Consider the following 57,671-nt stretch of genomic DNA (forward strand, 5'->3'; position numbering starts at 1 on the left):
TCGGCATGCCGTGGTGGTTATGGATGGGGCGCTATGGCACCAACCAAGTTTGGATCAAGACAATGTGACCATGCTTAAATTGCCTCCCTACTCACCTGAGCTTAACCCTGCTGAACAGGTATGGCAGTACCTTAAACAGCATTGGTTGTCTAATCGCTGTTTTGAGAGTTATGATGCGATTGTCGATGCGGCATGTGACGCTTGGAATGCATTGTGTAATGAGACTAACTTAATTAGGTCTATCACTCAGCGGGAGTGGTGCGACTTGAGTGTTATTTTTTAGAATTGGTATTACATTCAAAAGGCTAGCAAAATCACTTAGAGTCGTGATTAAGAGGGTGGTAGAAAAACTAACAAGGATGACCCGCCGTTATATAAGGACTGATGGAAAATGGCAACAGTAAAAAAAGTATTAAAGTGGCTGATGATCTCTATAGTTGGGCTGATTGTTTTGATCTCTATCGGTCTACTGGTTACAGGTAATGGCTATATCTTTAGAGGGTTGCAGCTGACCTATCTAAAAGGTGAAAAAACAGCGAATATTGATGATTACATCGATTTTGACAATAGAATCATCGATACATCAATTCCTATTTCTTGGGAGAAAGACACTAACTTTGGCGCCATCTCTTTGACACCAGAACTACAAAACGCGTTAGATAATGACCAAACTGTCGCCTTTGCTTTTATTAAAGATGGCAAATTGTTGTATGAGAGTTATTGGCAGGGTTACAGCAGCGAGTCGCATACCAATAGTTTTTCTATGGCAAAAACAGTCACTACGATGCTGTATTTAAAGGCAGTTGAAGAGGGCATTATTGCAGACATAAATGAACCAATAATCACCTTTTTGCCTGAATATGCTAATGATAAATACGCACAAAACTGTACTTTGGCAGATTTATCAGGTATGACCTCTGGCTATGATTGGTTGGAGGATTATTATTTGCCAGTGAACCCAACTGCCAAGGCCTATTATGGCAATGATTTGGTTAAGCACATGACCAGTCGCTCATTTATTGAAGAGTGTGGCGGTCATTTTGTCTATTCCAGTGGCGACACTCAGCTTCTTGGTATTGCGCTGACTCGTGCTTTAAAACCTCATGGCTATACAGCCTCTAGCTATTTAGAAGAGAAGTTTTGGAAACCATTAGGCATGAAAAATGAGGGATATTGGTCGTTAGATGGTTCAAAAAATATTGAGAAAATGTACTGCTGCCTGAATGCAAATGAGTTAGATTTTGCCAAATTTGGACAATTACTCTTAAATGGTGGCGAGTGGCAAGGCGAACAATTGCTGTCAAAGGAGCATGTTGAGTGGATGGTAACCCCCAATGAAGCCGCTTTTGATGTCGGTGAGCCACAGATATATGGTCATTCAGTTTGGACCGATATGGACAGCCCGGTGCCGTTTTATGCCATGCTAGGGCACTTGGGTCAGCGTGTTTTGGTACTACCTGAAGAAAACGCCATTATTGTCCGTCTGGGTAAACAAAAAGGATTACCAACCCCTGTTGCAGGTTTTCATTTAGAGCCTGATTTGGGGCTATATGTCACCGAGGTTAAAAAGATTATGGATAACCTGCCAGCACCAGCCGAGTAGGTCATGGCTTTGATGGGGCTAACTCTAAATCAGATAAATGATAATAAGTGAGTGGTATGACACAAGATGTCTTGGAGCAAGCGTCGATACAGCTAGCAAAACAGATAACAGATTATTTACAGGATAATCAGCTAGAGGCTAATTTGCCTAATATCAGCTATGAGATATTGGCCTTGCAGCTTATAGACAGTGTTGAGCACGAAAATCAGATTAAAGCGCTTGCAGATACCAAAATTTCTAGCGCCTGTTGTGATCCCAATTCTGATAGTTTTGACCCCATAAAAGCCATCGTCTTCTTGAAAGACAGCGATTATGATGAGGCCTGTTGGTTGAGCTTTTTGCTGATTTATACTGATGATAGTGCAGACAATGATTGGCCATTTATGAGGCTGCTGTATAAGGGCGTAGGATTGGATACTCCTAGACTGACTTGGAAAGCAGTTAACGAGCATTCAGACTTATTAGCTCAGTTAGATACCGTGGCGAGTGCTTTAGCCCTGCAGCAACCTAAGCCTAAGTTTGGTCATCATAGAGCTTATGAGTCATTGGCTCAGTTACCTACGGTATTTACCAGTTATATTGGTTTTATAAATGAGCAGGGCGGGCATAAGGCTTTATTCCAGCCAAATAAGACTGATGTTGATAAACAAGCGTATTTTGAAACTTTATACTCATTGATACGTCAAAATATTTACCGTTTTGGTCGGCTATCGACGTTTGAGTATTTATGTTTACTTGGCAAAATGAGGTTAGCTGATGTCGAGCCAGACAGTTGTTATATCGCTGAAGCCAGTGGCCCTAAGCGCGGTGCCAAACTGTTATTTGGCATGCTAAACAATGAGCAGCTAGACGCGCATGCGGTGGGCTTGGCCGACTATCTGGATGTGGGATATCAAGAGATGGAGGCCGCGATATGCCATTGGCAGAAGTCTCCAAATCGATATATTCAGCATTAGTATCCTCCTCATACTATTTTATCTTAATAAAAAGCCCCATAAGTCATCGCTTATGGGGCTTTTTTGAAGGACACTCTTAGTTGTTATAAAACATTATATTCACCAAGGTTTCAGAGTAAAAATTTGCTTTGGTGAGTTATTGCACGTGGCGATTTTTAGACTCTTAGAGCCCTCATTATCACTAACGGATATACAATTTAAAGCAGGTGTTTGTTCTGCAACCTCTTTGTTGAGGTTCTTTTGCCACAAGGGCATGAGTTGATATTGCTCATCACCGACTGGTTTTAGTGAAAACAGTTGTCCTGAATAGTTGCCACACTATTTTAGATGTAGCTTTTGATCATGCTTGCCACCGTTAACGATATCTAGGCATTTGTCATCATTACCTTGAGTATATTTAATCTGATATCTATTGGAAGTGCCATACTGACTGTCGACTTTAGGAACAAGTTTCCAAAATTGAGAGTCAGTTGCAGAGATTGGTGCCATTTTTGCAAAATTAGAATCAGAAATATCAATGGCGTTTTGAGCATTAGAGCTGGTAATTTGGTAAGGGGTATGAGGTGTTATTTTGATGGGTAGGTGGGTCAGATTTAGATTAACACCTTCAAAAAACTTTATTCGATTGGGTATGGTTTTGAGTATTTTATCTTGAAGTGTTCCCAGTCGTTCATTCTTATACTTAACCGCATAGTAGGTGATTAAGCTTTCCGCTATGTCCTCATAGTCATTGGTTTTGGCATAATATGAGATATGGTCATTATCTTGGGACTGAGCCTGTTTCCACAGCGCGTATAAAGGATTTTGCTTTTTGAACAGCATGGTATTGAAGTAGTTATGAGTGGCTTCATGAAATAAAGCTTCTTCAATAGAGCCTTTTTCGATATGTTCAGCACCGCGTTTTTCAAAGATAATGATATTATTATTACCACCCATCAAGCCATTATAGTGGTTATGAATCGTTATTGAGTGCGTTGCTTTTCGTAAATCTGGTGGTATATATCCTAACTGCTCAGCATAGATTGAACCTGTGGTATAAGCGTCTTGCCATGAGCGTTTACCGTCGTCATAACTGACCTGAATCTCTATATCAGGCCCCAATTCATAGCTTGCTTCTAGAATATAAAACTTGCTGTAGAGCCACTTTTTCTCTTTTATCTCGTAATATCTTCTGGTTTCGATATTCGGGCTGGTATTGTTTTTTAGAATAAAACGGTACTTACTGCGCCAGTCACTGTCGTTATTTTTATACTCAGGAATATATATTTCTTTAAAGTCGTTGCTATCAGAGGGATTGATAATATCAGAACCCATTGCATAGACCGTCCCGCCAGAGCCATTGGGGTTGCCGAAAGCGACCGCATAAGCTGCGTTACTTATACTTATCAGCATGATGCTACTTAATATAAGTCTAACGGGGCTCATTGCATGCTCTCTATTATTTATTATAAAAGTGGGTCAAGTAACAGGTATCAGCTATTAACTAAGTAGCCTTTAAGGAAGGTATGACTTTTTATTATAGAGGGTCAAGGCAGCGACTGTTATTGTGAAACCGTAATGGAGTGAAACGGTAAGTATCCGCATGTTTTTAGGCATTAGCCCAATGGTTGTTAAATTAGGTTGTGTTTGATGCGCTAGAACTTCGCGATAAGCGTCTTTATATCTATCACTAGAAAAGAATAAGCCCTCATAAATTCACATTTATGAGGGCTTATTTGTGGTTAAAAAATGAAGTGTAACTATTAACTCAAACCTTCATTCATATCAGCTCAGCTGTGTAGAACCATCTTGAAAGCTTTCAGGATGAACTTTATCCCCCAAGATTTTGTTACCCACTACACCGGAGGTAATAGAGCCACTGACATTTACTAACGTACGCATCATATCAATGAGAGGCTCGATTGAAATTAACAGACCTGCCAGCTCAAGAGGCATACCAAGTGTAGATAACACAATGATGGCTGCGAAAGTTGCACCGCCACCGACACCGGCCACACCAAATGAAGCAATCATAGAAACGCCGACGACAGAAGCGATAAAACCGATAGACCAAGGGTCGATACCCATCGTTGGTGCAATCATCATCGCAAGCATCGCAGGATACACACCAGCACAGCCATTTTGACCAATGGTTGATCCAAAGGAGGCTGAGAAGTTAGCAATCGGTTTGGCAATGCCTAACTTATTTACCTGAGCATCGATACTTAGAGGAATCGTTGCTGCTGAACTGCGAGAGGTAAAGGCAAAGGTTAATACCGGAGCAATCTTCTTGAAGTGTTCAATAGGCGATCTGCCCGTTAGCATAATGATAAAGGCGTGGACAATTAACATAATGAATAATGCCACATAGGACGCCACTAAGAATTTTGCCAACTGCCAAATAGCATCAGCATCTGTGGTCACAATGACCTTAATCATTAGCGCTAAGATACCGTAAGGGGTTAGACGAATAATGAAGCGAACCAAAGCCATAACCCAGCTTTGAACCACATCAATACCTTTAAGGATAATTGCCCCTTTTTCTGGGTCATTTTTATTAACCGTTAGTGCGGCAATCCCCATCAAGCTGGCGACGACCACAGCTGAAATCATTGAAGTGCTGGCAAGCTCAGCGAAAGTGCCTCCCATGCTGGTTGGGATAAAGCTTAATATCAGGCCTGGAATGGTTAAATCAGCAACATCGCCACTACGCTCAATGATGCTTTGACCTCGTGCAACTTCCATCTCACCGGCGACAATTGAGCTGGCATCTAAATGAAAGAGGTTGGCAATGACAGCGCCATCTAAAGCTGCAATACCCGTGGTAATAAGTAGGGTGCTGATAATCCAAAAGCTCATTGAGCCAATCATGGACGCTTTCTCAAGGCGGGCAATAGCTGCCAAGATAGAGACAAATACCAAAGGCATGGCAATCATTTTTAATAGATTCACATAGCCATTACCGACGATATTGACCCATGGTAAAAAGCTTTCAATATCGACATTTAAGGTAGATAAGACTAGCCCGTAGACTACCCCTAAAAATAGACCTAGAAATACACTACGACTCAGTGAGTCGCTCTGACGGTGATATCGCCATAATCCATATAGCAAGGCTATGAATATGACTACCAGCACTAGTAATAGCATGAGGAGCTCCGCGCACAAATAAAACGTTCTATTATCCTGATTTTTAATAAAAGGTCTAACAGTTAATGCTCAACTGGTTATTCCCATTGGTTATAAGAGGCTTTACATTAAGTTAGCTTTTTATAGCTTGATGAGCTTAATAAATGAGTTTATTTGTGGCGTAGTGCTTGACCGCATAAAAAAGTTATTTTAGAATCTGTATCACTGTACTAGAACGAAGAAACAGCTTATCAAATTATCAAAAAACAAGTTTATTAAAAACAGGGTGCATCTGATGATTGAAATTAAAAACAGCTATGGGTTACATGCTTCAACTCTACCTAACAAAGAGGGCTTATTTGGTGAGTTTGGTGGGAAGATTGGTCATCCTGAGCTGGCCAAAGCGTTAGACGAGCTTGAAACTGGGTTTCATGAAATTATTAATGAGCAAGACTTTATTGCAGAAATGAAGAGACTGCGTGAGACTTATGTGGGCAGACCTAGCCCCATTTACCATGCCAAGCGATTATCAGAGCATTGCGGGGGTGCTCAGATTTACTTAAAGCGTGAGGATTTAAACCACACGGGCGCTCATAAAATTAATCACTGTCTAGGTGAAGTATTGCTGGCCAAAAAAATGGGCAAAACCAAAGTGATTGCTGAAACTGGAGCAGGGCAGCACGGGGTTGCCTTGGCCACTGCAGCTGCTTTGATGGGTATCGAGTGTGAGATTCACATGGGTGTGGTGGATATGAAAAAAGAACACCCTAATGTAAGCCGTATGAAAATATTAGGCACAAAATTAGTTCCTGTGTCAGAAGGCGCCGGCACATTAAAAGAAGCGGTAGACAGTGCCTTTGCTGCGTATCTAGAAGATATTGAGAACAGTATGTTTGCCATCGGTTCTGTCGTGGGCCCTGCACCTTATCCTGAAATGGTAGGTTATTTTCAATCTGTCATCGGTCACGAAGCACGTGAGCAATTTTTAAACACCACAGGTGGTTTGCCAAATAAAGTAGTCGCTTGTGTCGGCGGTGGCTCTAATGCTATGGGTATGTTCAGCGGCTTTATGGATGATGAGGGTGTCGAGAAAGTTGGGGTTGAGCCGGCAGGTGAGGGGCTCGATACGCCCAATCATGCAGCCACCATGACCAAAGGCGTTAAGGGTGAAATTCAAGGATTTAAGTGCTATGTCTTGCTCGATGAGAAAGGCAATCCTGCGCCGGTTCACTCAATCGCCTCAGGTTTGGATTACCCTGGTGTTGGCCCGCAGCACTCTTTCTTAAAAGATGAAAAGCTGGCAAGCTACGAATCCGTTACTGATGCAGAGTGTTTAGAAGCCTTTATGGCATTATCACGTATGGAAGGTATTATTCCCGCTTTAGAGTCTTCTCATGCTGTGGCTTACGCGATGAAGATAGCCAAAGAGATGTCGAGTGATCAGACAATCTTGGTTAACTTATCAGGTCGTGGCGACAAAGATATAGATTTCGTGTTAGATAAAGTTGAATTGTGATTTTTCGCAGTTTTTAGTAATAATCCACTTAAAAGTTAATAAGTTTTATAGCCTACCAGCAGAACTGGTAGGCTATTTTAGTAAGTAGTTAATTAAAATAACTGATTGATTGAATCAGTTATTTGAAGTAGTTAGTTGAAATCTGCCAACCAGTTAGCAACGGTAGCCACTCGCTGCTGCCGGGTACCGCCTATTTTTCTAAAAGGTTTGTTGTGAGTAATGAGGGCTTGTTCAAAAGCCTGGCTTATTTCATGACGCTGGTGAGGAGCATCTCGCAAATCATCTGCTACCCAAGGCACATCCACTTCAGTCAGCAAAATTAAATCATAACTGTGAGCAAGTGCGGCCGTCTCCAAGGCTTGTGGACATTTGCCATAATACCAATAAGAGTAGACCATCAGCTCAAATAAAGTAGTATCACAAAATAAATAACGATTGGCTTGTGATGCTTTGAGGTTTTCTTCCGCAACTTGACCTTCAGCTATCGGCATTAAGTCTTCCCATTCACACGAGCTTTGGGTGGTATCCCACTTTAATTGCAAATAAGGCCGCATAAATTCTCCCGCCCACTGGGTATTAAAGTGCTGTGCTAAATCCTGACACAGGGTGGTTTTTCCGGTACTTTCAGCACCAAGTATGGCCACTTTTAATACGTCAGGCACTTTTTGCTGCTGTAGTGAAGTAGCAAGCTCGAGAGTTGGCGAGTCATTTGCTTTAGAATTAGCAGAAAGTTTTGGGTGTGAAAGGCTCATAATCAGGCTCGAAAAGTTGTAGGAATGAATGGGTAAAGAATCTATAACACTCAAGATTAGGAATAATCGGCCAAAACAGGCATAATATATAGCTTGGATTTTTTAATTCATAAAGAGTATGACTCTGTGCACCATTATGCAAGATATGGATGCAACATATTGAGTTAGACGTATCAGTTCAGAGATTGTGCGTGCTGCACAGTCTGTCGACGTAAGATAACTATAAGGGTTAAACCTAGAGTTAAGCCGCTTTAAATACCTTATTTGCTAAGAGAAATAGGAAGCAATATGAAAACATATATTACAGGGACAGGTCTATATATTCCGCCATATAGCATTAGTAATGAAGAGCTTGTTGAATCGTTTAATCAGTATGTTGACAATTATAACAGTCAATACGCCAGTGAAATCGAAGCGGGCACCCGAGAAGCATTAGAGCCTTCTTCAGCTGAGTTTATCGAAAAGGTTTCTGGTATTAAGTCACGCTATGTGATGGAAAAATCAGGCATTTTAGATCCTAATATCATGACGCCACTTATCCCTGCTCGTAAATTGGGTGAAGAGCTGTCAGTTATGGCTGAAATGGGTGTGGACGCCTTGCAACAAGCTTTGGATGAAGCCGGTATCGAAGCTACTGAGCTTGACGGTATTATCGTGGCATGCTCTAACTTACCACGTGCTTATCCAGCACTTGCCATCGAGATACAAGACGCTATTGGTATGGTAGGCGGCTTTGCTTATGATATGAACGTCGCCTGTAGTGCCGCTACTTTTGGTATCGCTCAAGCGGTAGGTGCTATTAAAGGCGGGCTAGGTACTAAGATTGCCGTTGTTAATGTTGAAATTACCACAGCGCATCTTAACTGGCGTAACCGTGACAGCCACTTTATCTTTGGGGATGTTGCTACGGCTTCTATCATTGAAGCTTCTGACACACCAAAAGGCTATGAAGTTTTAGACAGTAAGCTATTTACTCAGTTTTCAACCAACATTAAAAATGAGTATGGCTTCTTGGATAAAGGCGAGTATCTAGCCGCTGAAGCTGAGCTTTATGGCGACTTACAAGATCCAGTTTCTGACAAACTATTTTTACAAAACGGCCGTAAAGTATTCCGTGAAGTGTGCCCAAAAGTCTCTGAGCTTATTAGCGAGCATTTAGCAGAAAATAATTTGCCTGCTACAGAAGTCAAAATGATGTGGTTGCACCAAGCCAATATCAATATGATTAATCTAATTTTACGCAGTGTAGTAGGTAAACAAGCGGATCCTGCTATAACCCCAACCGTAATTGATGAGTTTGGTAACACCAGCTCGGCCAGTCCAGTTATCGTATTCCACCGCTTCAAAGATAAGCTGCAATCTGGTGAATTGGGTGTGATGTGTTCATTTGGCGCAGGTTACTCGATTGGTTCAGTGCTACTTAGAAAGGTCTAACTGACTCTTTGAGCTAAGCCTCTTAATTACCGATAATTTAAGCAGGACTCCTGATAGATAAAAATATGAATCTATAGCGGGGGCCTGCTAGATTTTTTAGGGCTTATAATTGACCAGACTAGTCTCGGTATTGTGCTTAAAATTTGCTATAATTAGCCACCTTATTTTTACATCAAAAATTAGTCTATATTTTTAGCTATTAATAATTCATTCAATCGTTAATATCGTTTATAACCAAACTCAAGAAAAGATAACTTATGAAAGACTCGTTAAGAGAACGCTTAGATCAGATGGTAGATCGCTACGAAGAAGTGACTGCACTGCTTTCTGACCCCGATGTCATTAGTGATAACAACAAGTTTCGCGAGCTGTCTATGGAGCACAGTGAGCTGATTGAAATCACGACTCTGTGGCAGCGTTACCTTCAGGCTGAAACTGATAAAAAAGATGCCGAAGAGATGCTAAATGATGCAGCTGACCCTGATATGAAGGCGATGATGCAAGAAGAGATTGAAACGGCTGCTGCTGATATCGAAACGATGGAAGAAGAGCTTAACGTTATGATGCTGCCTAAGGATCCTAACGATAAGGTGCCTGCTTTCTTAGAGATTCGTGCAGGGACAGGCGGTGATGAAGCGGCAATCTTCTCAGGGGATCTGTTCCGTATGTATGAGCGTTATGCTTCATCTCAAGGTTGGACGGTAGAAATACTATCTGCCAACGAGGGTGAGCATGGCGGTTATAAAGAAATCATTACTCGTGTTTCTGGTAATGATGTTTACGGCCGCTTAAAGTTTGAGTCTGGTGCACACCGCGTACAACGTGTCCCTGAAACAGAAAGCCAAGGCCGCGTTCATACTTCAGCCTGTACTGTGGCAGTGATGCCAGAGGTTAAGATTGACGATACGGTTGAATTAAACCCAGCAGATATCCGTATGGATACTTTCCGTTCAAGTGGGGCGGGTGGTCAGCACGTTAACACCACCGACTCTGCTGTACGTTTAACGCATATTCCAACCGGTGTGGTTGCTGAGTGTCAGCAAGAGCGAAGCCAACATAAAAACCGTGCCAAAGCGATGCAAATGCTAATTGCTCGTATTCAACAAGCCAAAGTACAAGAGCAAGTGGATACAGCCGATGCGCTACGCCGTAACTTAGTAGGTAGTGGTGATCGCAGTGAGCGTATCCGTACTTATAACTTCCCACAAGGTCGTATGACCGATCACCGTATTAACCTAACTTTATATAAGTTAGATTCTATTATGGAAGGGGATTTAGACGAGCTATTAGATGCCTTAACCCGTGAGCACCAAGCCGACTTGATGGCCAGCGTGAGCGGAGAATAATTGTCTAAAAACAATTGTCTACAAGTAGAAAACTTAGAGAAATAACTTCTTTAGCTGTTTTATAAAAATCATTGTCATAAATAATTTGAGAGTCTTATGTCTAATCAAAATAATCAAGATCAAGCCCCATCAATCGATGAAACCAATGACCTTATCGCTCAGCGCCAAGCTAAGCTAGATGAGATTGCTGCCTCGGGTAAAGTGGCTTATCCAAACCAGTTCAAACGTACTGATTATGCTGAGGATTTACAAAAGCAGTTTGAAGATGTCTCTAAAGAAGAAATTGAAGAAAAAGCGGCTAAGGGCGATAAGACTCAAGTCAATGTAGCAGGCCGTGTGATGCTAAACCGTGGCTCATTCATGGTTATTCAAGATATGACGGGCCGCATCCAGTTATACGTTGCCCGTAAAGAGCTAAATGATGATACTAAAGCACTCATTAAATCATTAGATTTGGGCGATATTGTTGGTGTTTCAGGCTATATCGGCCGTTCAGGCAAAGGCGACTTATACGTCCATATCGAAGAGATTACTTTATTAACTAAATCTTTACGTCCTATGCCAAATAAATTCCATGGTTTGGCAGATACTGAAGCGCGTTATCGTAACCGTCACTTAGACTTAATGACCAATGAAGACAGCCGTAAAACCTTCATGATCCGTAGTCAGGTAGTGAGTGGTATCCGTAAGTTCATGCTAAATGAGCGCTTTATGGAAGTAGAAACACCAATGATGCATCCTATCCCAGGCGGTGCTGTGGCTCGTCCGTTTGTGACGCATCACAACGCTTTGGACATGCCATTATATTTACGTATTGCGCCAGAATTATACCTAAAACGTTTGGTTGTGGGCGGCTTTGAGCGTGTGTTCGAAATCAACCGTAGCTTCCGTAACGAAGGGGTATCAACACGCCATAACCCTGAATTCACTATGATTGAGTTCTATCAAGCTTATGCAGATTATAAAGATCTGATGGATCTGACTGAGCGCTTATTTAATGAGTTGGCAATGGATATCTTGGGTACGACTGAACTGACTTACCAAGATGAAACCATTAGCTTTAAAGCACCATTTGCTCGTCTAAGCATGAAAGATGCTATTGCTCAATATGCTGAAAACTTCGACATGAGCAAAATCGACGACCGTGATTATTTAGCGGATTATGCTCAAAACGTATTGAAGCAGCAAGTAAAAGACGGCTTCGGTGTTGGTAAGCTACAAACCATTATCTTTGAAGAAACTGCTGAGCATAAACTACGTCAGCCAACCTTCATTACTGAATATCCAGCTGAGACTTCGCCACTGGCTCGCCGTAATGATGAGAACCCAGAGATCACCGATCGCTTTGAGTTATTCATTGGCGGACGTGAAATCGCAAATGGCTTTAGTGAGCTGAACGATCCTGCAGACCAAGCAGAACGTTTCCATAACCAAGTTGCCGAAAAAGAAGCGGGTGATGATGAAGCCATGCACTTTGATGCCGACTATATCGAAGCGTTGTCATATGGTTTGCCACCAACAGCGGGTGAGGGTATTGGTATTGACCGCTTAGTTATGTTGTTTACTGATGCGGCCAGTATTCGTGATGTGATTTTATTCCCTCACATGCGCATGAAGCACTAAGATAAAACTTAACTTTAGACTAAGTTTTATGCCATGAAGAGATGAGATGTAGGACTGCCTTAAGTGCAGTCCTATATTTTTTTAAAAGCCGTTAACATATGTGCAACAGAGTCAAAAAAACGGTATAGTAATAATCGTTATTTTGAATATTTTCACAGTTTAGGTTAAATGGATGTTATGGCAAATTACTCAGCCCAAAAATTAAAAAGTGTTTCCCTAAATAATCAGGAGAGACGTTACGCCAATCAGGATGGTAACAAGACCGCTAGGCCAGAAAGTCCCACTGTAACAGCGGCAAAGAAGCCTCTGATTACCCCTTTATCAGAAGCCAATAACGCTGCTACGCCGGCTGAAGAACAAGCACCTGCGACTCCTTCTAAGGAGAGCAAAGTTGCGAGCTTTGATTGGCTAGCTATGCTCCATCGCACTTTTTTATCTATCTACTTGGTAAAAGATGATCCGTTGGTTGGGGCAGGTAAGTTTGATTATGCCTTTAAGGTAGGTAAGCAGCTTTTATATGTCATGGCTCATGAGCAGATGGCAGAGGTTGACAGCCCGAATGTTGCAAAGTCTATGCTGGCTGAAGTCAGACAGCAAGCAGCTACTCATGTTAATAAGCGCTTTCAGCAGTTAATGAGTAGAGTAGATTTGCCTGTAGTAGATGAGGCTCAAGATATACAAAACATTCATTACATCGGCCTTACCTCGCTAACTTTGGTTCATCAAGACACAGGCTATCAGGTAGAGCATGAGTTTGGCAGCACCTTTTTCCAAGAAGAGTGTGTGCTTGATTTAGATGATGAAACGAAGGTTTTACAGTTATTTAGTTTAAACAGCTTCTATCAGATGGTTCATCTGCTACAAACCCCAAGTGATTTATTGAGTTACTTTGATTATCACTTAACTAAGTTGGTCAATTTTGAGGACTTTAAAGGGGAGTTGGAGCTGGCGCATCAGTTTTTAAACAGCCCTGTTTTTTATCAAAGAGCTGTAGAAGTTCAGCAAAAGCTAGTTGAAATAGGGCTGCTGGGTAAGGTTGAAACTCGATTAACAGACATTATTAATCAGGCTAGCCCACAATCTGAAGCACAGCCAACTCAAGAACAAGTGGAATTGACTCAGAAGCTGCAGTCTCACGCGACTATTTTCCAAAAGCTTCTAAATGGGGCCACCAAACGTCGTCATGAAGCAGGACAGACCATTCCTCTAGAAGAGGTCAAAGTTTTAGTCGCTGAGTCTATGTATACTCGAATGAGTATTATTGAAGAGATGATGGCTTATGAGAACAGGTCTAAAGAGGACTGTCTAAATGGCTACCTTTGCCATCAGCATTCTTACAATGACTTTGGTCACCACTATGTAATCGTTGTTTATGGTTTAGATCAAAGAGCGCAGTACTCAAAGCAGTGGCTACAACAGAATCATCAAAAGTTGCTGTTAGATATTAATGCTCAGCTTCAAGACCCAGCGATGAAAGAGTACTTTGTTTTAGGGTTTGATATGTCTAATGATGATGGGCAAGGTAATGTGACGGTTCTGATGGATGTTTATCATCAGTCGGGCTCAGTATTGTCTGATAGTGAAAAGCGTTATTACCAATAGTTAGTTAGCATAAAAGCTTGTTAGTATAAAAACTAGTTAGCATAAAAGTTAGTTAGTATAAATAAGTGGCTCAAGCCTTACCCCCTAGCTTGGGCCAAACTTCCGTTTATTTTAAGTTTTTAAATTACATATCATAGGTTTGGTTGTCCATTATGTCGCAGCAATATCAGGTTTTAGCACGTAAATATCGCCCAAAAAACTTCCATGAGTTGGTAGGGCAGTCGCATGTGTCTAAAGCGCTTATTAACGCCATTGATCATAATAGGCTACACCATGCTTACTTATTTACGGGAACTCGTGGTGTAGGTAAAACCACCATTGCCCGTATTTTGTCTAAATGCTTAAACTGTGAAACAGGGGTTACCAGTACACCTTGTGGTGTGTGCAGTAGCTGTGTGGCCATTGATCAAGGTCGCTTTATTGATCTGATTGAGATTGACGCGGCCTCACGTACTAAAGTTGAGGATACCCGAGAGCTTATTGATAATGTGCCTTATGCTCCAACCCAAGGTCGTTATAAGGTTTACTTGATTGACGAAGTGCACATGCTGTCTACGCACAGTTTTAATGCTTTGTTAAAAACCTTGGAAGAGCCACCTGCGCACGTTAAGTTTTTGCTCGCTACAACAGATCCTCAAAAGTTACCGATTACTATTATTAGCCGCTGTCTGCAGTTTGTGTTACGTCCTTTACCGCAGCAAGCGCTAAGCGATCACATTGCTAATTTATTGACCCAAGAAGGCATTGGCTTTACTCAGCCTGCACTTTGGCAATTGGCCAATGCTGCCAAAGGCTCAGTGCGTGATGCTTTGTCCTTAACTGATCAAGCCATTGCTTTTGGTCAAGGCGCATTAACTGATGAGACGGTTAATGATATGTTGGGGCTAATTGATAATGCAGACTTGGTAAAGCTACTATTAGATATCTATCAGGGCAATACAGAATCAGTCTCTGCCCATATTGAACAAATGCGGGCACAGATGGTCGATGCCGGCAGTATGTTTGATGGACTAGCAGAGCTACTGCATCAAATTGCTATGGTGCAGCTATTGCCAAACGTGGCGTTAAACGTTAATGACAAGCAAGCTGAGCAAATCAAACAGCTGGGCAATACCATTACTGCAGATGTACTGCAGCTTTACTATCAAATTATTATCCAAGGGCGAGAGCAGATTAAGCTGGCCAATACTCCGCTTCAGGCTTTAGAGATGTGCTTATTGCGGTTATTAGCATTCAGACCGCTAGCAATTAATGAGGTGCCTACAGTTGCTGAACCTCAAGTAGTGGCAGCTACTGCAACTCCAGAGCCTGTTGTGCCACAACAGGTGGAGCAAACCCCACAGTCAGAGCAGCTAGAGCAAGAGATTTTTGAGCCGCCAGTACAAGCAGTTGGTGAAGAAGTCAGTGATACCCCTGTTCATGAAGCAATTAATGAGCCGCCTTTAGTAGTTGAAACTGAAGCTAAAGCTGATGAAAACCCTAATAACTACCAGGATTTTGCTCCTTCGACAGCTGAAAGCTTAGGTTCACAAGAGATAACTCAGACTGAAGATTATAAGCAAGATCTGGAGGGTTATGGCCCTGAATCAGGTAATACAGAGACTCAAATTGAGAGTTTAGATAACCAGGTAGAAAGTGATGCTAGTAATCTGACAGACACCGCCACAAATAATATTGATTCTGAGTCTGATTCTCAATTAAATGCTTTATTTACGGACAAAAGTGATTTAAAATCTTTGGTTCCGCATCGCGATACTAATCCTATTCAATCAGTAGATGCGGAATCGGACGGTATAACGGCTGAACAACAAACGTTTTTAGAAACAAGTGAAACTTCTTCTGATCAGAATCAGGCCCCTTCATCACCCACAACTAACCAATCTGCTAAAAGCGAAACTCATTCGCAGCTTTCAGCTGAAGATCCACGCTCATTATTAAAGTGTGCTCCGATGGAGTTGGTGGGAGAGTGGACGCCTGAGAAATGGGATTACTGGTTACAGACTGCCAGGGACGTAGGTGCATTAGCCTATGACCAACTTGCTATGGCAAGACAAGGGGTAATGACTGGCGAAATATCCGGAGAAAGTGTCTTTAAAGTTGCCTTTGATACTAAAAATATGCAAAGTATTTTTAAGCATTTAGCCAATCATTTGGGTGAACAATTTGGGGCACAAGTATCGATTGCTGTTGACACCTCTCTCAATTCTGATAATGAAGATTTACTTCCACAAAACAGACAAAAGCTGCGTGAAGTCAAAGCGAAAGATTATGCTAAAGAACTCCTTATTCAGAGTCCGGTTATGCAAAGGCTAATCCATGATTCTAAAGGGGAAATAGTTAATTTGAAGCTTGTGACCGATGCTGAATAGTCATTTTTCTATTATTTACGCCTGCTGCAAAGTTTCTACAATTAGTTTTCACAAAAAGTAAACTTAAAAAACGGAAAAACTTAACATTTGTCTGCACTTTCTCAACATTTGTCTGTTTAAATACGTTATACTATGCTACTTACTTTATATGTTAGGTGTTAAGAATGATGTTAGACAATTTAAGAGGCATGGCGGTATTCGCCAGTGTTGTCGGCCATGGTTCATTTAGTGGGGCAGCTAGACAGTTAGGTATCACCACCAGTGCTGTAAGCCAACAAATCAGATCACTTGAAAGAGATCTAGGCGTAGTCTTATTACATAGATCTACTCGAAAGTTAAGTTTAACGGAAGCGGGTGCTAGCTTCTATGAATCTGCTAAAGATGTTGTTACCGCAGCAGATCAAGGTCGTATAAAAGTTAACCAACTACGTGACGAGTTAGCAGGTAGTTTAAGAATTGCAACTACTCCTGAATTAGGGGTTAACCATATTCTTCCAGCTTTATCTACTTGGATGTCTGCTCATGATGATTTAAGCATTCATTTCCTAGCAGATAACCATTATATCGATATGATCGATGAGCGTGCTGACATTGCTATTCGTATGAGCCCACAGATTAAAGACAGCTCTGTAGCGACTTATCCGCTAGCTGAAGTCAAGCAAATGTTGGTAGCATCTCCTCATTACTTAAGACAGCATGAGAAGATTACTAAGCCTAAAGACTTGGTTAATCATCAGCTTATCAGCATTGATTTAATGAAAGATCCTAATACCTTAGATTTCAATAGCATTGAAACTGGTAAAAAGAACCGTGTTAAAGTACCTTCTAGAATTCAGACCAATAACGTCTTCTTAGCGGCTACTTTAGCTAAAGAAGGTCATGGTCTAGTACGTGTCATGTCACTTGATGTTCAAAAAGAATTGGCTTCTGGTGAGTTGGTAGAAGTAATTCCTGAATATGCATTACCACACTTCGTTCTATATGCAGTTACTTTAGATCGTGAGCAACAACCTGCAAAAATTACGCGTTGTCTTGAAGTTCTAAAAAAGCACTTTCATGCTGCAGCATAATTAACACCTTAAAATAGTTTCTAACTTTAAGGCTTACGCTAAAGTAGTGTTCATGATATATAATTAATATCTTAAGACACTACTTCAGCGTATTTTTTTGTCCATATGTTTTTGATTAAACTAAGTTTTTAAATAAATATTTTTGAATAAATTTAGATGTGCTATCTGCTAGTTATTTTATAAGGTTGTTTATAATAGATTATGGAAAATAGACTGATTAATCCTTTAGAGCGTCAAGATGATGGGGTGGATAGCAATATTCGCCCAGGGACACTGGCAGAGTACATTGGTCAGCCAGTTGTACGTGAGCAGATGGAGGTTTTCATTGAAGCAGCTCGGCGGAGACAAGAGGCCTTAGACCATACTCTAATCTTTGGCCCTCCTGGTTTGGGTAAGACCACATTGGCCAACATCATTGCACGTGAAATGGGCGGTAATTTGCGCTCAACCTCAGGTCCAGTGCTAGAGCGAGCTGGTGACTTAGCTGCTATGCTGACCAATCTTGAAGAAGGCGATGTGTTATTTATTGACGAGATTCATCGTCTAAGTCCGGTTATTGAAGAGATCTTATATCCAGCAATGGAAGACTTTCAGTTGGATATCATGATTGGTGAGGGACCGGCCGCTCGTTCTATTAAGCTGGATCTACCGCCCTTTACTTTGGTAGCTGCGACAACGAGAGCAGGTCTACTGACCTCTCCATTACGAGATAGATTTGGTATTGTGCAGCGCCTAGAGTTTTATAATATTGAAGATTTGACTACTATTGTGAGCCGTTCAGCACGTTTGATGAATGTGGAAATGACGGCGGAAGGTGCCGTCGAAGTGGCCAGACGTTCTCGTGGTACGCCTCGTATAGCCAACCGTTTATTACGCCGAGTTCGAGATTATGCTGAAGTTAAATCTAACGGCAAGGTCACCGGTGATATCGCTGATAGTGCTTTAGATATGCTTGCGGTAGATAGAAGAGGCTTGGACCACTTAGATAGACGCTATATTGAGATGGTTCATGCCCGATTTGATGGAGGTCCTGCTGGGGTGGAGGCTATCGCTGCGGCAATGGCTGAAGATAGAGGTACTTTAGAAGATGTCATTGAGCCGTATTTAATCCAGCAAGGCTATGTGCTAAGAACCGCACGAGGTCGTGTATTGACTCAAATGGCGATTGATCAACTCTAATTAATTTATCTCAAATCATCCGAAGATTAATATTGAGTGCAAGCTATTAGGCTTGCACTTTTTTTTGATGTTTGATTTTAAGGTTGGCGATAAGTTTGAGTTAAGCTTTCATTTTTTTGATTTCAACTGGAGTGTCGATAGCTTTAGATTTTTTATATTGGTATTTACCAACCGCCATTAAGCTTAATCCGCCAATTACCAGTACTAATAATATGAGCACAGGGTTTCTCCAAAAAGGAATACTGCCTTGCTCAGAATCTAGGCTGCTAGAGACGTTTTGATTTTCCTTATTGTTACTTGTATCCAAAAAACCAAAGTTAACAAACGGTCTAGAGGGCGGCTGCACAGGTTCTGGGGACACTTTTAGACGTTTACGGCTTAGATAAATATCTGAAATCTTAGCCAACTGTAATAACCAGCGCTGGTAAGGCAAGCTAATGTTAGGCATATTCCCAAAAGTTAATACATCACTGTTATTAGCGTTATCTACAATAAGCTGATTATTGTCAGTGGATAAGTTATGAGCTAAAGGGGTCTGATGGGTTCGACCAATCACTTTGGCGTAATGCGGGATTTGTTCTGCAGGATTGGAGGAGGATATAGCAGGCTGTTTATAGCCAGTTATTTGATGCCAATTCGTATCAAAATTAGGCAGCTCACCAGCTAGCAGTTTATTGTTAGCATTACCGCGTTCATCTAACTTATTTATCTCAATACGATTTAACTCAAAAAACTGGGGTTGTAGCCCAAACCAGCAGTCAACTTCTTGGGCATCTAATTGTGCATAATCCGCTAATATGGCTATTTCTCTTAGGCAAATTAGGCTTAACGCCCCGAATAAAGGCCGTACTTGACTGCTTGTTAATTGAGTCTGCTCAGCAAGCTTTTGGCATATCAATTTTTGTATTTCAGTTGAGCCAAATAAGGTATCATTGATAGCATTACCATTTAGATGGGCTGCACTCATGGTCTCTAGATTGAAAGCATTGTATTTACGCAGCTCTTTGATTTGACTGCGGCTCAATAGCTTTTTTAGGACAGCCTCCCCACCGTGTTGTTGGTTATAAGCCATAAGTCCACTAATGATAGCCTGAATGCCATTTTGAATGAGTACTCGGGCCTGAGGTATTGAGACGTTACCTATATCTGCAAAGATGGCATCGATAGGTAAAGTATCTTCAAATAGAAAATCATAAAGTGACACGCGGGTGGGTAAAAGAGCTGTCATAAGACCTACTACTATGAATTATTTATAGTTATCATAAGGGCGATTTACTTCAGTTACAACCTTTCGTTGCACATAAGTTGCCCAAATACTTCTAAATGTAGATTTTAATAATCTAATAATAAGAGTCAAGAACATGCCAAATTTAAAAATATTCGAAAAGATCACGCCAAAAATTATTGTTAATATCGCCAAACAGACCTTAACTTTAAGCCTTCCTAATGCGCAAGGTGATTGCGACACGCATGAATTTATCATTTCAACAGCAAAAAATGGCATAGGCAGCCAAGAGGGCAGTGGCTGTACGCCATTAGGAAAACATTTCATTGCCAACAAAATAGGAGATGATGCTCCTATAAACAGTGTGTTCGTGGGCAGAGTAGCCACTGGTGAGATATATGATGAGCAGCTAGGTAAGGAGTATCCTGAACGAGACTGGATTTTAAGTCGTATACTTTGGCTGAGCGGCTGTGAAGAGGGACATAATAAAGGCGAGAACGATGAAGGCTGCTGTGATACCTATCAGCGTTACATCTATATTCATGGCACTCCAGACACAGAGCCAATGGGGATGCCTCTTTCACATGGCTGTGTGCGTATGCGTAATGAGGAGCTGATCTGGTTGTTTGATCAAGTGGAAGAAGGCACGCCAGTTGAGATTGTAGAAAGTTAATTTGCGGCTCTAAATAAAAAAAGCTTGTTCTTAGCGGGAAGCAAAGGACAAGCTTTTTTATTTTTTATTCTTACTTAGAGGTGTTATTGATTAATAGCTCAGTAAGAACTAAGTTCACCAAAACTTAGGAGCATCTTTTATGATTTTCAGACTCTCTGCGCACTCCAAAGCAGCATGGCTTTCTTGGGCAGTAAAATAGCCAACAGCGAACCAAGCTGCAGGGTCAGTCTGTGCTTTTTGTCTATAAAAAGCTTGGCCAACGATATCATCATTATAGTCCCCTAAAAGCTCTTGAGCAGGTTCTAAGTGCTGTAAGAAAGCTTTGGTTTTCTTCTTTTTGTACATAGGGCTGACAAACTCACTAATATAGCGCAAGCTCTTTAGCCGCTTTCTGACATCATGCTGTGCTTCTATATTTAATGAGGCAAACTGATCACTGGCTTTGCTGATTTTTTTGTATAGCGACTCTAGGATTTTAACAGTTTGCTGCTTAGCATTGCCTTTGCTATGAGGCTTGTCCTTCTTAGCAGGACTCATGATATATTCAATTAATTCAAGTAGTGCTATTTGAAAATCAGGCGCTCTAATGGCATCAATAGGCTTAATCTTAATAGAGTCACGCTCTGTTGACCAGTCAACATAAGGCGCACCTTTGCTCTCTAGTATAGGCTGGGTTCTGGTTTGTAACAGCTCATGGTCACGGTATTCACCCAATAAGCCAAAGGTTTGTTTTAAAATTGGGGCCCATTCAGGATTTAACTGTGAGGAAAACCCTTCAAAGAATTTTAAGGCAGTACGCAGTCGTCTAATGCCCACTCGCAGTTGATGGACGTGATTACCATCAGTGCTGCCTGCAGCAATAGCACTAACGTTAGGTAGAATTTGTATCATGCAGTTGTGAATCACTGCGCGCATAAACTGAGGCTGGCTCATTTTTTTATTTAAAGCCAACTTCTTTAAATCGGCTTTGGTGGCTTCAGCATGCTCTTTGCCTGCCAGCATCAGACCGCCACGCTCTGCTTTGGTGACAGTAGATAAGCAGAGGTTATAACGTTTCGCCCAAGTTTTAGCCACTTCAAATAAGAATGAAACATCCCCTTCTATTAGCTCAAACTCTAACTCTAATATAGGCTTACTAATTTGTGAGTCTTCACCGTGGATGACCGTGCCCTCATCATAAGCCATTTCAATCAAACCGGTCTCACCTCTGATAAGTCGGGTGGTGCGTTCAATATCGGTGATATAAAGGCGGTTTAGCTTATCTGAAACTTCTTCGTCGCTCGAGCTTAGTACCATCTTTTCTATGTCCAAATCCTCATAAACAGAAAGATCAGGATATAAAGCATTGGCCTTGATGGCTTCATTAACTTGAGCCTCATCGAGAATGTTGTTTTGTTCACCGCGAGAGGCCATGCCATCGCCATTGGACTTTAAAGTCTGTACCCAAGTATCCCCTTCTTTACGAATTCTAAGAGCCATACCGGACTGGGCTAAGATATTATCAGCGGTATCGTAGTAATGTGCGGCTAACTGGGTAGTATTAGATGACTTGATTTTAGCCTGACGCATAAGTGAGTCGACTTTATATTCGGGTACTAAAAACTTAAGTTCAATTTCTTGCATGATGTTTCCTTGAGTCTCAACTCATAGAAGAGGGTATATAAGTACTTATAATGGTTAATAATTTTTTTTAATCTAAGCCATTAGATAGAAGAGATTTAATAGATATGGAGTATCCTAGGATATGTCAACAATAATAACAAGCGTATTAAGGTGACAGATTTATGACATGCAGAGGGTAGGCGTAAGGGGAAAGTGTTTTTTAAAACATAAAAAAAGTCGCCCTAACCGAAGTTAGAGCGACCTTTTGTTCAATGAGGAACTAAGAATCTTTTATAAAGAGTTCTTAGAACTGGTTCATTGTGTTTTTCTCACCGCCAGCTTTAAGTGCGTTGTCACCAGAGAAGATCTCTTTGTGGTCGTCACCTAAGTCTGAACCAGCCATTGCTTGGTGCTTAACGCAAGAGATACCTTCACGGATTTCTTTACGTTGTACGCCAGCTGCATAAGCAAGCATGCCGTCTTCACCGAAGTAGCCTTTAGCAAGTTCGTGAACGCTAAGAGCTGTAGTGTGGTAAGTAGGTAGAGTGATTAAGTGATGGAATACACCCGCTTCACGTGAAGCATCTTTCTGGAAGTTCTTCGCAGCTAAGTCAGCAGCAGCGTCAAGCTCAGTACCATCATAGTCAGCACTCATCAAGTTGTTCTTGTCGTATGCTGATACGTCTTTACCTTCTTCTTCCCACTTAGCGATAACTTGCTTACGGAAGTTTAGAGTCCAGTTGAATGATGGGCTGTTGTTGTATACAAGTTTAGCTTCTGGACGCTGTTCTTTAATACGGTCAACCATCATTTTGATGTGTTCAACGTCTGGAGTAGGTGTTTCGATCCATAGAAGGTCAGCACCGTTTTCTAGAGCAGTTACACAGTCAAGTACAACGCGGTCGATGTTAGTTTCTTCACGGAACTGGTATAAACCGTTTGGTAGACGAACTGGGCGAACTAGTTTACCATCACGCTTTAATAGTACATCGTTTTCTTTAGCATCAGCGATGTCGATTTCTTCAACGTCGATGAAGTCGATGTATTTAGAAGCTAAGTCACCTGGTTGCTCAGATACTGGGATTTTCTGAGTTAGTGAAGCACCTTCAGAGTCAGTACGGGCAACGATAACACCGTCGTCAACACCTAGCTCTAAGAATGCATAACGGATAGCGTTTAGCTTAGAGATGAAGTCTTCATGTGGTACAGTTACTTTACCAGCTTGGTGACCACACTGCTTAGCGTCTGATACTTGGTTTTCGATCTGGATAGCACAAGCACCCGCTTCGATCATAGCTTTAGTTAGTAGGTAAGTCGCTTCTTCGTTACCGAAACCTGCGTCGATGTCAGCGATGATTGGCACAACGTGTGAATCAAAGTTGTTGATTTTTTCTTCGATTTCAGTAGTGTCTTGACCCGCTTCTTTAGCAGCGTTTAGCTCACGGAAGTAGTCGTTTAATACTTTAGCGTCTGCTTGACGTAAGAAAGTGTAGATTTCTTCGATTAGAGCAGGAACAGTTGTTTTTTCGTGCATTGATTGGTCAGGTAAAGGACCTAGCTCTGAACGAAGTGCTGCAACCATCCAACCTGATAGGTAGATGTATGTTTTTTCAGTAGTACCGAAGTATTTTTTCTTAGCGTACATAGTTTGTTGAGCAACAAAACCATGCCATGCACCTAGAGACTGAGTGTACTTAGAGTGATCTGCATCATACTCTGCCATATCTTTACGCATGATAGCAGCAGTGTATTTGGCGATATCAAGACCAGTTTTAAAACGGTTTTGAACCATCATACGTGCAGCATCAGATTCGCTGATGTTCTGCCAGTTGCCATGTTTTGCTTTGATTTCACGGATATGGTCAATAGCTGATTTATAAGTTGACATCAATTGTCTCCTTGATTGGGGATGGGTTAGGTGAAATAAAGGCTTCTATTATTTTATTATTAAATAAAACTAAAGAAGCTTTTATTTAACTCACTTTCTAATACTGGGTTAAAGCTATGGTAGCTGTGGCCTAGTAAAAAATTTGAGTGTATTGCTAATGTTCTTTTCTTAAGCCGTTCTTATAATCTTCCATGAAGCTCATTGAGATTGACTTAAGTTGTAGTGTAATAACACTTGCCCTTAACACTTGATAAACACTATAACCACATTACTTAAATTTATCTAGTTTATGAAGGTTATCTTGGGTATTTATTTAAATTATAGTATAATGGATATATAGGGTTGAAGGGGGTTTTGAGCCCTTTTTCAATTACCGTATGAGCCTTGAATAATGGGGTTTTTGAATGAGGTTAGTATAAACTGACTCCAAAAGTGAGTAGGTAGCTCACCTCATTTCAGCGCTGTTTTTTTGATATATTTACTTTTTTATGCCACAAAAGTTACTTCTTCGGTGTCAATAACTGTCAAATAAAAAGTCATGTTTTTTTGGGGATTGCTCATCAGCTTTAATCATAATCCTAAAAAATACCAAATAGGGTTAGGGGCTAACTCTACTAATAAAACTGACTAATAAACTTGATTGTTATAGGCAGTCTTGGGCGTACTAATCACAGAGAGTGTTATGAATTTACAAAGGGTTGATTTAAATTTATTGGTTAATTTAGATGTTTTGTTGCGTGAAAAAAACGTCACCCGTGCAGCCGAGCAATTGGGCATCACTCAGCCTGCAATGAGTAACATCCTACGTCGTTTACGTAAGTTATTTAACGATCCGTTGTTGGTTCGCTCATCAGAAGGTATGACCCCTACAGAACGCGCTTTAGAGCTACAACCGCGAGTTCGTGAAATACTGGCTGAGCTATCTCAATTGCTAGAGCCGCGTACCGAGTTTAGACCCTATACCACTTCTCGTGTGTTTAGAATTATGACCTCCGACTACGCTGAAGCCACCTTAGTGCCTCGTTTGGTTAAGGCTTTGCGTTCGGAAGCTCCCAATGTCATTTTAGACTTCTTAACCCCGTCGGATGTGTCTTATCGCGATATGGAGCAGGGACGAGTGGACTTAGCCATTAACCGCTTTAACGAGATACCACAAAGTTTCCACCAAGTACTGGTGTGGCGTGATACCTTTAGTTGTTTGCTATCAGCCGATAGTCCTTATGCGCATCGCTTTAATCTCAAAAACTATCTAAAAGCGCAGCACGTCTGGGTATCTAAAACCGGTATGGGGGTTGGCTTTGGGGTAAACCCAGATAAGTCGGGTGGTCTAGGCTCTATTGACCAAGCATTACAGCGTTTGGGTCAAAAACGTCAGATCAGTGTCTTCACTCGTCACTATCAAATGCCGGCGATGCTTGCTGCAAACAAAGATTTGATTGCGACCTTACCAACTCGAGTAGCGAGAATGCAGGCCAATAATGACAGTATTGTGTTAAAAGAGCCGCCATTTTTTATCCCTGAGTTTGAGCTGACTATGGCTTGGTCGCCTTTACTGCAACATCACCCTGCCCATAGATGGCTTCGTCAATTAATTATGCATGTGGCCCGTCAAGTGGTGGCTGATGAAGAAGCTGGTGAAGATGAGGTGCATAAAATCAGCCATTTATTTTAATTAAATCAGAGAGTTGTATATTAAGATGTTTTAACATATCCATGACAGTTGTTTACATCCTCATAAAGCTAAGAGGCTTTATAGTTGTTATGCTAGTAAGGGTCAAAGAACAAAAAAGTGGTCACTAAATTAATGGTTACTTAATTAAAGTCACTAAATTAAATAGTGAAATTTAATGTCAATATAAACAAGTATGACCACTAATAACAAACTTACTAGCATAATAAATAAGGATATCCCTATGTCAGATATTACTACTATAAATCCTGCCACCGGTGAAGAAATCACGTCATATAGCTATATGAGTGATTCAGAAGTTAATAGCATCATCGATGCCTCTCATGAAGCCTTCTTAAAATGGCGAGAAGAGACGCCAGAAAATAGAGCCAAAGTTATTCGTTCAATCGGTGAAAAACTGATTGAGTATAAAGAAGAGTTGGCAAGTTTGATGACTGAGGAGCGAGGTAAAACCTATACTCATAGTCTGCAAGAAGTCGATTTGTGTAAAAGCATTTGTGACTTTACTGCCGATCAAGGTATAGCAGCGCTAGCTGATGACGAGCGTGACCTAGAAGGGATTAAAAAAGGCATCGTCACTTATCAGCCAATCGGTATCGTTTATGGTATCCAGCCTTGGAACTATCCTGCTTATCAAGTTATTCGCTATGCAATCGCTAACTTGATGGCAGGAAACAGCATCTTATTAAAGCACGCCTCTAACGTAACCGGCTCTGGATTATTGATTGAAAAAATCCTACACGAATCGGATTTACCAAATGACTTATTCCGTGCCCTAATCGTCAGCCATGATCAATCTGAGCAAATTATTGAAAATGATAAAGTTCGTGGCGTGACCTTAACGGGTAGTGATAAAGCAGGGGCAGTGGTTGCCCAACAAGCTGCAAAAGTTCTGAAGAAAACCGTTATGGAGCTGGGCTCAAACGATGCGTTCATCGTCCTTGATGATGCTGACTTAGAACTGGCGGCAGCAACTTGTGCTTACGCTAGACTGTACAACAATGGTGAAACTTGTGTGGCGGCAAAACGCTTCGTAGTAGTGGACTCTGTCTATGACAAATTCCGTGAACTACTTATTGAGAAGTTTAAAGGCTACAGTGTAGGCGATCCAATGCAAGAGTCTACAGATGTAGGCCCTATGTCGAGTACCAAGCAGCGTGATACCTTGCAACAGCAAATGCAAGAGAGTATCGATAAAGGGGCGAAAATCGCTTATAGCAGTGAGCTTGATTCAAGCTTATCGAAAGAAGGTGCTTTCCATCCTTTAGTCATTTTAGAGAACATTACTGAAGACCAGCCGGCTTATAAAGATGAGCTATTTGGTCCCGTTGCCTCTTTAATTCGTGCCAAAGATGAAGAAGATGCCTTCCGTATTGCTAATGATAGTCGCTATGGTCTAGGCGGTGGTGTATTCTCAAAAGCTGAAGACAAGGCCATTCGCTTAGCAACCAAATACTTCGATACAGGTATGGTTTATATCAATGGCTATAGTTTAGTACACCCAGGTCTTCCTTTCGGTGGCGTGAAAAACTCTGGCTTTGGTCGTGAGCATGGTGGCTTTGGTATCAAAGAGTTCGTTAACGTTAAGGCGTTACACGTGGTTGGCCAAGCTCCTGCTTAATTATTAGATTAAAATTAGCAGGTTAATTATCAGGCTAGCTTTAGATATAGCCACTCGTAAATCAAAAAGCCCTCAGCACATAAGTGTTGGGGGATTTTTTTATTACCTTAAATCCTACAATACTCGATAACGAGTAAATAAGCGGCTTAAAATCCTACAATAAAGCTTTGTTAAATCCGCCAATGGCCGTATTATTTTGCTAAAATCCTAAGCATTGCCTTTAAGTAAGTGTTATTACCCTTTTGTTAGCTTTACTGAGATTCTTAATAATGACCCCTGTACAAAAGCGACCGCAAGTTAGTAGACAGATTATTAGTCTAATAAAAAGTCACATCTTAGTTGTTTTAATACTGGTGCTCTGGCAGCTGTGTGTATCATTAGAGGTGATACCTGATTACTTACTACCTTCGCCGCTGCAGATTGTTGAGGCCTTTATTGAAGATTTTCCATTATTGATGGAGCATGCCAAGTACACCTTAGCGACAGCTTTTATAGGAACAGCGATTGGGCTTATCATCAGCTTTGTGTTATCGATCCTCATGGATTTATCGAAGACCATGAAAGAGCTGATTTATCCTGTTATTTTGTTGAACCAAACCATTCCCACCATTGCCATAGCCCCGTTATTAATTATCTGGCTTGGGTATGGGATTACTCCTAAAGTGGTTTTGGTTGTTTTGGCGGTATTCTTTCCGATAACCATTGCTTTAGTGGATGGCTATCAGTCTGTCAGCCGTGAGCATTTAAACCTCTTTAAGTCGATGAAGGCTTCGAGGTATCAGCTGTATCGCCATTTGAAAATACCCTCAGCCATGGGCTCATTTTTTACTGGTTTGAAAGTGGCTTTATCCTATGCCCTAATCTCAGCAGTTATTGCTGAATGGCTAGGGGGGTATCATGGACTAGGGGTATATATGACCCGTGTCCGTAAATCTTATGATTTAGACAGTATGTTTGCAGTGATTTTTTTAATCAGTTTCCTAACGATTTTGCTTATCGGACTGGTGAAATGGTTGGAAAGACGAGTATTACGTCATAACTATTTATAAAATAATTTAAAAGAGGATTCATAGTGGCAATTTTAAGCTCAAGTCGTATTAAAGCCAACAATTTGTATTCTATGGTTGTGCTATCGTTACTTGTGATTATGGCGCTAAGTTTAGTGGCCTGTCAGCCAAAAGCGGATAGTACCAAACGAGGTGAGGATGGTCTTACAGAAGTTGTGATCTCATTAGACTGGGTGCCCAATACCAATCATACGGGTCTGTATGTGGCCCAAGAAAAAGGATATTTCGCGGATCAAGGTTTGGCGGTCAAAATTGTTCAACCTAGTGAAGACAGTGCCTCAACGCTAGTGGCCAATAATAGAGCAGACTTTGGGGTGTACTTCCAGTCAAATATGACTTCAAGATTGGCCAAAGACGTACCTATTACTGCCGTAGCAGCAATTTTGCAGCACAACCCAGCAGGGCTTTTGAGCTTAAAATCTTTGGGAGCCCAGTCGCCAAAAGACTTAAACGGCAAACGTTACTCAACCTGGGAAGATCCTATTGATGATGCGACTGTGGCCCATATCGTAGGCAGTGAGCTGGTGAAAATTCCAGGCGAGGCGACAGATGCTACCGTGGCTTTAAGAATGAATCAATTTGATTATATTTTAGCTTACTATGGCTGGGATGGTATTCATGCACAGCTTCAAGATGTAGATACCAACTTTTTCTTCTTAAAGGACTATGAGCCAAGCTTTGATTATTATGCCCCAGTAATTATTACTAATAATAAGCTGTTGGAAACCAATCCAGAGTTGGTGAGAAAGACCTTGGCAGCAATGAAGCAAGGCTATATCTATGCAGCAAATAACCCTGAAGAAGGGGCGGAGATATTAGTAAAGCATGCGCCTGAGACCAATAAAGAGCTTGCGCTTGCCAGTCAAAAATATATCTCAACTCAATATTTAGATGAAGAGGGTGATTGGGGTAAGTTTGATTATGCCCGTTGGGATAGGTTTTATGACTGGGTTTATAAAAACGGTCTGTTAGAAAAACCACTTCCGCCTCAAGCGGGTGTTAGTAACGATTATCTGTAATTATTTTGGTCTACTTACACCCTGTTGTCTTGACCCAGTATCCGATAAAGTGAGCTGTATTAGTAATGGATAAGGTACTTGTTTTAAAAGAAATTACCCATGCCTTTGAGCAAAAGCCTATATTTGAAAACTTAAATATGGCAGTGACAAAAAATGATGTGGTAAGTATCGTTGGTGCCAGTGGGGTGGGTAAGACCACGCTGTTTAATATTGCAGCAGGGTTGCTTACGCCTACCTCTGGAGAGGTCTGGATAAACGGGGTTGAGACCACAGGGCAGGCAGGTACCGTAGGCTATATGCTCCAAAAAGACTTACTGCTGCCGTTTAAGAGTGTGTTTGATAACATTGCCCTGCCGCTTACTTTAAAGGGTTATAGTAAGACAAAGATTGAAGAGGTTGTAACACCGCAACTGGCTCACTTTGGCCTTCAGAGGTTGGAGCATCAGTATCCACAGACCTTATCGGGTGGTCAACGTCAGCGAGCAGCTTTACTGCGCACTTACTTAAGCGATAACCCGATTATGCTACTTGATGAGCCATTCTCCGCCTTAGACTTTGTAACCAAAGACGAGATGTATCAGTGGTTTAGTCAGCTCCAAAAGCGTTTGGAATTAACCTGTCTGATTATCACCCATGATATTGATGAGGCGATTTATCTCTCCGACCATCTCTATGTATTGAAGGGTGAGCCCGCTCAGTTAACCGAACACTTTGTCATTCCTAAGTCGGAAGGCTTTTTGGACAGCCAACAATATTTGGTGTTAAAAAAACAAATCTTGGCGGCCATTCAAGCCCCATAAAACGGATAGCCAGTTAAAAGGATTTAATGATGTTTGGTATCGAGAATTATTGGGGGTTTTTGGCAGCAGGCTTGCTGCTAAATTTAACTCCAGGTGCAGACAGCTTGTATATTATTATGAGGAGTATCTCACAAGGGCCACAGGCAGGCGTGTTTTCAGCGTTAGGCATTACCTCTGGTATCTTAGTGCATACCTTGTTAGCGGCGCTTGGCTTGTCTGTACTGTTGGCAAGTTATCCACTGGCTTTTACTGTGGTCAAATATATAGGGGCACTTTATCTGTGCTATTTGGGAGTAAGACTGTTATGGCCCAAGGCTAACAATAGCACGCAAGTTGCTGATCAGCTATCCGAAGGCGTAATTCCTGAGGTGAAGCAGGGAATCAACCCATGGCAAATTTACAAGCAAGGGGTATTGACCAATGTATTCAATCCCAAAGTAGCCTTGTTTTTTTTAGCCTTCTTCCCCCAGTTTATCGACCCCAATTACGGTTATGCGATGCTGTCTTTTTCTTTACTAGGATTAAGCTTTGCGGCCACAAGTGTGGTGTGGTGCGTAAGCTTAGCACTGCTAGCAGCAAGATTTAGTGAACAGCTGAGACAAAATCCAAGCATTGAGGTTTGGCTGAATAAGATAAGTGGGGTGGTGTTTATTGGTTTGGGGCTAAGGTTGATGAGTGCCAAACTTTAAACAATAAAAAACCCAAGTCATGACTTGGGTTTTTTATTGTTTAAAGTTTGATTTTACTTGGCTTGTTGCTGTTTGGCTTAGGTTTAACTATCTAGCTATTTGGCTATTTAGCCAAAGCTTCAACGGTAGGGCAGGCAGATAAGGGGCTGCATCTGCGTTCTCATTAATAGCCTTAAGATTTAGTGCGCCCTGAGCGATAAGCAAAATGGTCCATGGCAATACTTGATGCTCAAGCTTTTGAACACGTGCTTGCAGCTCTTCAGCAGACTCACTGTGATCAACTGCAAGCATCGCTTGAGTCAATACCTGACCAGCATCAAGCTCAGCTGTGACCACGTGCACGCTACAGCCATGATGGGCGTCGCTAGACTCTAGAACACGCTGATGAGTATCTAACCCTTTATATTTTGGCAATAATGAAGGGTGTAGGTTAATCATTGGTGCCGGTGAGCCGCTAATGAAATCATCACTCAGTACACGCATAAAGCCAGCCAATACGACCAAATCAGGCTGCCACTCGTTAAGCTGAGCACCAGCATGGCGCTCAAAGGTTTTAATCCCCATACGCTTGCCAGCATTCTCACCTTCAGTGATATGAGAGAATACGGCTGTGGCTATCCCAGCTTGCTGTGCTCGAGTCACCGCGTAAGCTTCTTTAACATTACTAATGACACCGACAATCTCGATAGGTAAGCTACCGGCATTCATGGCGTCAATTAGTACCTGAAGGTTGCTACCACTTCCTGAAACTAGGACTGCAACCTTCAAAGGTTTTTTCGATAAAGAGTGTGAATCAGTCATGTTACGAATATACCACCGCATCATCAGTACGAGCGATAATTTCACCGAAGATGAAAGACTTTTCACCGGCATCATTTAAGATGCTAACGGCTTGCTCAGCCACTTCAGCGGGTACCACAACTACGAAGCCTACACCACAGTTGAAAGTACGGTACATTTCAGACTGCTCAATGTTGCCGTGCTTTTGAAGCCAGTTAAATAGCTCAGGCATCTCCCAGCTTTGGATATCAATTTTAGCGGCTAAATTCTCTGGTAATACGCGAGGTAAGTTTTCAGTAAATCCGCCACCTGTGATGTGCGACATAGCATGTAGTTTGCTATTACCCAGTGCTTTTTGTAACGCTTGGATAGATTTGACATAGATTTTGGTTGGGGCCATTAACGCATCAGCAATAGGCTGACCGTCTAAAGTCTCGTCAGAGTTTGCGATATCTACACCGCTAACTTCGATAACTTTACGGATTAGCGAATAACCGTTTGAGTGAGCACCACTTGATGCGATACCGATTAGAACATCACCTTCAGCAACATTTTCACCAGTAATAACTTCAGACTCTTCAACCACACCCACACAGAAGCCAGCTAAGTCGTAGTCTTCATCTTGATACATGCCTGGCATTTCAGCAGTTTCACCACCGATTAGCGCACAATTAGACTGTTTACAGCCTTCACCGATACCGCCCACAACTGAGGCTGCAGTATCTACGTCTAATTTACCAGTAGCATAGTAATCTAAGAAGAATAGAGGCTCAGCACCACACACCAATAAATCGTTGACACACATGGCCACTAGGTCAATACCGATGGTGTCATGACGGTCTAACTGAAGGGCAAGCTTAAGCTTAGTACCCACGCCATCTGTTCCTGATACTAATAGCGGTGATTTATAGCCTGTAGGAATACGGCATAAGGCGCCAAATCCACCAAGACCACCAACAACTTCAGGGCGAGTGGTTGATTTAGCAACAGATTTAATGCGTTGAACTAGGGCATCACCTGCATCAATATCCACACCAGCGTCTTTATAGCTTAGTGAAGTTGGCTTGTCTTGAGTTGACGAGTTAGCAGATGCATTAGAATTTGGATGGCTCATGGTAGCAGCAGACCTTAATAAGCGAATGTGAGAATAAAATAATAGAAGGTTTAGATAAAAAACTAAGTGCACAAATTGGCAAATAGCAGTTCTCTGGTGGCATTATACGCAAAAACACAAGGCTCGCAAAATTTAACGAGCATTAATTGATGATAAAAACAAAAAATGACCAAAATTCAGTTAATGATTACGTTGTTGTGGATTATTATAGAGTTAATTATGACTTATTATTTAAGTTCTCAAATTTAATTAAATGTCAAAAAAAGATAATTTCATTTTTTTGTGAAGCTTTTGGATTATAGAGAAGACTGTCTATGCAAGTTGCAAGATTTGACCCCTTTTTTAAGCGTTTATTTGCCATTGTCGCCATCGGAATTGGTTTATGGCTTATATATTTGCTAATTCCTGTTATTTTGCCTTTTTTAAGTGCCTTTATACTTGCTTATCTTCTTAATCCCATCGTGGCGCGATTGGCTCGTATTATGCCTAGGTGGTTGTCTATTTTGATTGTGTATACCGCCATCATCTTTGGGTTTGTGGCTTTATTATGGTGGCTGCTACCTACGCTATGGATACAGATTGAGTCGGCGTGGCAATACTTCCCAAGACTGGTTGAGTGGTACAACAGCGATATGCGTATCTGGGTCAATGATAACAGTCGTTTCAACTTGCCTGTCTTAGAGTCACAGATCGTCTCTGATACTATGCTTGAGTATCTCAATAAAAACTATAATGTGGCAGATGCTCAGTCATTATTACTCCATGTTATGAACTCAGGGCTAACGGTTATTAATAATACCGGTCTTGTGGTTTTGGTTCCTATTTTGACCTTTTATTTCTTATTTAATTGGAATGAGCGTCTGCAAACTTGGAAAGCTGCTTTACCTGCGGCCAGCTCAAAGAAAATCATTGAGATTGCCCATGATTGTGACAAAGCATTAATGGCCTTCATTAAAGGTCAGCTGTTGGTCATGATATTGCTAGGGGTGGTCTATGCGGTACAATTACAGCTTATTGGATTAGAGCTGGGGTTAATTATTGGTATGGTGGCAGGTATTGCCAGTTTTGTGCCCTACCTTGGTTTTGGTATTGGCTTTATTGCAGCCATCATTGCCGGACTCTTCCAGTTTGGCCTAGATTGGCTACAGCTTGGGCTTATTGTGGGGGCATTCTTGGTGGGTCAGGCGGTAGAAGGTTATATCTTACAGCCACTACTTCTTGGTGACAAAATTGGGCTGTCTCCGCTATGGGTAATATTTGCTGTGCTGGCGGGCGCAAGCTTGCTAGGCTTTGTGGGAATGCTAATTGCTCTCCCAGTTTCTGCCATTATTAATGTCTTATTCCGTCATGCTTATGCCGCTTATCAGAATACAGATTGGTATAAAGGCCGAAAGCAATATAAATTATTTGAGTAGTTAACTGCTAGGAGATAAAAAGTGTTTGTTAGGGTTTACTGGCTTATTACAAGGTAATGTCATATTATTGTTCATAAAATTGTGATATAAATAAACGTTATAAAGTTATATCGAGCCGAGATACTAGCCTGATGACAAATCAATTAAGTTTAAATCTGGAAGTAAGGAGAGATGCTAGCCTGAGCGATTTTTCGGGGCCGGGCTGGTCGACTTTAATCGATGCTGTTCGTCAACTGCATGTTGGCTTAATTGGACAGATGTATATCTATGGTAGTGCTGCTACCGGTAAGACACACTTACTTTCGGCCATTTGCGAATCTTATATGGAGATGGATAAGTCTGCTATCTGTCTTTCTTTAAAAGAGTTGGTCAACACTGATGTGGGGGTATTGGCCTCGCTTGAAAGCTTTGACTTGGTTGCTATTGATGACTTGGAAGCCATTCGCAATAGTCGAGTGTGGCAAGAGGCTATTTTCCATTTAATTAATCGCAGCCGTGAAGGTCAAGGCCAATTAATCTTTGCTGCCAAGACACCAGCTACAGAGTTGCCGTTTGAGCTTCCTGATTTACTCACTCGACTGATCCAGTCTCCAGCTTTTAGAGTACCAGAAGGTCATAATATTGCAGATAGAAAAGCCATGCTTGAGTCGGTCATGCGTAGACGGGGTTGGCAGTTTGACTCTCGTATTGCTGAGCATCTATTGAATGAAGGCCCACACCGTATTGGGGGTATGCTTGATATCTTAAATATTATCCAGCCGCTATTTTCTAACCTAAATCGCTCTCATGTGTCCAAGGCTGTGATCAATCAGGCCATTACTATGATTGATGAACAAACCCTTATGGCGGAGCTTGAGGATATTCATCAAGAAGCTCACGAGGACTTCTTATCTAAGTCAGAAGAGAGCAATCCTTATCGTGACAATATGACTTTAAACTTTTAAAAAAATAGCAGATAATCTTTAAATTGTAATTTTTTCCAGTTATGCTACAGCATATTTTTATTTTCTTTTTTAAAAATTAATATTCACCTAATTCCAATATTCTTTAAGGCTAGCTCATGACTGATACAACCCACAAGCCCCTGCTTAATAAACTTTTAACTGTAGCAGGTATCGGTTTATTCTCGGTAACATTTGCACATGCTGATGTGACTTTGAAAGTAGATGATAATATTAAAGTCACTGTGTTAAACGGTAAGCAGTACAACACCAGCTTATTTCAACCCTTACAAAAAACCTTTACCTTACAGCCAGGTAAGCACGTTATCACAGCCAAATATGATCGTCTGTATGATCTTACTGGTGATAATCATGATTATTTGCGCTCTGGAAATGTAACAGTAACTGCTGACTTAGAAGACAACCAAACCTATCGTTTGGCAATGCCAGGTCAACCAGAAAGATACCAAGAGGCCCAGAAATACGCTAAGGCTCCAACTTTAGCAGTGATGAAAGGCTCAACTGTGATAGCACAGACAAAAGGCACCACTGAACAAGGTGGCTTATTCTCAGGTCTGTCTTCTATATTTGGTGGCAATGACGCGCAGATCGAGAACCAAAAAGCGATTGCTGCAGTTAATAGCTCATCAACCACTACTCAATCTAATTCGGCTACAGCTATTGCTCCCGTTGAAGCCACTACGACCAGTAATAGTGCCAAAGCAGATACTTTAGACAACTTCATGCAGTTGTGGTTACAAGCGACTCCTAATGAGCGTGAAAAAATCCGTCAGTGGATTCAAAAGTAACTGTTGTTTTGAACTAGACCTCAATTTGTTCTTTTATGGCTTATTAAGCTACGTTTAAAAACAATAATAGTCTATTAAACCCGTCAGCTTACTGGCGGGTTTTTTATTAATTGCATAATAAAATAAAAGGTTGGAGGCAAAGGCTAAAACGGTATAACGCCTTTACAATATGGCATAGTTTTAATATATTTATTTTGATAGTATATTGTTAATTGCATAGGACACCTGTGCATGAGAGTGGTTAAATAAATCAATTATAAATAAGGATTTTTACTATGGCACATTTACGTTTAGGTGATGATGCTCCAAACTTTGACGCCCCAACAACTGAGGGTGATATTAACTTTTATGATTGGGCAGGTGATAACTGGGTAGTATTCTTTTCACACCCAGCTGACTTTACCCCAGTATGTACTACTGAATTAGGTCGTGCTGCAGCCTTAAATGGTGAGTTTCAAAAGCGTGGTGTTAAGCCAATCTGTATCTCTGTAGATGATGTAGAAGATCATAAAGCGTGGGCAAGTGATATTGGTGAGACTCAAGGTACTGCTTTAAACTTCCCAATTATTGGTGATGAGAATAAAAAAGTTGCTGAATTATACGACATGATTCACCCAAATGCGGCGACTACTCACACAGTACGTAGCGTATTTATCATTGATCCAAAGAAAAAAGTACGTTTGATCCTAACTTACCCAGCAAGTGTTGGCCGTAACTTTGATGAAATCCTTCGTGCTATTGATGCGCTACAATTAACAGATGAGTATAACGTTGCTACTCCTGTAGATTGGAAAGATGGTGATGACGTTATCATCCCACCAAGCATCAAAACTGAAGATATCTCTGAAAAAGATTATCCAAAAGGCTTCACTGAGATTAAACCTTACTTACGTACTACACCTCAGCCAAATAAATAACGGCAGGTAGTAAGGCTAAACGGTTTAAAGACCAGAAGCTAAGTAAAATAAAAAGCTCCCACAAAATAAGTTGTGGGGGCTTTTTTTATCTGTTTATACTATTAAAACTTAGACAATCAAAATAAAACTTATAAAACGAAAACCTATTTTATTAACAAATATTGATATGGTGTTATTCATTGAATTTGATATGATTAGAGAGCAAGTAGGGATAACTAAAACTATATATATCAAAGATAAAACTAAATCAAAGGGAGTTTGAAATGAAAAAACTATACTTAACTCGTATGGCGCCTAATCCACGTAAAGTAATCATTCTTTTGCAAGCTAAGGGCATAGATATCGACGACATTGATGATATTGATGTGATTGATATCGACATGACAAAGGGTGAGCATTTAACTGAAGAGTTTCGTAAGATTAATCCGCTACAGTTATTGCCGGTATTAGTGCTTCAAGATGGCACCGTACTCAATGACTCACAAGCAATTTGTGAGTACTTAGATAGAGTCTACGGAGAGCGCTCCGTGATGGGCAATGATGTGGTTCAGCGTGCTCAGGTGTGCTCTATAAGACGAACCGCTGAATTTGAAGTGCTATATAACTTTATGCTCGCATTCCAACACAGTCATCCATCAAAGGCCAAACGGGTAGATCAAGTGCCTGAGTTTGCAGCCAAATCCATTAAAAGAGCTGAAAAAGTCTTGCCTTACTTTAACGATATTCTAAAAGACAAAGATTACTTAGTCGGTGACCAGTTAAGTTATGCAGATATCGTCTTTTATATTGGTTTAGATTTTGGAAGATTATTGAAGTTTGATCCAACCGCACATGGTGAAGGCATCGCTCGTTTCTACAATTCAATGAATGAACGCTTTGGTCTTAAAAAGTAAGGAATATTATGCTGTCTGCAAAAACTCTGTTTATTACTATGGTTACAGGTAGCCTACTACTAACCGGTTGTCAAAAAATAGATTCACTCACTTCCCAATCTACTGCAGCCCAGTCCAATACTATGATAAATACTGAAAACAAGCTGATACTCAATACAGCGACTTTGGCTGACTATCATTGGCAATTACTGTCTGCCAAGGACAAGCAAGGTGATCCCTTATCAGCTTTAGAAGCGATTAAAGACCAGGTGCGCTTGAAGTTCTATCTGCAACAAAGTACTCAATATGCCAGCTTCACGGTAGGCTGTAATAGTATGAGCGGTAACTTTACGATATCCAATCAGCAGCTAAAAATTGGCGATGTTATAAGTACTGAGATGTATTGTGAAGATCTAGACCCAGCAGAAAGGCTGATGGCTCAATTAATGCCGGGTAATAGTAAGCTTAAGCTATCTGTTGAAAACCCGAGTAAGTCAACCACGACTCAGCCGCTGTTAACTCAGGAATTTGCGACAGGGGAGACTTTGGTTTGGCAAGGTACTGCAACTGCAGAAGCTAAGTATCAGCAGCAGCCCGATCTGGTCTTTTGGGAAGTGAACCATCAGCTTCAAGATTGTCCTAATCCTGATCAAAAGACCTGCCTGAAAGTAAGACCGGTTTATTATGATGAACAGGGTATTAAAAAAGGGGTAGGTGACTGGGATATCTTTGTAGATAATATTGAAGGCTATAACCATGATAGCAGTGTCGATACTGTGCTGCGCCTAAAGCGTTTTACGGTTGACCCAGTAGAGGTTAAGGGTAAGCAGTTTGTCTATGTGTTTGACCGTATTGTCGAAAGCTCTGTAGTTAACTAAAGCTAGAAGCTGGGCTGCTTGAGCCAATAAAGTATTAACCGGTTATTAAATTATTAAAATAAAAAATCGCCTATATAAGTTATAGGCGATTTTTTTTAAGACTTAGTTTTATTTTAAACTGGCCAAGTCCTCTTCAGTTAAGCGCCAACGTCCTTTTTTCTTGGATGCACCACGACCACGTAGCGTGGTATTCATAAGAAGCTTGTTCATAGAGTGGCTAGAGTGAGCATGGCAAATAGCGCAGGCAAGACCATCGGCGGCATCTTGTTGCGGGGTGACATCAAGCTTTAAGATACGACAGACCATCTCTTGCACCTGACCCTTATCGGCCGCGCCATAGCCACAGACTGCTTGTTTAATTTGTCGTGCGGTGTATTCAGACACCTCTAAGTCTAAAGCTACCAAAGCGGCAATAGCAGCTCCACGGGCTTGGCCTAATTTTAGAGCAGAGTCGGGGTTTTCAGCCATAAAGACTTGCTCAACGGCGGCATGAATAGGTTCATCAGAGTATTTTTGATGGTATTGAGTAATCCGGGTAATCCCATTGAATATGCGCTTTAGACGTTCTGGCATCTCTTTGGTGTCGGTTCTGATGGTGCCAGCATCCAGATAACGTAAGGTATCTCCTTTTTGATGAATAATACCGTAACCTGTCATTCTAGAGCCGGGATCAATACCAATAATTATCGCCATAATAAATCAAATTATCCTAAAGATTATAAAGTTTGTGCTGCAGAATTTTGTTGAATACAGACAAAATTTCAGTATTATTCCTCAACAAAATTCACTTAAGATTTGATAGTATAGCAAGCCATCCCCATATATCTAATACATATTAAATTTTAGTTATTTTCAAAATCAAAATAGGACGACACATTATGGGTCAATTAGTTGGCTTAGCCATCGTATGGTTTATTATTGAAATGCTACTGTGGTATTTAGTGGCACAATTTATCAGTGGCTGGTGGGTATTCATCTGGTTTATCGTGGCTGCTGTTATTGGGCTTAGCTTAATACGTCGTGGTATGACTACCTTAAACCCTATGGCGCAGCAGATGAAAGCAGGGGGTATGATGAATCCCGCCATGCGTCCACCTGAAGACACCATTATCAAAACGGTAGCTATGGCAGTAGGAGGATTATTACTTCTGATACCTGGTCTACTGTCTGACATTCTAGCCTTGTTAGTAGTCTTACCACCTGTGCAGAAAAAACTAAAAGATATGGCCAATAATTACGTCATGAATAATCAGCAAAAAATGATGGAAATGATGGCAAAACAGATGGGCGGTCAAATGGGAGGTCAAAATCCATTTGGTGGCATGGGTGCTGGTGGTAATCCATTTGGAGGTCAAAACCCATTCGGCGGCGGTCAAAACCCATTCAACAACCAACCAGGCTCTAAAAATGCTAGCCCATTTGGTAATGGATTTAAGCAAAACACTACGGTAGATGGCTCAGCTAAGCCGGTTATCAAAGATGTGAAAAAATTAGAGAAGCCTGCTAACGATGAATAGCCGGTTAGATATGCCAGTTAAATAAATAACCAACTGGCTTTTGTCCAAACAATAAAAAAACCCTTTTACTTCAAGTAAAAGGGTTTTTTGATAGCTTACAAATCAAAGTTTATTATTTAACTTAATAAGCCATAACAGAATTTAGAACCGAAGTGCCGCTGTTGGATGGGGACCCATGAACCGTGAAGTTCAGGGCGGATGTGTCACTGTCTCTTAAGGTTTCCTGAGACACTGCAAGCAGTGCAGGCATACGCAATGAAACAATAGATAGCACATCCATTTAGTGCATTATCGGCTCAGGGAATAACATCCACTGGCGAACACTTCAGAGTATTTAAATACTAACCAATTTTTTATGAACTTGCAAACCTAAAGCTATATAAGTTTGTTAATAATGTTAACAAAGACTCAAGCCAGAGAATTGTTTGCTTGTATATCTTAAGTTTCAATTTAGAGGATATGGTTAATATTAACTTCTATATTATCGCTCTAAACCCCTTATATTACAGGCGTTCACAATCTTACATTATAGTTAAACTGGCGAGTGTGTTAGAATTAGATAGTCAATTTTGATGTTCATTTTAATAGTTTTGTATATTTGATTTAATTTTCCAACCTTAAAGAATCTAACTTTCCTTGAAATATTGCACTACAAATGGAGATAAAGTAAATGGTAGCAGCTGATAACAACAAAAAAATTCCACACGTTCTAATGATTTTAGATGGCTTTGGATATCGTGAGGATGAGCAGGACAATGCGGTCGCTGCTGCCACCACGCCCAATCTAGATCGTATCTACAGCACTTATGCACATGGCTTAATCTCAGGGTCGGGTGAAGATGTGGGTTTACCTGAAGGTCAGTTTGGTAACTCAGAAGTAGGTCATATGAACTTAGGAGCGGGCCGAGTGCTTTTCCAAGACTCTACCCGTATCTCTCGTGATATCAAAAACCGTGATTTTTATAAAAACCCTGCTTTATTAGAAGCTCTAGATGCAGTGAAAGATGGAGAGGGTAACTTGCATATCATGGGTCTATTATCAGATGGTGGCGTTCACGCTCACCAAGACCATATTGAAGCCATGTGTCATGCCGCTGTAGTCCATGGGGCGACTGGGGTCTATGTTCACTGTTTCTTAGATGGCCGTGATACACCACCAAAATCTGCTGATAAATACATTAAGCGTCTAAAAGAGTTCTTAGCTAACTTAAATGCTTATTATGAAAGTAATGTGCAGATTGCCAGTATTATTGGTCGCTACTATGCTATGGACCGTGACAATCGCTGGGATAGAGTAGAGAAGGCTTATAACCTATTGACCTTAGGGGAGTCAGAGAGAATGGCTACACGAGCAGATGGCGCAGTTCAGGCGGCTTATAAATCTCGTGAGACAGATGAGTTTGTTAGTCCAACGACGGTAATTGAGCATGGTGAGACACCAACGACTATTAACGATCATGATGCCGTTATCTTCATGAACTTCCGTGCTGATAGAGCCCGTGAGTTAAGCCAAGCTTTCATCTTACCAGATCATGAGTTTTCAGGATTTGCCCGTAAGAAGCAGCCTAATTTATCGGCTTTTGTCATGATGACTCATTACTCTGACGAGTTGGCTGCTAACCCAAAAACTTCAGTAGCTTATAAGCCAACCACACTACATAACACCCTAGGTGAGTATCTACAAAATAATGACAAAACCCAACTAAGAATTGCTGAGACTGAGAAGTTTGCTCACGTTACGTTTTTCTTTAGTGGTGGTAAAGAAGATGAGTTCACCGGTGAGTCTCGTATTCTAATTCCATCACCGGATGTGGAAACTTATGACTTAAAGCCAGAGATGAGCGCTCCGGAAGTCACCAAAAGCTTAGTAGAAGCTATTGAATCTGGTAAGTATGATGTGTTGGTAGTGAACTATGCCAATGGTGACATGGTAGGTCACACTGGTAACTTTGACGCAGCAGTTAAAGCCGTAGAGGCCTTGGATGTGGCTGTCGGTGAAGTGGCTGAAGCAGTTATTAAAGCCGGTGGACATATGTTAATTACAGCAGACCATGGTAACTGTGAGCAGATGCAGGACTACGAAAGTGGTCAGGTGCATACGCAGCATACCACCGAACAGGTTCCTTTGATTTATGTGGGCGATAAAAAGGTAACAGTCCGTGAAGGCGGTAAACTAAGTGATGTGGCGCCAACGCTATTAGATCTAATGGGTCTTGAGATACCTAAAGAAATGACGGGTATCAACTTGTTAGAAGCTAAATAGTCATCAGCTAAGTTATAAGCTAAATAACAGGTCAAGATTACCCTAGGACGATACTCTCTTCACGACAACCGATAGTAGAGCATGTGATGCAATTTGAACCTCTTCAAAACATATCAAAAAACCAGGAGTCTATGACTCCTAGTAAGTCTTGGTTAGCCATGCTTAATTCTCGTAAGGTGGGTCATGCGACTGGTCTTACGCTGTTGTCTTTAACGGTTGCTATCAGTGGCTGTTCTTCTATAGGACAGTCACAGACTTCTGGACTAAATAGCGACAATGCTACCGCTGTCATATCGGATTCTGAGGCGAATGCTCAACCCAACTCAGAAGCGGCAAAAAAGCTTAATGATTTGGCAGTTAGTGCTAAAAGGTCTGAAGAATCTTGCGTGGATGACTGTGATGATGTGGATGCTATCGCCTATGTTGATGATGATATAGAGAGTTACGAAGACATAGATTCGCAGCCAGCTCTGATTGATATAGAAGACGATGATATCGATGACTTGGATAATGAAGTCGAAGGTGAGAGATTAGGGGTAGAACATGTCCCGCTTAATGCTATCTCACCACAGACGCTACAAGCTTTTGTAGAGGTTATCGATGTTATTCGTCATGACTATGTCAAACCTGTTAATGATGAGATGTTATTTCAGCAAGCCATAACAGGGATGCTAGAAAAGCTAGATAAGCATGCTGAGTATTTAACACCAGAGAATTACGACAACCTGCGCAGCTTCACTGATGGTGAAATTGCACAAGTAGGTTTGGTGGTGAGGTATAACCCCAGTCAGCAGGCTTGGGTGGTCACCTCGGTACTAAGCCAATCCTCTGCTAAGCAAGAAGGGATTAAAGTCGGCGATAGGTTATTACGTATTAAAAATGCGGAACTAACCTCAGATATGACTGAACAAGATGTTCAGCAACTGCTATCTGGTATTGCTGGCTCTCAAGTTGAAGTTACTGTCATGAGCGCCCAAGGGAGTTCGCGGCGTAACATAACTTTGCAGCGTAATCTGGCAGCTGATAATGAGCTCACTGTGACCGTCAAAGATGGCATCGCCATAATTCGCTTACCTGTTTTCCAAAACGGCTCTAAAGATCAATTAATTAGTGCCTTAAAGCAAACAGGGGCAGCGGTAACTGGTGTCGTTATTGATGTGCGTAACAACCCAGGGGGCGTATTATCCTCTGCGATTGATATCGGTAGCTTGTTTATCAAAGAAGGAGATCTGATTCAGGTCAGAAGTCGTACCAATCACAGTCAACTGATTAAACCTAAGGGTAAGCCTTATTTATCCGATTTACCGGTTGTTGTCCTACAAAACCGTTATTCTGCCTCTGCAGCTGAAGTGCTGGCAAGTAGCTTCAAAAGCAATCAACGGGCACAAATTGTGGGCGAGCAAAGCTTTGGTAAAGGTACCGTTCAAGAAGTGGTGCCCCTCAAATCGGGTGGAGGTATCAAGCTTACGGTAGCCGAGTACCGTAGTACCAAAGGGGAGCTTATAGACGGTATTGGAGTCAAGCCTGATGTTGTTTTAGCTCACGATGGTTCAGATTGGCAGCAAACCGCAGTGAATTTGTTATTGTCTCAAGACCGACCCTTTGGGATTAAGTTTGATACAAAGTTTGATGATGACAGCCTCATGCTCAACGACTATTAATGGTTAAAGACCAATCAAATTAAAGGCCAATCAATTAGTAAGTAATTGATATTTAGCCCTATAAATAAGTTTTTAACATAAAAAAAGAGCTTCTATCAGATAGAGGCTCTTTTTTTATTGGCTAGTTACCCGTTATAGCACACAAGCTTATGGTGTGATTAACCCATGGCGCATTGCTAAGTGGGTTAGTTTTACGTCGCTGTCTACTCCAACTTTTTCAAAAATACGATAACGGTAGGTATTGACCGTTTTGACACTTACGAAAAGCTGGTCAGCGATTTGCTGGGGGCTTTGACAGTTAACCACCATCATAGCGACCTGCTTTTCTCTTTCACTTAATCTATCAAAAGGCGACTCTTCATTATCGGTTAATAGCATATCTGCCAGCTGTTCAGCCACATCACTACTGAAGTACTTACTGCCCTGATACACCTTTTTGATGGCCTTAATCATCTCTGCTAGAGGGGTGCCTTTGGTGATATAACCATTGACTCCCGCCTTTAATAGCATAGAGGGGTAGGGCTGTGAAGAGACACTGCTTACCGCTAAGATTTTTACCTTTTCATCAAATTGGCGTAGGCGTTTTGTGGCTTCAACACCTCCAATATTAGGCATATTAACATCTAATAAGACCACATCTGGGTTAAGCGCTTTAACCATTCTAATGGCAGCTTCACCACTGTCAGCTTCTCCAATAACCTCAATTTCAGGATCATCGGACAGCATTCTACTTATGCCCATTCTTACTAGGTCGTGGTCATCAACCACCAAAACTTTAATCATATTATTTTCCCAAGAGAACGCATAAAACCATAGTGTTAGTAATTTTATGTTGCTGTAGCGTAAAAGAATTGTTTTGAATTGACAACATACCTTAATCCCACCTGTTTAAGTGGAATTAACACTTAACGACTAAGATTAATGATGTTAAGATAATTAACATATTGGCTTTATTTAGTATTAGTATGGTGTTTAAGTTTATATATTAGTACTCAACTTTGTAAATTTTATTGCTTTTCTAAGAAGCACTCAATTGCCCCTAACATCAAAAAGCTTATAATCAAAGGGCATAATTGGGTAAAATTTTTAAATCTATGTGAGTGCACTCCATTGTCGATGGAATTAGCTTTAAGGTCAATAACATCATACCTTTAATTAACCTGATAGTTAATTATTCTTTTTACACTATTTTACGACTCAAGTGGGATGAAATATGAGCATAAATAAATCTTTCAACAAATCTTTTATCTTTGTTTGCATCGCATTGGGTCTGGGTACCGTAAGCTCCGTATCTAATGCTGCGTTAACAATCGTTGAGCCAAGCAAAACAGGCAACACACAAGTTAAGTGGGGCAACGCCGGTGGTTTATCAGAAGCCCGCAGTATCATGTACTCCAATCCTGGGGTAACTTCTAACTCGACCACCTCTTTTTCTACTAATAACTACTCAAGCTCTTCAAGTTTTGTAGACAGATTACCTATTTCAACAGCATCAAGAGGCGTTATCGTCCTAGACGTTGAGACTGGGCAGCCTTTATATGAGAAGAATGCTGATGTGGCTCGCCCAATTGCATCTATCACTAAGATCATGACGGCTATGGTGGTACTAGATGCCGGTCTTGATATGCGAGAAGAAATCATGCTTGAGCCTGAAGACTTCGTAGGTCCTAAGCGTGCTAGCTCTCGTTTGAAATCTGGCGACCGCATGAACCGCGCAGAGCTGTTGTTAATGACACTAATGAAGTCTGAAAACCCAGCCGCCAAATCTCTAGCCCGCAACTTCCCAGGTGGCTATGATGCCTTCATGCGTGCGATGAACGCTAAAGCCCGATCTTTAGGTATGAACAGTGCGTTCTTTGGTGATCCAACGGGCCTAGATAAGCGTAACGTAGCTTCTCCAATGGATCTAACCAAAATGGTTCAAGCGGCTGGCCAATATGAAGTTATTCGCCGCTTCTCTACAACCAAAAACTATGACTTCTTTGTTGCCAACTATAGTGCCGGTAACCGTAGATATCCTGCTAACAACACCAGTAAGCTAGTTCGTAGCGGTACTTATCCAATCGGTATCTCTAAAACAGGCTTTATTAATGAGGCCGGTCGATGTGTGGTAATGGAAACTCAGGTTAATAACCGTCCAGCAATTATTGTTATTTTAGGTGCTGATAGTTCTAACACGCGTTGGAACGATGCAGAAAATATCCTGCACAACTTAGCTTTACGCCGTACGATCTAATAGCTAACTTCTGGTTATTTATAGCTATTGATAATTAAGTACCAAATGATAGTTAAGTACCAAAAATATAATTAAGTACTAAAAAGTTAAGTCCAAAAAAAAGATTGCTCTATGGAGCAATCTTTTTTTGTTTTTGAAAGTCGATAAATTAAGAGGCGTGTTGCATACATAAAGTTGCATAAGGAACTGCTTCTAATCTTTTATCTTCGATATCTTCACCACAGACAGTACATTCGCCATAGGTACCATTCTCAATACGGCTTAGCGCATTATTGACATAGGTTAGACCTTGCTTGGCTTCGACCAATAGAGTTTTACGCATCTCATTGTCGCGCATAGAAATGGCTTGGTCGTCCCAATGCTCATTTAAATCATCTTGAGGGTTGTAGATATGGTCTTCAATTTTATCAATGCGATTTTGATATTCTTGTTGTAGTTCTAAAAGACGTGCTTTAGCAGCAGAAAAATCTCTACTCATTATATTTCTCCTTAAATAGCTATTTTTATAGGGGTTATTGTTTTGTATGGATATTGATAACCCTTTCTTATTTCTTTGTTTATATCTTCTATATTACCATTTATTCCCTAATAAATCTTTGCATTACTCTAAATAATAAAGAGTTAGTTTTAAGAGCTTTCCATAATAATAGGCACAAACTGAGGCGAAAATAGGCGCCAAAATATGATAGAATTCTTGCACTATTTTTTCTTCAAACCTCAAACAGAAGTGTCAGCTAATTTTGACTTCTAATCATAATTAAGTAAGGGTAAATACATGAACTTCGCTAGAATGGAAAACCAAGATTTAACCGGAAAAACTGTGTTGATTCGTGAAGACTTAAACGTGCCAATTCAAAATGGAAAAATTTCTAATGATGCGCGTTTGCAGTCAAGTTTGCCCACCATCAAGCTAGCTCTTGAAAAAGGGGCAGCGGTACTGGTTTGCTCACACTTAGGTCGTCCAACAGAAGGTGAGTTTGAAGAAAAATATTCTATGCAGCCTGTGGCAGATTATTTAAGTGAACATCTAGGTCTGACTGTCAGCTTAAATAAAGACTATGCTCAGCAAGAAGTATCAGTTAAGCCAGGTGAAGTGGTACTGCTAGAAAACGTTCGCTTTAACGTGGGTGAAAAGAAAAATACCGAAGCTTTATCGCAGCGCTATGCTGACCTATGTGATGTCTTCGTTATGGATGCATTTGGTACAGCACACAGAGCTCAAGCTTCTACTGAAGGGGTCATTCAAGCTGCCGCTAAAGCGGGTAAAGTTGTGTGCGCAGGTCCTTTGCTAGCTGCAGAGCTTGATGCGTTAGACAAAGCATTACATGCTCCTAAGAAACCATTGGTGGCCATTGTAGGGGGCTCTAAAGTTTCTACTAAACTAGATGTACTGATTAGCTTAGCGAAAATCTGTGACCAAATTATCGTGGGTGGTGGTATTGCCAACACCTTTATCGCAGCCAAAGGTCATTCAGTAGGCGCTTCTTTATATGAAGCAGATATGATTGATACTGCCAAACAAATCATGACTCAGACTGAGATTTTGTTGCCTGAAAATGTAGTCGTAGCGGATAAGAATCAAATTAACTTTGATGATTTTATTAACTCATTGCAATCGGCAACACCAACAGTAAAAAATATTGATTCAATTTCTGAAAATGACATGATTTTAGATGTGGCGGCTGAAGGTGCAGAGCATATCTTTAATGCAGTTAAGAATGCAGCGACGATCTTGTGGAATGGCCCAGTTGGCGTATTTGAAGTAGATGCCTTCGCAGAGGGAACCCGACTATTGTCTGAAGCAGTAAAAGACAGTGAAGGCTTCTCTATTGCAGGCGGTGGTGACACCTTGGCTGCTATTCATAAATTTAAAGTAGAAGATGGTGTAAGCTATATGTCTACTGGCGGTGGTGCTTTCTTAGAATTTGTAGAAGGTAAAGTATTACCTGCTGTTGCTGCATTAGAAAAACACAGCGCTAAGTAATCAACATTTGTTAAGGAAACTTACGACTGATAAGGGTTGCTTGCTTTGTTTGCCTTAATCACAGCCTAGCTTAGCTGTGCATTAGATTTAGTTAAACTAAAGTTACTTAATGCTACTTGTGTTTTCAATTATTAGCTATTAGAATGCTGAAAAATCTAATATTGCATATTGTGAGGAGTTCACATGTTATACCGTAATCTTTTAATCGCAGGTCTTGTTACTAGTGCTGTTGCTATCACTGGTTGTAGTAAAGAAACTGAGCAAGCTGCAGATGCAGGTGCTGTAGAAGCTGCTGCTGAAAGTGCAGGTGAAGATGCTGTTGATAATGCCCAAACTGCAGGTGCTGTAGCTACTGGTGCAGCTGTTAATGCTGGTGAAGCTATTGCTGAAGGTGCAAACGCTGCTGTTGAAGGCACAGCAAACGCAGTATCAGAAGGGGCAACTGCCGTAGCTGAAGGATCAAAGAATATAGCAGAAAGCACTGCTGATAGTGTTGATCTAGAAGCTGATCCTGCAGTCGCTGAAGCCGTTGATGAAGATCAACAGTACTAATTTATTTGCTTAAACTCTTAAGGTTTAAATACTGTATTTAGCTATAGAAAATATTTAAGTTAAAGAAATATTTAAGCTAAAGAAATTTAAGTAAAAAAGCTCTGATATATATATCAGGGCTTTTTTTATGGCAGGTAATTTATTGAAATCTAGTAACCGAACTTAGAGGCTAACTTAGAGAAAAATAAGGGCAAAGCACAAGTCCGGTAAATGACTGGGTATCTTTGCTATAATGAAGTTTGTTTTTTTATTAGAGAATTAAAATAAGATTATGATAGGACTAATTGAAGGTAAGGTATGTCATTTGTCTGCTCCTGTGGCCTGCATTATGACCACTTCGGGCGTGGGTTACGAGATAGAGTTACCTCTACCAGACTTCTGTCAGCTGCAACTAGACGCAAGTGTGGCTGTATGGACTCATTTACATGTACGTGAAGATGCTCAGTTACTGTATGGATTCGTTAAGCATCAAGAAAGGGATGTCTTTCGCCAGCTCATTCGTATTAATGGGGTGGGGGCAAAAATGGCATTGGCGATGATGTCGACCATGTCTGCACCTGAGCTGAAGCATGCGGTTGAGACGGACAATGAGGTGGCATTAACTCGAGTCCCAGGTATTGGTAAAAAGACAGCGCAGCGACTGCTTATTGAACTAAAAGGCAAGTTTGATAATATTGAAAACAGTGGTGGTCTCTTTGAAGAGCCAGAGGGCGCACCAAAATCTGCTGCGGGTAGTGAAGGGGTGATACTTGCTGAGGTTGAATCGGCGCTTATTAGCTTAGGTTACCGTGATAAAGAAGCTCAAAAAGCCATTAAAGCTGCTAGAGAAACGGAAGCGGGACAAAATATAGTCGATACTCAATCACTATTAAAGTTAACTCTACAACAGCTTTCAAGTTTTTAGGCACAAGCTTTTTGCTATTCTGAGCTCTAAGTTTAGATCACACAAAACAAAAAGCCCTTCAGTTATGTATTGAAGGGCTTTTTTAATACTAATTATGAGGTTGTTACTTTATTAGTTTAAAGTGGATTTGATTAGTCGAATCAATCTTTCAATAAGCTGGTCGCTTTCTTCACGTTTTAGATTTAAAGGGGGGAGCAGACGGATAACATGACCACCGGTAACGTTGATGATTAGTTTTTCTTCCTCACGCGCCCTGTCTACGAAAGTACTGCAATCGGTCTCTTCTGGCAAAACAACCCCTATCATCATGCCGTATCCTCGGGTAGTAACGCCAAGCTCTTTTAAGGCTTCACTCAAAGATTGCTGAATATAGTCGCCTTCAGTAACCGCGTTTTGCATAACATCACTGTTGCTCAAAATGTTATAAACGGTATGCACGACGCGGCTGCCTAGGGGCGTTCCGCCGTATGTAGAGCCATGACTGCCCACTTGGAATAAGTCACGAGCACGGCCACGGACCATGCAGGCACCAATAGGGAAGCCATTGCCTAAGCCTTTAGCGGTAGATAATACGTCAGGTTTAGCATTACTGTGCTGATAGGCAAAATACTTACCGGTACGACCATTACCAGTTTGTACTTCATCTAGCATGAACAGCCAGTCTTGCTCATCACATAGCGCTTGCACTTGCTCTAAATAGTCAAAGCCATCTTTGGCTGTATTTAATCCGCCTTCGCCTTGAATAGGCTCTAATAAAACGGCAGTAATCTCATCATGATCTTGCGCAGCTTGTCTTAAAGCTTCGATGTCTCCAAAAGGTACTCGAATAAACTCAGAGTCTAAGGTAAAGAAGCCTTCACGAGCTTTGGGATTTGCGGTGGCAGTGACCGTTAATAGAGTACGGCCATGGAATGACTTCTCCATAACGATGACTTTAGGCTTTTTATAGCCTTTGTTATGGCCGTATAGACGTGCCATTTTAAGGGCAGCCTCATTAGCTTCAGCACCACTGTTGGCAAAAAAGACACTGTCCATGCCAGCAGCTTGGCACAAAGCTTCAGCGGCCTTTTGCTGCCATTCAATCTCAAATAAGTTACTGGTATGAACTAAAGTGGCGGCTTGCTCTTGAATGGCTTTCGTAATCTGCGGGTGGCAATGACCCAGGCCACAAACAGCGATACCCGTTAAGGCGTCTAAGTAAGCGGTATTGTCAGAGGTATAAAGCCAGCTGCCTTCTCCTCGAGTAAAGCTTATAGGTTGAGGGCTATAGGTAGGCATAATATAGGAGTGCGATGCTGACATAATGGGTCCTTAAACATTTAGCAGATAGGAGGGTAATAGATATTGTATCTCAATAAATGACACGTTTGGGGAATATAAAACAGTGTGTTAATTGAATAAGTGTACTAAAGCCATGTCAAGAATTAATACTTAAGATCCTCTGAAAAAGGTGACTCTTCAGCGGCAACACGATATTCTTCATTGGCCCAAGCGCCTAAATCAATAAGTTTGCATCGATCACTACAAAAAGGCTTGTAAGGGTTGTCTTGCCAGGCAGTCAGTTTTTTACAGTGGGGACAAGGATAAGTCTTTGGGCTTGAAAGTGGTTTGGAATTATCAGTAGAGTCAGTCATATCATAAGGTCTTTAAATAACAAGTAAGTTGTGGGCCACTAGGTGACCTTTTATGATTATAGCATGAGTATCATAGGGCTTATACTGCCTGCTATATATCTTAGCTATCCATATCAAGCTGATTTTATTACCAATGCAAATATTAAATTAACCGCTAGAGTTCACCCTGACAGGGCTTTAGAAATGATAATATACAATACATTACCCATAACTTTACAACTCGATTAAGTGTATAAAACTTCTTATGTCTGCATCAAATTCTAACTCTTTATCGTCTACTCAGGCTCTAAGTCATAAAAAAAGCCGCTGCTTTAAGCCTGAGAAGCTAACTGCCCCTAGAGATTTTTCGATTCCTAGCTTTGTTGCCCGCCAGCTTCAAGACAGTAAAGCCAGTGCTGGCCAGGCAAGTGTGAGTCATAACAGTCGCCCACTGATAGTAGAAATTGGCGCTGGAAAAGGGATGCATGCTTGCTTGTATGCCAAAAATAACCCTGAACACGATTTGATTGCCATTGAACGAACCCAAAATAAATTCACTGCGTTTAATAATTTAGTGCAATCGGTGAGTAACGAGGTAGTCAATCTTGATAATATTTTAGCGGTACATGCAGACGCCATTCCTTACTGTGTACACGCGTTGCCGGTACAAAGCGTCGATGTATTTTATTTACTGTATCCAAATCCTGAACCTAAAAACCCGAATCAACAATGGTTAAATATGCCATTTTTTGAGTTTTTATTATCAAGATTAAAGCCAAAGGGTAAGGTAATATTGGCTAGCAATATCGAAGAGTATATAGACAATGCTTATCAGCAGGCTGTAGACACCTGGTGCTTAGCTACTCAAAGAAAGGAAGTGCCTATTGAGAGTAAACGTACTCACTTTGAAATTAAATACCTAGCCCGTGGTGAGACCTGTTGGGAGCTTGAAATGATTAAGCCTGAAGGCTATAAGACTCGATTTGATGACTGGAATTCAGAAGCATTGCAGTCAAATTAAGTACAATCAATAGCTGATACTCATAAAAAAAGGCTTACTTGAATCATTGATCCAAGTAAGCCTTTTTTTGTCGCTGAACTAACCAAAGCGATTAGTGCTTTAGCGTCTGCATATTAATAGGGACAAACTTGCTAATGGTGTCGTAAGTGTTGGTTCGGGCATTTAGTACCGTCAAGAAGGTATAAGCTCCGATAAACTTACGGCTGATGAACATAAACTCTTTTGGCGGCAAGCTGAACTCACGAGACTGCATAGCGCTACCTGAGCTTTCCATGAGTCGCTTATGTAAGTTGCTATTGGCCCAGTGGTAAAAGCCGTGCTCATCTATAAAGCTGCTGGCTTTATTCTGTGGCAGGTTAGGGTCTCTAAATGGTTCTGTGGCCAATAAGAATACCTCGGCCATATTGCTCTTAACTTCAGTGCTCATGCCGTCAAAGAAATGATAACCTTGCATGGCATCAATCATTTGCTGCTTGTCATAATTAAAACCAGCTAACATAAGATTGCGGGCGATTTTTAATAAATGATCATCAAACTGACGCATCGCTCCGAAGTCTAATAAGATAAGCTTATCTTTGCCGTTAGGCTTATCTGCAGGCTCTGAGCGAATTAAGTAGTTACCAAAGTTCGGGTCAGTTTGCATTTCTCCCCAAACAAAGATTTCATTAAGCATGATGTCAATTGCCGCTTTACCTAAAGCATCACGGCGGCGCTGTGGTAACTCTTTAAGATTGGCGCTGGTAACGGGTACACCTTCCTCAAAGCTTAAGCACAACAGTCTTTGAGTTGAATAAGCTTCAAAAACTCTAGGTACTACGTAGCGCTCATCGTCTTTTAGACGCTCATAAAAGCGAATGGTGGTTTGGGCTTCAGCAAAATAGTCTACTTCAACTTTCAATAGGTCGCTGATTTCATTAAACCACTCATCTAAGGCTTTGGTTTGCGGAACAGCATTGGTAACTTTTAATAAGTGCTTGAATAAACTTAAGTCAGAATCAATGGCGTCTGCAACACCAGGATACTGAACTTTTAGTACCACCTGCTGGCCAGTAGCTTTAATGGTAGCGCGATGCACTTGTGCTAAAGACGCGGTACCGATAGGGGTGTGCGAGACTTCCAGTTCATCTAAACGGTTGCCCAGTTGTTGGCGCAATACCGACTCTACCACTGGCCAAGATAAGCTGGCTGTGCTGTCATTTAAGCGATGTAGAGCTTCGGTAATCTCAGGATGTAAAAAGTGCTCACCGTATAAAGCCAACATTTGACCAATCTTAACGACAGAGCCTTTTAGTTTGCCCAACTCATCTGCTAAGTAGGCAGCTTGCTCTTTCATAAACTCTTGGTTGCGAGAGGCTCTTTCTTCTTTACTTAAAAACAGACCGCTAAAGCTATTACCTGCCCAACGTCTTCCTAAGTTTAAAGAGGTCTTAGCTATAGAAAGGCGGCGGTCTAAACTAGAGGTTTTAAGTTCGCTCATCTCATTGGCTAAGCGGCTTCTAGGTAAGTCTGTATGTGGCGGTGTTGAAGAAGATGAATTTGACATGTTTTAACCATATTGAAAAACAAAAGCTGTGTTATGGCAGTGTTGCCAAGGCAGCAGCTGTATAAGTAATTAGGGTAGGTACGAATATCCTGAAAGGTATTAACTTATAATTATCTGAACCGTACCAGTTAATACTACCTTGTCGACCTAATCTCTAGAGTAACATTGTTATTCTTTTGACGCACTGACCTGAGAGTTTTAATAACAAACCTAATAAAAAATAAGCTAGGTCTTAACCGTAACTAAGCATTAAATTAACAAGCATTAAATTAAATAGGTATTAAGATATTAAGACTAGGTATCTACTATATCAATGGGGCTTATTACCAACAAAGCAATGGTAAAAACCCAGCCCCATGATTTATTTCACAATAAAGCCAATTAATTACAGCAGGCGTTGTTAGTCACGATTAAGGGCTCTATAACCGATATCACGGCGGTAATGAGCACCCTCAAATTGAATAGAGGCGGTCACTTTTAACGCTTCTTGTTGAGCGTCGCCAATAGTGTCCCCTAAAGCGGTAACACAAAGCACACGGCCTCCATTTGTAACCACATGCTCACCTTCTTGCTTGGTGCCGGCATGGAATACTTTAGTGGTTTCGCTGCTTTGTAGCTCTCGAAGGCCAGTAATCACATCGCCTTTAGAAGAAGTCTCTGGGTAGCCTTTAGAAGCTAGGACGATACCTAAGGCGGCACGCTCATCCCATTCTGCAGTGTTAGGCAGCTTGCCAGCCACCCCTTGTTGGATAAGTTTGACCAGTGAGCTTTTTAAGCGCATTAAGATAGGCTGAGTTTCAGGGTCACCAAATCGGCAGTTGAACTCAATGACGTAAGGGTCATTTTTGTCATCGATCATAAGGCCGGCATATAAGAAGCCAGTGTAAGGGTGGCCTGCCTCTTTCATAGCATCAACCACAGGCTGAATGACTTGATCGATAACTTTTTGATGAACCTCTGGGGTAACAACAGGGGCTGGCGAGTAAGCACCCATACCGCCAGTGTTTGGACCCGTATCGCCTTCGCCCACACGTTTGTGGTCTTGGCTGGTGGCCATAGGTAGAATATTTTCGCCATCAATCATACAGATAAAGCTGGCTTCTTCACCTTGTAGGAACTGCTCAATAACCACACGGCTACCGGCATCGCCAAACTTATTATCTCCAAGCATGTCTTCAATGGCTTCATGCGCTTGTTCAATGGTTTCAGCAACAATAACGCCTTTACCTGCTGCAAGCCCATCTGCTTTGACAACAATAGGCGCACCATTTTCATTGATATAAGCTTTGGCTGCCTCTATGTCAGTAAACGCCTCATATTTTGCAGTTGGGATATTGTTGGCTTGCATAAACTCTTTGGCAAAAGTCTTAGAACCTTCAAGCTGAGCACAATATTGAGTCGGACCCCAAGTTGCGATATTTGCTTTGTTGCAGTCGTCAACTAAGCCGGCTACTAATGGCGCTTCTGGGCCGACAATAATAAGCTCAACTGCGTTTTGCTGACAAAAAGCGATAACCGCTTGGTGATCTGTGGTATCAAGGTCAATATTTTCACATTTTGGTTCAAGGGCTGTACCAGCGTTGCCATTGGCCACATAGACTGTGGAGACATCTGCGTCTTTTGCACATTGCCATGCCAGTGCGTGTTCACGACCGCCAGAACCAATAATTAAAATATTCATATATATCCTTGTTAACTTAATGAGGTATGGTTATTAATGGGAAAATATTTACACAATAGGCCAGCTTATATTGGCGATATAAAAAGGCGCAACATAAACTGGCCCACAGTATATGGGATAATTACACTCATTTTATCAAAATCTAGGCGTTAGGGGCAGGTTTGTTAGCCCTCAAAGCTATTATTACGTATAAATAAGGATAAACCTCTTAAAAAATGGGATTTGGTTTATTATTGATGATTTTTTTGAATTATTTTTACTTGAGGAGAGGCATTATGGCCAAAGTTTTAATTTTGATTGGGGTGGTTTTGGTGGTATTAGGCCTGATATGGAGTGCTTTTCCTGGGGCTTTTTCTTGGATAGGTAAGCTGCCTGGGGATATTCGTTATGAATCTGGGAACACCCGAGTTTATTTTCCAATCGTCACTATGATAGTGGTGAGTGTGGTACTAAGTATTTTACTCAACTTGTTTCGCCGTTAAGCGGACAATCTAGCTTCACCGTTAATAAAATCTCAGGATTTATACAGGCTATTAACGTCAATAAAGTAATGAATTGAATTTACATATTCTGGTTAAGCATGGCTTTTGTTTGGATAAGTTGATGTCATAAACAGTGCAGTATGCTATATTATTGCGCTTTGTAAAATTCATTACAGTCGCACTTAGACTGTGTTTGTCTCCTAACTTCAGTGTAACTTCAAAAGCTGTAAACCGTTATTCAAGATGACTGCCATGAGCGATATGATTGTTCTAGATCAAGTATATAAAAAATTCCAGACTCAAAAGGATGGTAAAACCTATTGGTTTACTGCTGTTGAGCCTATCTCATTGACTGTAAAACAAGGAGAAATCTTTGGTTTGATGGGATATTCCGGGGCAGGGAAGTCGACTTTATTACGCTTAATGAATTTACTTGAACGTCCTGATGGGGGCACGGTTACTATCGATGGCGAAGTGCTGACTGATATGAACCCCAAGCAGTTGCGAGTCGCTCGTCATAACGTGGGTATGATTTTTCAGCAGTTTAACTTGATGTCTAACAGAACTGTTTTTGAAAACGTGGCATTTAACTTAAAGGTTTCAGGCTATGCCAAAGATAATATCTATGGCCGAGTTATGGAGTGCTTGGAGATTGTTAATCTAACCGATCGTGCCAATCATTATCCTGCTCAGCTGTCTGGCGGTCAAAAGCAGCGCGTTGGTATTGCTCGTGCTATTGCTCCAAATCCAAAAGTACTACTGGCTGATGAGCCAACCAGTGCCTTAGATCCTTCGACCACCCGTACGTTACTGGCTACCTTAAAAGAAGTGAACGAGAAGTTGGGTGTGACCATTGTCATCGTGACTCATGAAATGAGCGTTATTCGTCGTATTTGTAATCGAGCCGCTTTATTGCATGAAGGTCATCTACTCGAGGTGGCGGATATTACTGATGGTCAAATTATAGCCACCACTGAAGTGGGTCGCGGCTTGGTTCAGGAGGATTAATAAATGCTAGCAATGAGTTTTAACGATGCCACAGCCCGTCTTTGGGAGCTGCGTAGTGAAATCTGGCAAGCAACGATTGATACCTTTGTTATGCTGGGTATATCAACCACAGCGGCGATTATTATCGGTGGCTTCTTTGGGGTGTTTTTATTTTTAACCAGTGATAAGCAGTTACTGCAAAATAAGACCTTTTATGCGTTACTGGGCGGTGTCACCAACTTCATGCGCGCCTTCCCCTTCGTTATCCTAATGATTGCGATGACTCCCTTTACCAAGTCCTTAATTGGTACCAGTATTGGTCCCATTGCGGCATCGCTAGTATTGGCGCTGGCAGGTTCGTTTTATTTTGCTCGTTTAGTTGAGCAAAACTTGAGAGAAGTGCCACGCGGCATTGTTGAGGCTACTGAGTCTATGGGGGCAAGTCCTTTTACTATTATCAAGGTTTTGCTAACAGAAGCCCGTTCAGGTCTGGTGCTATCAGTGACCATACTGTGTATTAGCTTGCTGTCTTATTCAGCTGCAGCTGGTATGATTGGTGGCGGTGGTCTTGGTGACTTAGCCATTCGTTATGGCTACTACCGTTATCAAACTGAAGTGATGATCTTCATTGTGATTATGCTTTCAGTTATGGTAATTGGCATCCAGGGA

50 protein-coding genes and 1 other RNA gene (1 of these 51 running past the window's edge) are annotated in these 57,671 nt (G+C 41.2%); 35 read left to right on the top strand and 16 right to left on the bottom strand.

The annotated features are described in order from the left end of the window. The 3 genes from A1232T_RS11580 to A1232T_RS11590 all read left to right on the top strand — a co-directional run. Window positions 1-283, top strand: a 283-nt coding sequence (locus tag A1232T_RS11580; RefSeq protein WP_425272051.1) for a transposase, incomplete at its 5' end; no start/stop codon positions are given. 108 nt (window positions 284-391) lie between these two features. Then, window positions 392-1,603 carry a serine hydrolase domain-containing protein gene (locus A1232T_RS11585; RefSeq protein WP_077449559.1) on the top strand — a complete coding sequence of 404 codons (1,212 nt, stop codon included), beginning with the start codon at window positions 392-394 and terminating at the stop codon, window positions 1,601-1,603. Window positions 1,604-1,659: 56 nt separating this feature from the next. Continuing rightward, the gene (locus A1232T_RS11590; RefSeq protein ID WP_077449560.1) at window positions 1,660-2,559 is read left to right on the top strand and encodes an alpha-glutamyl/putrescinyl thymine pyrophosphorylase clade 3 protein; all 900 of its coding nucleotides are present in this window, start codon (window positions 1,660-1,662) and stop codon (window positions 2,557-2,559) included. A gap of 318 nt (window positions 2,560-2,877) precedes the next feature. Here the strand turns inward: A1232T_RS11590 and A1232T_RS11595 are convergent, their stop codons facing one another. Both A1232T_RS11595 and A1232T_RS11600 read right to left on the bottom strand, forming a co-directional pair. Beyond that, window positions 2,878-3,951, bottom strand: coding sequence for an RICIN domain-containing protein (locus A1232T_RS11595; RefSeq protein ID WP_077449561.1), 1,074 nt, complete (start codon window positions 3,949-3,951; stop codon window positions 2,878-2,880). Between the two features lie 372 nt (window positions 3,952-4,323). Next, on the bottom strand, window positions 4,324-5,688 hold the full coding sequence (locus A1232T_RS11600) for a cation:dicarboxylate symporter family transporter (RefSeq protein WP_077449562.1): 1,365 nt from the start codon (window positions 5,686-5,688) through the stop codon (window positions 4,324-4,326). Between the two features lie 274 nt (window positions 5,689-5,962). On the opposite strand from A1232T_RS11600, the gene trpB reads away from it, so the two are divergent. After that, on the top strand, window positions 5,963-7,183 hold the full coding sequence (gene trpB / locus A1232T_RS11605; RefSeq protein WP_077449563.1) for a tryptophan synthase subunit beta: 1,221 nt from the start codon (window positions 5,963-5,965) through the stop codon (window positions 7,181-7,183). A gap of 131 nt (window positions 7,184-7,314) precedes the next feature. On the opposite strand, the gene A1232T_RS11610 is transcribed toward trpB, so the two are convergent. Then, window positions 7,315-7,935, bottom strand: a complete 621-nt coding sequence (locus A1232T_RS11610) for an AAA family ATPase (protein ID WP_077449564.1) — start codon at window positions 7,933-7,935, stop codon at window positions 7,315-7,317. Between the two features lie 288 nt (window positions 7,936-8,223). Between A1232T_RS11610 and A1232T_RS11615 the strand changes: the two genes are divergently transcribed. From A1232T_RS11615 to ruvB, 7 genes are all read left to right on the top strand, one after another. Continuing rightward, window positions 8,224-9,369, top strand: a complete 1,146-nt coding sequence (locus A1232T_RS11615) for a beta-ketoacyl-ACP synthase III (RefSeq protein WP_077449565.1) — start codon at window positions 8,224-8,226, stop codon at window positions 9,367-9,369. Window positions 9,370-9,626: 257 nt separating this feature from the next. Then, the gene (prfA, locus tag A1232T_RS11620) at window positions 9,627-10,715 is read left to right on the top strand and encodes a peptide chain release factor 1 (RefSeq protein WP_077449566.1); all 1,089 of its coding nucleotides are present in this window, start codon (window positions 9,627-9,629) and stop codon (window positions 10,713-10,715) included. A 96-nt stretch (window positions 10,716-10,811) separates the two neighbouring features. Next, the gene (lysS, locus tag A1232T_RS11625) at window positions 10,812-12,338 is read left to right on the top strand and encodes a lysine--tRNA ligase (protein ID WP_077449567.1); all 1,527 of its coding nucleotides are present in this window, start codon (window positions 10,812-10,814) and stop codon (window positions 12,336-12,338) included. A 177-nt stretch (window positions 12,339-12,515) separates the two neighbouring features. Further along, window positions 12,516-13,940 (top strand): hypothetical protein, encoded by a 1,425-nt coding sequence (locus tag A1232T_RS11630; RefSeq protein WP_077449611.1) that lies wholly within the window; start codon window positions 12,516-12,518, stop codon window positions 13,938-13,940. A gap of 152 nt (window positions 13,941-14,092) precedes the next feature. Further along, window positions 14,093-16,309 carry a DNA polymerase III subunit gamma/tau gene (gene dnaX / locus A1232T_RS11635; RefSeq protein ID WP_077449568.1) on the top strand — a complete coding sequence of 739 codons (2,217 nt, stop codon included), beginning with the start codon at window positions 14,093-14,095 and terminating at the stop codon, window positions 16,307-16,309. Between the two features lie 167 nt (window positions 16,310-16,476). Further along, window positions 16,477-17,379, top strand: coding sequence for a LysR family transcriptional regulator (locus A1232T_RS11640; RefSeq protein ID WP_167367076.1), 903 nt, complete (start codon window positions 16,477-16,479; stop codon window positions 17,377-17,379). Window positions 17,380-17,580: 201 nt separating this feature from the next. Next, window positions 17,581-18,558, top strand: coding sequence for a Holliday junction branch migration DNA helicase RuvB (ruvB, locus tag A1232T_RS11645; protein ID WP_077449570.1), 978 nt, complete (start codon window positions 17,581-17,583; stop codon window positions 18,556-18,558). 100 nt (window positions 18,559-18,658) lie between these two features. On the opposite strand, the gene A1232T_RS11650 is transcribed toward ruvB, so the two are convergent. Beyond that, entirely contained in the window at window positions 18,659-19,786 is a 1,128-nt protein-coding gene (locus A1232T_RS11650) for a hypothetical protein (RefSeq protein WP_077449571.1), read from the bottom strand. Between the two features lie 133 nt (window positions 19,787-19,919). On the opposite strand from A1232T_RS11650, the gene A1232T_RS11655 reads away from it, so the two are divergent. Then, window positions 19,920-20,456: a L,D-transpeptidase gene (locus tag A1232T_RS11655; RefSeq protein WP_077449572.1), complete on the top strand. Its 537-nt coding sequence runs from the start codon at window positions 19,920-19,922 to the stop codon at window positions 20,454-20,456. 114 nt (window positions 20,457-20,570) lie between these two features. On the opposite strand, the gene A1232T_RS11660 is transcribed toward A1232T_RS11655, so the two are convergent. Both A1232T_RS11660 and A1232T_RS11665 read right to left on the bottom strand, forming a co-directional pair. Then, window positions 20,571-22,079: a CYTH and CHAD domain-containing protein gene (locus A1232T_RS11660; protein WP_077449573.1), complete on the bottom strand. Its 1,509-nt coding sequence runs from the start codon at window positions 22,077-22,079 to the stop codon at window positions 20,571-20,573. Window positions 22,080-22,362: 283 nt separating this feature from the next. Continuing rightward, window positions 22,363-23,946 (bottom strand): isocitrate lyase, encoded by a 1,584-nt coding sequence (locus tag A1232T_RS11665; protein WP_077449574.1) that lies wholly within the window; start codon window positions 23,944-23,946, stop codon window positions 22,363-22,365. A 682-nt stretch (window positions 23,947-24,628) separates the two neighbouring features. On the opposite strand from A1232T_RS11665, the gene A1232T_RS11670 reads away from it, so the two are divergent. From A1232T_RS11670 to A1232T_RS11695, 6 genes are all read left to right on the top strand, one after another. Further along, window positions 24,629-25,618 (top strand): LysR family transcriptional regulator, encoded by a 990-nt coding sequence (locus A1232T_RS11670; RefSeq protein ID WP_077449575.1) that lies wholly within the window; start codon window positions 24,629-24,631, stop codon window positions 25,616-25,618. A gap of 241 nt (window positions 25,619-25,859) precedes the next feature. Further along, window positions 25,860-27,257, top strand: a complete 1,398-nt coding sequence (locus A1232T_RS11675) for an NAD-dependent succinate-semialdehyde dehydrogenase (protein WP_077449576.1) — start codon at window positions 25,860-25,862, stop codon at window positions 27,255-27,257. A gap of 269 nt (window positions 27,258-27,526) precedes the next feature. Next, on the top strand, window positions 27,527-28,306 hold the full coding sequence (locus A1232T_RS11680) for an ABC transporter permease (protein WP_077449577.1): 780 nt from the start codon (window positions 27,527-27,529) through the stop codon (window positions 28,304-28,306). 23 nt (window positions 28,307-28,329) lie between these two features. Then, the gene (locus A1232T_RS11685) at window positions 28,330-29,343 is read left to right on the top strand and encodes an ABC transporter substrate-binding protein (RefSeq protein WP_244152461.1); all 1,014 of its coding nucleotides are present in this window, start codon (window positions 28,330-28,332) and stop codon (window positions 29,341-29,343) included. Between the two features lie 65 nt (window positions 29,344-29,408). Continuing rightward, window positions 29,409-30,143 carry an ABC transporter ATP-binding protein gene (locus tag A1232T_RS11690; RefSeq protein WP_077449578.1) on the top strand — a complete coding sequence of 245 codons (735 nt, stop codon included), beginning with the start codon at window positions 29,409-29,411 and terminating at the stop codon, window positions 30,141-30,143. Window positions 30,144-30,172: 29 nt separating this feature from the next. Next, window positions 30,173-30,832 carry a LysE family translocator gene (locus tag A1232T_RS11695; protein WP_077449579.1) on the top strand — a complete coding sequence of 220 codons (660 nt, stop codon included), beginning with the start codon at window positions 30,173-30,175 and terminating at the stop codon, window positions 30,830-30,832. An 87-nt stretch (window positions 30,833-30,919) separates the two neighbouring features. On the opposite strand, the gene purN is transcribed toward A1232T_RS11695, so the two are convergent. Together purN and purM are read right to left on the bottom strand one after the other, a co-directional pair. Further along, window positions 30,920-31,633: a phosphoribosylglycinamide formyltransferase gene (purN, locus tag A1232T_RS11700; RefSeq protein ID WP_167367075.1), complete on the bottom strand. Its 714-nt coding sequence runs from the start codon at window positions 31,631-31,633 to the stop codon at window positions 30,920-30,922. A 1-nt stretch (window position 31,634) separates the two neighbouring features. Continuing rightward, window positions 31,635-32,726 (bottom strand): phosphoribosylformylglycinamidine cyclo-ligase, encoded by a 1,092-nt coding sequence (gene purM, locus A1232T_RS11705; protein WP_077449580.1) that lies wholly within the window; start codon window positions 32,724-32,726, stop codon window positions 31,635-31,637. Window positions 32,727-33,040: 314 nt separating this feature from the next. Here purM and A1232T_RS11710 point away from each other — a divergent pair, with 314 nt between their 5' ends. The 6 genes from A1232T_RS11710 to A1232T_RS11735 all read left to right on the top strand — a co-directional run bounded on the left by A1232T_RS11710 (window position 33,041) and on the right by A1232T_RS11735 (window position 38,558). After that, window positions 33,041-34,141 (top strand): AI-2E family transporter, encoded by a 1,101-nt coding sequence (locus A1232T_RS11710; protein WP_077449581.1) that lies wholly within the window; start codon window positions 33,041-33,043, stop codon window positions 34,139-34,141. Between the two features lie 131 nt (window positions 34,142-34,272). Then, on the top strand, window positions 34,273-35,085 hold the full coding sequence (hda, locus tag A1232T_RS11715) for a DnaA regulatory inactivator Hda (RefSeq protein WP_077449582.1): 813 nt from the start codon (window positions 34,273-34,275) through the stop codon (window positions 35,083-35,085). 116 nt (window positions 35,086-35,201) lie between these two features. After that, the gene (locus tag A1232T_RS11720; protein WP_077449583.1) at window positions 35,202-35,891 is read left to right on the top strand and encodes a DUF2057 domain-containing protein; all 690 of its coding nucleotides are present in this window, start codon (window positions 35,202-35,204) and stop codon (window positions 35,889-35,891) included. Between the two features lie 275 nt (window positions 35,892-36,166). Beyond that, complete coding sequence (locus tag A1232T_RS11725; protein WP_007393659.1) at window positions 36,167-36,808, top strand: peroxiredoxin; 642 nt, start codon at window positions 36,167-36,169, stop codon at window positions 36,806-36,808. Window positions 36,809-37,071: 263 nt separating this feature from the next. After that, window positions 37,072-37,701 carry a glutathione S-transferase family protein gene (locus A1232T_RS11730; protein WP_077449584.1) on the top strand — a complete coding sequence of 210 codons (630 nt, stop codon included), beginning with the start codon at window positions 37,072-37,074 and terminating at the stop codon, window positions 37,699-37,701. An 8-nt stretch (window positions 37,702-37,709) separates the two neighbouring features. Then, window positions 37,710-38,558: an META domain-containing protein gene (locus tag A1232T_RS11735; RefSeq protein ID WP_077449585.1), complete on the top strand. Its 849-nt coding sequence runs from the start codon at window positions 37,710-37,712 to the stop codon at window positions 38,556-38,558. Between the two features lie 108 nt (window positions 38,559-38,666). Here A1232T_RS11735 and ruvC read toward each other — a convergent pair whose 3' ends face one another. Then, entirely contained in the window at window positions 38,667-39,251 is a 585-nt protein-coding gene (gene ruvC / locus A1232T_RS11740) for a crossover junction endodeoxyribonuclease RuvC (protein WP_077449586.1), read from the bottom strand. A gap of 185 nt (window positions 39,252-39,436) precedes the next feature. Here ruvC and A1232T_RS11745 point away from each other — a divergent pair, with 185 nt between their 5' ends. Next, window positions 39,437-40,075: an FxsA family protein gene (locus A1232T_RS11745; protein WP_077449587.1), complete on the top strand. Its 639-nt coding sequence runs from the start codon at window positions 39,437-39,439 to the stop codon at window positions 40,073-40,075. Between the two features lie 143 nt (window positions 40,076-40,218). On the opposite strand, the gene ssrS is transcribed toward A1232T_RS11745, so the two are convergent. Continuing rightward, window positions 40,219-40,410: non-coding RNA, 6S RNA (ssrS, locus tag A1232T_RS11750), on the bottom strand. Between the two features lie 335 nt (window positions 40,411-40,745). Here ssrS and gpmI point away from each other — a divergent pair. Both gpmI and A1232T_RS11760 read left to right on the top strand, forming a co-directional pair. Beyond that, window positions 40,746-42,338 carry a 2,3-bisphosphoglycerate-independent phosphoglycerate mutase gene (gpmI, locus tag A1232T_RS11755; protein ID WP_077449588.1) on the top strand — a complete coding sequence of 531 codons (1,593 nt, stop codon included), beginning with the start codon at window positions 40,746-40,748 and terminating at the stop codon, window positions 42,336-42,338. A gap of 131 nt (window positions 42,339-42,469) precedes the next feature. Then, window positions 42,470-43,999, top strand: a complete 1,530-nt coding sequence (locus A1232T_RS11760; RefSeq protein ID WP_244152463.1) for a S41 family peptidase — start codon at window positions 42,470-42,472, stop codon at window positions 43,997-43,999. Between the two features lie 147 nt (window positions 44,000-44,146). Here the strand turns inward: A1232T_RS11760 and A1232T_RS11765 are convergent, their stop codons facing one another. Then, window positions 44,147-44,782: a response regulator gene (locus tag A1232T_RS11765; protein ID WP_077449590.1), complete on the bottom strand. Its 636-nt coding sequence runs from the start codon at window positions 44,780-44,782 to the stop codon at window positions 44,147-44,149. A gap of 430 nt (window positions 44,783-45,212) precedes the next feature. On the opposite strand from A1232T_RS11765, the gene A1232T_RS11770 reads away from it, so the two are divergent. After that, on the top strand, window positions 45,213-46,235 hold the full coding sequence (locus A1232T_RS11770) for a serine hydrolase (RefSeq protein ID WP_077449591.1): 1,023 nt from the start codon (window positions 45,213-45,215) through the stop codon (window positions 46,233-46,235). Between the two features lie 148 nt (window positions 46,236-46,383). Here A1232T_RS11770 and A1232T_RS11775 read toward each other — a convergent pair whose 3' ends face one another. Continuing rightward, window positions 46,384-46,713 carry a TraR/DksA family transcriptional regulator gene (locus tag A1232T_RS11775; protein WP_077449592.1) on the bottom strand — a complete coding sequence of 110 codons (330 nt, stop codon included), beginning with the start codon at window positions 46,711-46,713 and terminating at the stop codon, window positions 46,384-46,386. A gap of 297 nt (window positions 46,714-47,010) precedes the next feature. On the opposite strand from A1232T_RS11775, the gene A1232T_RS11780 reads away from it, so the two are divergent. From A1232T_RS11780 to ruvA, 3 genes are all read left to right on the top strand, one after another. Next, on the top strand, window positions 47,011-48,219 hold the full coding sequence (locus tag A1232T_RS11780) for a phosphoglycerate kinase (protein WP_077449593.1): 1,209 nt from the start codon (window positions 47,011-47,013) through the stop codon (window positions 48,217-48,219). Window positions 48,220-48,402: 183 nt separating this feature from the next. Next, entirely contained in the window at window positions 48,403-48,771 is a 369-nt protein-coding gene (locus tag A1232T_RS11785; protein WP_077449594.1) for a hypothetical protein, read from the top strand. Window positions 48,772-49,042: 271 nt separating this feature from the next. Further along, window positions 49,043-49,675: a Holliday junction branch migration protein RuvA gene (gene ruvA / locus A1232T_RS11790; RefSeq protein WP_077449595.1), complete on the top strand. Its 633-nt coding sequence runs from the start codon at window positions 49,043-49,045 to the stop codon at window positions 49,673-49,675. A 111-nt stretch (window positions 49,676-49,786) separates the two neighbouring features. On the opposite strand, the gene A1232T_RS11795 is transcribed toward ruvA, so the two are convergent. Both A1232T_RS11795 and A1232T_RS11800 read right to left on the bottom strand, forming a co-directional pair. After that, window positions 49,787-50,977, bottom strand: a complete 1,191-nt coding sequence (locus A1232T_RS11795; RefSeq protein ID WP_077449596.1) for an aspartate aminotransferase family protein — start codon at window positions 50,975-50,977, stop codon at window positions 49,787-49,789. 122 nt (window positions 50,978-51,099) lie between these two features. Further along, on the bottom strand, window positions 51,100-51,309 hold the full coding sequence (locus tag A1232T_RS11800; RefSeq protein WP_077449597.1) for a DNA gyrase inhibitor YacG: 210 nt from the start codon (window positions 51,307-51,309) through the stop codon (window positions 51,100-51,102). Window positions 51,310-51,553: 244 nt separating this feature from the next. Here A1232T_RS11800 and A1232T_RS11805 point away from each other — a divergent pair, with 244 nt between their 5' ends. Further along, window positions 51,554-52,309 (top strand): class I SAM-dependent methyltransferase, encoded by a 756-nt coding sequence (locus tag A1232T_RS11805; protein ID WP_077449598.1) that lies wholly within the window; start codon window positions 51,554-51,556, stop codon window positions 52,307-52,309. A 91-nt stretch (window positions 52,310-52,400) separates the two neighbouring features. Here A1232T_RS11805 and A1232T_RS11810 read toward each other — a convergent pair whose 3' ends face one another. After that, window positions 52,401-53,852, bottom strand: a complete 1,452-nt coding sequence (locus A1232T_RS11810; protein WP_077449599.1) for an ABC1 kinase family protein — start codon at window positions 53,850-53,852, stop codon at window positions 52,401-52,403. A 400-nt stretch (window positions 53,853-54,252) separates the two neighbouring features. Next, window positions 54,253-55,533: a phosphoribosylamine--glycine ligase gene (gene purD / locus A1232T_RS11815; RefSeq protein ID WP_077449600.1), complete on the bottom strand. Its 1,281-nt coding sequence runs from the start codon at window positions 55,531-55,533 to the stop codon at window positions 54,253-54,255. Between the two features lie 275 nt (window positions 55,534-55,808). On the opposite strand from purD, the gene A1232T_RS11820 reads away from it, so the two are divergent. From A1232T_RS11820 to A1232T_RS11830, 3 genes are all read left to right on the top strand, one after another. Further along, window positions 55,809-56,015 carry a DUF2905 domain-containing protein gene (locus tag A1232T_RS11820; protein WP_077449601.1) on the top strand — a complete coding sequence of 69 codons (207 nt, stop codon included), beginning with the start codon at window positions 55,809-55,811 and terminating at the stop codon, window positions 56,013-56,015. 252 nt (window positions 56,016-56,267) lie between these two features. Beyond that, window positions 56,268-57,023, top strand: coding sequence for a methionine ABC transporter ATP-binding protein (locus tag A1232T_RS11825; RefSeq protein ID WP_208606952.1), 756 nt, complete (start codon window positions 56,268-56,270; stop codon window positions 57,021-57,023). Window positions 57,024-57,026: 3 nt separating this feature from the next. Next, window positions 57,027-57,671: the 5' portion of a methionine ABC transporter permease gene (locus A1232T_RS11830; protein ID WP_077449603.1), read on the top strand. It continues 39 nt past the right edge of the window; the window shows 645 of its 684 coding nt (coding positions 1-645); it begins with the start codon at window positions 57,027-57,029; its stop codon lies off the right edge, out of view.

This window comes from Psychrobacter pasteurii (assembly GCF_900162815.1).
Taxonomy (GTDB): Bacteria; Pseudomonadota; Gammaproteobacteria; order Pseudomonadales; family Moraxellaceae; genus Psychrobacter; species Psychrobacter pasteurii.

Coding starts and splice junctions, on each gene's coding strand:
- A1232T_RS11690 (WP_077449578.1), top strand. CDS start 29,409: ATGGATAAGGTACTTGTTTTAAAAGAAATTACCCATGCCTTTGAGCAA.
- A1232T_RS11655 (WP_077449572.1), top strand. CDS start 19,920: ATGCCAAATTTAAAAATATTCGAAAAGATCACGCCAAAAATTATTGTT.
- A1232T_RS11610 (WP_077449564.1), bottom strand. CDS start 7,935: ATGAGCCTTTCACACCCAAAACTTTCTGCTAATTCTAAAGCAAATGAC.
- A1232T_RS11600 (WP_077449562.1), bottom strand. CDS start 5,688: ATGCTATTACTAGTGCTGGTAGTCATATTCATAGCCTTGCTATATGGA.
- A1232T_RS11780 (WP_077449593.1), top strand. CDS start 47,011: ATGAACTTCGCTAGAATGGAAAACCAAGATTTAACCGGAAAAACTGTG.
- A1232T_RS11675 (WP_077449576.1), top strand. CDS start 25,860: ATGTCAGATATTACTACTATAAATCCTGCCACCGGTGAAGAAATCACG.
- hda (WP_077449582.1), top strand. CDS start 34,273: ATGACAAATCAATTAAGTTTAAATCTGGAAGTAAGGAGAGATGCTAGC.
- A1232T_RS11800 (WP_077449597.1), bottom strand. CDS start 51,309: ATGACTGACTCTACTGATAATTCCAAACCACTTTCAAGCCCAAAGACT.
- dnaX (WP_077449568.1), top strand. CDS start 14,093: ATGTCGCAGCAATATCAGGTTTTAGCACGTAAATATCGCCCAAAAAAC.
- gpmI (WP_077449588.1), top strand. CDS start 40,746: ATGGTAGCAGCTGATAACAACAAAAAAATTCCACACGTTCTAATGATT.
- A1232T_RS11710 (WP_077449581.1), top strand. CDS start 33,041: ATGCAAGTTGCAAGATTTGACCCCTTTTTTAAGCGTTTATTTGCCATT.
- ruvC (WP_077449586.1), bottom strand. CDS start 39,251: ATGGCGATAATTATTGGTATTGATCCCGGCTCTAGAATGACAGGTTAC.
- A1232T_RS11640 (WP_167367076.1), top strand. CDS start 16,477: ATGTTAGACAATTTAAGAGGCATGGCGGTATTCGCCAGTGTTGTCGGC.
- A1232T_RS11725 (WP_007393659.1), top strand. CDS start 36,167: ATGGCACATTTACGTTTAGGTGATGATGCTCCAAACTTTGACGCCCCA.
- A1232T_RS11825 (WP_208606952.1), top strand. CDS start 56,268: ATGAGCGATATGATTGTTCTAGATCAAGTATATAAAAAATTCCAGACT.
- A1232T_RS11735 (WP_077449585.1), top strand. CDS start 37,710: ATGCTGTCTGCAAAAACTCTGTTTATTACTATGGTTACAGGTAGCCTA.
- A1232T_RS11785 (WP_077449594.1), top strand. CDS start 48,403: ATGTTATACCGTAATCTTTTAATCGCAGGTCTTGTTACTAGTGCTGTT.
- A1232T_RS11615 (WP_077449565.1), top strand. CDS start 8,224: ATGAAAACATATATTACAGGGACAGGTCTATATATTCCGCCATATAGC.
- A1232T_RS11590 (WP_077449560.1), top strand. CDS start 1,660: ATGACACAAGATGTCTTGGAGCAAGCGTCGATACAGCTAGCAAAACAG.
- ruvA (WP_077449595.1), top strand. CDS start 49,043: ATGATAGGACTAATTGAAGGTAAGGTATGTCATTTGTCTGCTCCTGTG.
- A1232T_RS11660 (WP_077449573.1), bottom strand. CDS start 22,079: ATGCAAGAAATTGAACTTAAGTTTTTAGTACCCGAATATAAAGTCGAC.
- A1232T_RS11765 (WP_077449590.1), bottom strand. CDS start 44,782: ATGATTAAAGTTTTGGTGGTTGATGACCACGACCTAGTAAGAATGGGC.
- A1232T_RS11775 (WP_077449592.1), bottom strand. CDS start 46,713: ATGAGTAGAGATTTTTCTGCTGCTAAAGCACGTCTTTTAGAACTACAA.
- A1232T_RS11630 (WP_077449611.1), top strand. CDS start 12,516: ATGGCAAATTACTCAGCCCAAAAATTAAAAAGTGTTTCCCTAAATAAT.
- lysS (WP_077449567.1), top strand. CDS start 10,812: ATGTCTAATCAAAATAATCAAGATCAAGCCCCATCAATCGATGAAACC.
- A1232T_RS11745 (WP_077449587.1), top strand. CDS start 39,437: ATGGGTCAATTAGTTGGCTTAGCCATCGTATGGTTTATTATTGAAATG.
- A1232T_RS11680 (WP_077449577.1), top strand. CDS start 27,527: ATGACCCCTGTACAAAAGCGACCGCAAGTTAGTAGACAGATTATTAGT.
- A1232T_RS11795 (WP_077449596.1), bottom strand. CDS start 50,977: ATGTCAGCATCGCACTCCTATATTATGCCTACCTATAGCCCTCAACCT.
- purD (WP_077449600.1), bottom strand. CDS start 55,533: ATGAATATTTTAATTATTGGTTCTGGCGGTCGTGAACACGCACTGGCA.
- A1232T_RS11770 (WP_077449591.1), top strand. CDS start 45,213: ATGAGCATAAATAAATCTTTCAACAAATCTTTTATCTTTGTTTGCATC.
- A1232T_RS11585 (WP_077449559.1), top strand. CDS start 392: ATGGCAACAGTAAAAAAAGTATTAAAGTGGCTGATGATCTCTATAGTT.
- A1232T_RS11805 (WP_077449598.1), top strand. CDS start 51,554: ATGTCTGCATCAAATTCTAACTCTTTATCGTCTACTCAGGCTCTAAGT.
- prfA (WP_077449566.1), top strand. CDS start 9,627: ATGAAAGACTCGTTAAGAGAACGCTTAGATCAGATGGTAGATCGCTAC.
- purN (WP_167367075.1), bottom strand. CDS start 31,633: ATGACTGATTCACACTCTTTATCGAAAAAACCTTTGAAGGTTGCAGTC.
- A1232T_RS11810 (WP_077449599.1), bottom strand. CDS start 53,852: ATGTCAAATTCATCTTCTTCAACACCGCCACATACAGACTTACCTAGA.
- purM (WP_077449580.1), bottom strand. CDS start 32,726: ATGAGCCATCCAAATTCTAATGCATCTGCTAACTCGTCAACTCAAGAC.
- A1232T_RS11670 (WP_077449575.1), top strand. CDS start 24,629: ATGAATTTACAAAGGGTTGATTTAAATTTATTGGTTAATTTAGATGTT.
- ruvB (WP_077449570.1), top strand. CDS start 17,581: ATGGAAAATAGACTGATTAATCCTTTAGAGCGTCAAGATGATGGGGTG.
- trpB (WP_077449563.1), top strand. CDS start 5,963: ATGATTGAAATTAAAAACAGCTATGGGTTACATGCTTCAACTCTACCT.
- A1232T_RS11760 (WP_244152463.1), top strand. CDS start 42,470: ATGACTCCTAGTAAGTCTTGGTTAGCCATGCTTAATTCTCGTAAGGTG.
- A1232T_RS11665 (WP_077449574.1), bottom strand. CDS start 23,946: ATGTCAACTTATAAATCAGCTATTGACCATATCCGTGAAATCAAAGCA.
- A1232T_RS11730 (WP_077449584.1), top strand. CDS start 37,072: ATGAAAAAACTATACTTAACTCGTATGGCGCCTAATCCACGTAAAGTA.
- A1232T_RS11695 (WP_077449579.1), top strand. CDS start 30,173: ATGTTTGGTATCGAGAATTATTGGGGGTTTTTGGCAGCAGGCTTGCTG.
- A1232T_RS11720 (WP_077449583.1), top strand. CDS start 35,202: ATGACTGATACAACCCACAAGCCCCTGCTTAATAAACTTTTAACTGTA.
- A1232T_RS11820 (WP_077449601.1), top strand. CDS start 55,809: ATGGCCAAAGTTTTAATTTTGATTGGGGTGGTTTTGGTGGTATTAGGC.
- A1232T_RS11650 (WP_077449571.1), bottom strand. CDS start 19,786: ATGACAGCTCTTTTACCCACCCGCGTGTCACTTTATGATTTTCTATTT.
- A1232T_RS11595 (WP_077449561.1), bottom strand. CDS start 3,951: ATGCTGATAAGTATAAGTAACGCAGCTTATGCGGTCGCTTTCGGCAAC.